The 55,976-nt window shown below is 64.3% G+C and carries 50 protein-coding genes (1 of these 50 running past the window's edge); 19 read left to right on the forward strand and 31 right to left on the reverse strand.

Annotated elements, in window-relative coordinates:
• Nucleotides 1–354 precede the first annotated feature (354 nt).
• The 5 genes from JOD78_RS25560 to JOD78_RS25580 form a co-directional block, all read right to left on the reverse strand.
• Nucleotides 355–699 carry a BON domain-containing protein gene (locus JOD78_RS25560; RefSeq protein WP_209570020.1) on the reverse strand — a complete coding sequence of 115 codons (345 nt, stop codon included), beginning with the start codon at nucleotides 697–699 and terminating at the stop codon, nucleotides 355–357.
• Between the two features lie 232 nt (nucleotides 700–931).
• Nucleotides 932–2,314, reverse strand: coding sequence for a sigma 54-interacting transcriptional regulator (locus JOD78_RS25565; protein WP_039790255.1), 1,383 nt, complete (start codon nucleotides 2,312–2,314; stop codon nucleotides 932–934).
• A 72-nt stretch (nucleotides 2,315–2,386) separates the two neighbouring features.
• Entirely contained in the window at nucleotides 2,387–2,890 is a 504-nt protein-coding gene (locus JOD78_RS25570; RefSeq protein ID WP_034339018.1) for a hypothetical protein, read from the reverse strand.
• Entirely contained in the window at nucleotides 2,880–4,358 is a 1,479-nt protein-coding gene (locus JOD78_RS25575) for a HAMP domain-containing sensor histidine kinase (RefSeq protein ID WP_134137708.1), read from the reverse strand. The genes JOD78_RS25570 and JOD78_RS25575 overlap by 11 nt, the downstream gene beginning before the upstream one ends.
• A gap of 218 nt (nucleotides 4,359–4,576) precedes the next feature.
• Complete coding sequence (locus JOD78_RS25580; RefSeq protein WP_039790261.1) at nucleotides 4,577–5,821, reverse strand: M20/M25/M40 family metallo-hydrolase; 1,245 nt, start codon at nucleotides 5,819–5,821, stop codon at nucleotides 4,577–4,579.
• 219 nt (nucleotides 5,822–6,040) lie between these two features.
• Here JOD78_RS25580 and JOD78_RS25585 point away from each other — a divergent pair, with 219 nt between their 5' ends.
• Both JOD78_RS25585 and JOD78_RS25590 read left to right on the forward strand, forming a co-directional pair.
• Nucleotides 6,041–7,468 (forward strand): MFS transporter, encoded by a 1,428-nt coding sequence (locus JOD78_RS25585; RefSeq protein WP_209570018.1) that lies wholly within the window; start codon nucleotides 6,041–6,043, stop codon nucleotides 7,466–7,468.
• A 327-nt stretch (nucleotides 7,469–7,795) separates the two neighbouring features.
• Nucleotides 7,796–9,040, forward strand: coding sequence for an HD-GYP domain-containing protein (locus JOD78_RS25590; protein WP_034339001.1), 1,245 nt, complete (start codon nucleotides 7,796–7,798; stop codon nucleotides 9,038–9,040).
• Nucleotides 9,041–9,119: 79 nt separating this feature from the next.
• Here JOD78_RS25590 and JOD78_RS25595 read toward each other — a convergent pair whose 3' ends face one another.
• Both JOD78_RS25595 and folE read right to left on the reverse strand, forming a co-directional pair.
• Nucleotides 9,120–9,545: a BLUF domain-containing protein gene (locus tag JOD78_RS25595; protein WP_034338998.1), complete on the reverse strand. Its 426-nt coding sequence runs from the start codon at nucleotides 9,543–9,545 to the stop codon at nucleotides 9,120–9,122.
• Between the two features lie 2 nt (nucleotides 9,546–9,547).
• The gene (gene folE / locus JOD78_RS25600) at nucleotides 9,548–10,291 is read right to left on the reverse strand and encodes a GTP cyclohydrolase I (protein ID WP_039790264.1); all 744 of its coding nucleotides are present in this window, start codon (nucleotides 10,289–10,291) and stop codon (nucleotides 9,548–9,550) included.
• Between the two features lie 473 nt (nucleotides 10,292–10,764).
• Between folE and JOD78_RS25605 the strand changes: the two genes are divergently transcribed.
• Nucleotides 10,765–11,442 carry a flagellar basal body L-ring protein FlgH gene (locus JOD78_RS25605; RefSeq protein ID WP_209570016.1) on the forward strand — a complete coding sequence of 226 codons (678 nt, stop codon included), beginning with the start codon at nucleotides 10,765–10,767 and terminating at the stop codon, nucleotides 11,440–11,442.
• Between the two features lie 158 nt (nucleotides 11,443–11,600).
• On the opposite strand, the gene JOD78_RS25610 is transcribed toward JOD78_RS25605, so the two are convergent.
• Nucleotides 11,601–12,176 (reverse strand): hypothetical protein, encoded by a 576-nt coding sequence (locus JOD78_RS25610; RefSeq protein ID WP_034338990.1) that lies wholly within the window; start codon nucleotides 12,174–12,176, stop codon nucleotides 11,601–11,603.
• Nucleotides 12,177–12,426: 250 nt separating this feature from the next.
• Between JOD78_RS25610 and JOD78_RS25615 the strand changes: the two genes are divergently transcribed.
• A complete protein-coding gene (locus JOD78_RS25615; RefSeq protein WP_209570014.1) occupies nucleotides 12,427–12,870 on the forward strand; it encodes a hypothetical protein in 444 nt (147 codons plus the stop codon).
• Between the two features lie 29 nt (nucleotides 12,871–12,899).
• Here the strand turns inward: JOD78_RS25615 and JOD78_RS25620 are convergent, their stop codons facing one another.
• Nucleotides 12,900–14,165 carry a D-amino acid dehydrogenase gene (locus tag JOD78_RS25620; RefSeq protein ID WP_209570012.1) on the reverse strand — a complete coding sequence of 422 codons (1,266 nt, stop codon included), beginning with the start codon at nucleotides 14,163–14,165 and terminating at the stop codon, nucleotides 12,900–12,902.
• Nucleotides 14,166–14,251: 86 nt separating this feature from the next.
• Nucleotides 14,252–15,049 (reverse strand): SDR family NAD(P)-dependent oxidoreductase, encoded by a 798-nt coding sequence (locus JOD78_RS25625; RefSeq protein ID WP_121037504.1) that lies wholly within the window; start codon nucleotides 15,047–15,049, stop codon nucleotides 14,252–14,254.
• 355 nt (nucleotides 15,050–15,404) lie between these two features.
• Here JOD78_RS25625 and JOD78_RS25630 point away from each other — a divergent pair, with 355 nt between their 5' ends.
• Both JOD78_RS25630 and JOD78_RS25635 read left to right on the forward strand, forming a co-directional pair.
• Nucleotides 15,405–16,070, forward strand: coding sequence for an amino acid ABC transporter permease (locus tag JOD78_RS25630; protein WP_008333808.1), 666 nt, complete (start codon nucleotides 15,405–15,407; stop codon nucleotides 16,068–16,070).
• A gap of 10 nt (nucleotides 16,071–16,080) precedes the next feature.
• Complete coding sequence (locus tag JOD78_RS25635; protein WP_134223948.1) at nucleotides 16,081–16,854, forward strand: amino acid ABC transporter ATP-binding protein; 774 nt, start codon at nucleotides 16,081–16,083, stop codon at nucleotides 16,852–16,854.
• 127 nt (nucleotides 16,855–16,981) lie between these two features.
• Here the strand turns inward: JOD78_RS25635 and JOD78_RS25640 are convergent, their stop codons facing one another.
• Both JOD78_RS25640 and JOD78_RS25645 read right to left on the reverse strand, forming a co-directional pair.
• The gene (locus JOD78_RS25640; RefSeq protein WP_209570010.1) at nucleotides 16,982–18,784 is read right to left on the reverse strand and encodes an NAD(P)/FAD-dependent oxidoreductase; all 1,803 of its coding nucleotides are present in this window, start codon (nucleotides 18,782–18,784) and stop codon (nucleotides 16,982–16,984) included.
• A gap of 85 nt (nucleotides 18,785–18,869) precedes the next feature.
• Nucleotides 18,870–20,021 carry a helix-turn-helix domain-containing protein gene (locus tag JOD78_RS25645; RefSeq protein WP_134137699.1) on the reverse strand — a complete coding sequence of 384 codons (1,152 nt, stop codon included), beginning with the start codon at nucleotides 20,019–20,021 and terminating at the stop codon, nucleotides 18,870–18,872.
• 440 nt (nucleotides 20,022–20,461) lie between these two features.
• Between JOD78_RS25645 and JOD78_RS25650 the strand changes: the two genes are divergently transcribed.
• Both JOD78_RS25650 and JOD78_RS25655 read left to right on the forward strand, forming a co-directional pair.
• Nucleotides 20,462–20,752, forward strand: coding sequence for a hypothetical protein (locus JOD78_RS25650; protein ID WP_121037493.1), 291 nt, complete (start codon nucleotides 20,462–20,464; stop codon nucleotides 20,750–20,752).
• Entirely contained in the window at nucleotides 20,752–20,943 is a 192-nt protein-coding gene (locus tag JOD78_RS25655) for a hypothetical protein (protein ID WP_134137698.1), read from the forward strand. Before JOD78_RS25650 ends, JOD78_RS25655 begins: the two co-directional genes overlap by 1 nt.
• Nucleotides 20,944–21,046: 103 nt before the next feature.
• Here JOD78_RS25655 and JOD78_RS25660 read toward each other — a convergent pair whose 3' ends face one another.
• Entirely contained in the window at nucleotides 21,047–21,892 is an 846-nt protein-coding gene (locus tag JOD78_RS25660) for a transporter substrate-binding domain-containing protein (RefSeq protein ID WP_039790280.1), read from the reverse strand.
• A gap of 414 nt (nucleotides 21,893–22,306) precedes the next feature.
• On the opposite strand from JOD78_RS25660, the gene JOD78_RS25665 reads away from it, so the two are divergent.
• Entirely contained in the window at nucleotides 22,307–22,633 is a 327-nt protein-coding gene (locus JOD78_RS25665; RefSeq protein WP_034338950.1) for a hypothetical protein, read from the forward strand.
• Nucleotides 22,634–22,642: 9 nt separating this feature from the next.
• Here the strand turns inward: JOD78_RS25665 and JOD78_RS25670 are convergent, their stop codons facing one another.
• The 6 genes from JOD78_RS25670 to JOD78_RS25695 all read right to left on the reverse strand — a co-directional run bounded on the left by JOD78_RS25670 (nucleotide 22,643) and on the right by JOD78_RS25695 (nucleotide 29,951).
• The gene (locus tag JOD78_RS25670; protein WP_209570008.1) at nucleotides 22,643–23,989 is read right to left on the reverse strand and encodes a DUF2863 family protein; all 1,347 of its coding nucleotides are present in this window, start codon (nucleotides 23,987–23,989) and stop codon (nucleotides 22,643–22,645) included.
• Between the two features lie 12 nt (nucleotides 23,990–24,001).
• On the reverse strand, nucleotides 24,002–24,934 hold the full coding sequence (locus JOD78_RS25675) for a DMT family transporter (RefSeq protein WP_121037538.1): 933 nt from the start codon (nucleotides 24,932–24,934) through the stop codon (nucleotides 24,002–24,004).
• 146 nt (nucleotides 24,935–25,080) lie between these two features.
• Entirely contained in the window at nucleotides 25,081–25,902 is an 822-nt protein-coding gene (locus JOD78_RS25680) for a MetQ/NlpA family ABC transporter substrate-binding protein (RefSeq protein ID WP_209570006.1), read from the reverse strand.
• 121 nt (nucleotides 25,903–26,023) lie between these two features.
• Nucleotides 26,024–27,403 carry an LLM class flavin-dependent oxidoreductase gene (locus JOD78_RS25685; RefSeq protein WP_134137695.1) on the reverse strand — a complete coding sequence of 460 codons (1,380 nt, stop codon included), beginning with the start codon at nucleotides 27,401–27,403 and terminating at the stop codon, nucleotides 26,024–26,026.
• Between the two features lie 9 nt (nucleotides 27,404–27,412).
• Nucleotides 27,413–28,675, reverse strand: a complete 1,263-nt coding sequence (locus tag JOD78_RS25690; RefSeq protein WP_209570004.1) for an SfnB family sulfur acquisition oxidoreductase — start codon at nucleotides 28,673–28,675, stop codon at nucleotides 27,413–27,415.
• 40 nt (nucleotides 28,676–28,715) lie between these two features.
• Entirely contained in the window at nucleotides 28,716–29,951 is a 1,236-nt protein-coding gene (locus JOD78_RS25695; RefSeq protein WP_209570002.1) for an SfnB family sulfur acquisition oxidoreductase, read from the reverse strand.
• A gap of 266 nt (nucleotides 29,952–30,217) precedes the next feature.
• On the opposite strand from JOD78_RS25695, the gene JOD78_RS25700 reads away from it, so the two are divergent.
• From JOD78_RS25700 to phaP, 3 genes are all read left to right on the forward strand, one after another.
• Nucleotides 30,218–30,424 carry a DUF3717 domain-containing protein gene (locus JOD78_RS25700; protein WP_034331418.1) on the forward strand — a complete coding sequence of 69 codons (207 nt, stop codon included), beginning with the start codon at nucleotides 30,218–30,220 and terminating at the stop codon, nucleotides 30,422–30,424.
• A 134-nt stretch (nucleotides 30,425–30,558) separates the two neighbouring features.
• Nucleotides 30,559–31,767: a patatin-like phospholipase family protein gene (locus JOD78_RS25705; protein WP_121037469.1), complete on the forward strand. Its 1,209-nt coding sequence runs from the start codon at nucleotides 30,559–30,561 to the stop codon at nucleotides 31,765–31,767.
• Nucleotides 31,768–32,005: 238 nt separating this feature from the next.
• The gene (gene phaP, locus JOD78_RS25710) at nucleotides 32,006–32,575 is read left to right on the forward strand and encodes a TIGR01841 family phasin (protein ID WP_006463404.1); all 570 of its coding nucleotides are present in this window, start codon (nucleotides 32,006–32,008) and stop codon (nucleotides 32,573–32,575) included.
• Between the two features lie 76 nt (nucleotides 32,576–32,651).
• Here phaP and JOD78_RS25715 read toward each other — a convergent pair whose 3' ends face one another.
• Nucleotides 32,652–34,259, reverse strand: coding sequence for an NAD(P)/FAD-dependent oxidoreductase (locus tag JOD78_RS25715; RefSeq protein WP_121037466.1), 1,608 nt, complete (start codon nucleotides 34,257–34,259; stop codon nucleotides 32,652–32,654).
• Between the two features lie 244 nt (nucleotides 34,260–34,503).
• Between JOD78_RS25715 and JOD78_RS25720 the strand changes: the two genes are divergently transcribed.
• Nucleotides 34,504–35,481, forward strand: a complete 978-nt coding sequence (locus JOD78_RS25720; protein WP_209570000.1) for a helix-turn-helix domain-containing GNAT family N-acetyltransferase — start codon at nucleotides 34,504–34,506, stop codon at nucleotides 35,479–35,481.
• 220 nt (nucleotides 35,482–35,701) lie between these two features.
• The gene (locus JOD78_RS25725; protein ID WP_121037460.1) at nucleotides 35,702–36,037 is read left to right on the forward strand and encodes a YXWGXW repeat-containing protein; all 336 of its coding nucleotides are present in this window, start codon (nucleotides 35,702–35,704) and stop codon (nucleotides 36,035–36,037) included.
• On the opposite strand, the gene mnmC is transcribed toward JOD78_RS25725, so the two are convergent.
• Nucleotides 36,012–37,889 (reverse strand): FAD-dependent 5-carboxymethylaminomethyl-2-thiouridine(34) oxidoreductase MnmC, encoded by a 1,878-nt coding sequence (gene mnmC / locus JOD78_RS25730; RefSeq protein ID WP_209569998.1) that lies wholly within the window; start codon nucleotides 37,887–37,889, stop codon nucleotides 36,012–36,014. The genes JOD78_RS25725 and mnmC overlap by 26 nt on opposite strands.
• A gap of 137 nt (nucleotides 37,890–38,026) precedes the next feature.
• On the opposite strand from mnmC, the gene JOD78_RS25735 reads away from it, so the two are divergent.
• Nucleotides 38,027–38,962, forward strand: a complete 936-nt coding sequence (locus JOD78_RS25735; RefSeq protein ID WP_121037454.1) for an AEC family transporter — start codon at nucleotides 38,027–38,029, stop codon at nucleotides 38,960–38,962.
• 69 nt (nucleotides 38,963–39,031) lie between these two features.
• On the opposite strand, the gene JOD78_RS25740 is transcribed toward JOD78_RS25735, so the two are convergent.
• The 3 genes from JOD78_RS25740 to ribA form a co-directional block, all read right to left on the reverse strand.
• Nucleotides 39,032–41,872 carry an EAL domain-containing protein gene (locus tag JOD78_RS25740; RefSeq protein WP_121037451.1) on the reverse strand — a complete coding sequence of 947 codons (2,841 nt, stop codon included), beginning with the start codon at nucleotides 41,870–41,872 and terminating at the stop codon, nucleotides 39,032–39,034.
• Nucleotides 41,873–42,018: 146 nt separating this feature from the next.
• Nucleotides 42,019–43,185, reverse strand: a complete 1,167-nt coding sequence (locus JOD78_RS25745) for a GTP-binding protein (protein ID WP_039790314.1) — start codon at nucleotides 43,183–43,185, stop codon at nucleotides 42,019–42,021.
• Between the two features lie 221 nt (nucleotides 43,186–43,406).
• Nucleotides 43,407–44,093: a GTP cyclohydrolase II gene (gene ribA / locus JOD78_RS25750; RefSeq protein ID WP_121037448.1), complete on the reverse strand. Its 687-nt coding sequence runs from the start codon at nucleotides 44,091–44,093 to the stop codon at nucleotides 43,407–43,409.
• 235 nt (nucleotides 44,094–44,328) lie between these two features.
• Here ribA and JOD78_RS25755 point away from each other — a divergent pair, with 235 nt between their 5' ends.
• A complete protein-coding gene (locus tag JOD78_RS25755) occupies nucleotides 44,329–45,960 on the forward strand; it encodes a GMC family oxidoreductase N-terminal domain-containing protein (RefSeq protein WP_209569996.1) in 1,632 nt (543 codons plus the stop codon).
• 33 nt (nucleotides 45,961–45,993) lie between these two features.
• Nucleotides 45,994–47,412 (forward strand): coniferyl aldehyde dehydrogenase, encoded by a 1,419-nt coding sequence (locus JOD78_RS25760; protein WP_209569994.1) that lies wholly within the window; start codon nucleotides 45,994–45,996, stop codon nucleotides 47,410–47,412.
• Between the two features lie 6 nt (nucleotides 47,413–47,418).
• Here the strand turns inward: JOD78_RS25760 and JOD78_RS25765 are convergent, their stop codons facing one another.
• Genes JOD78_RS25765 through JOD78_RS25780 form a run of 4 tightly spaced genes read right to left on the reverse strand, consistent with a single transcriptional unit; the run spans nucleotide 47,419 to nucleotide 50,262 of the window.
• Entirely contained in the window at nucleotides 47,419–48,168 is a 750-nt protein-coding gene (locus JOD78_RS25765) for a Fic family protein (RefSeq protein WP_209569992.1), read from the reverse strand.
• A gap of 18 nt (nucleotides 48,169–48,186) precedes the next feature.
• The gene (gene lipA, locus JOD78_RS25770; protein WP_008333855.1) at nucleotides 48,187–49,179 is read right to left on the reverse strand and encodes a lipoyl synthase; all 993 of its coding nucleotides are present in this window, start codon (nucleotides 49,177–49,179) and stop codon (nucleotides 48,187–48,189) included.
• A gap of 40 nt (nucleotides 49,180–49,219) precedes the next feature.
• On the reverse strand, nucleotides 49,220–49,912 hold the full coding sequence (gene lipB / locus JOD78_RS25775; protein ID WP_134137683.1) for a lipoyl(octanoyl) transferase LipB: 693 nt from the start codon (nucleotides 49,910–49,912) through the stop codon (nucleotides 49,220–49,222).
• 35 nt (nucleotides 49,913–49,947) lie between these two features.
• The gene (locus tag JOD78_RS25780; protein ID WP_051057580.1) at nucleotides 49,948–50,262 is read right to left on the reverse strand and encodes a DUF2917 domain-containing protein; all 315 of its coding nucleotides are present in this window, start codon (nucleotides 50,260–50,262) and stop codon (nucleotides 49,948–49,950) included.
• 196 nt (nucleotides 50,263–50,458) lie between these two features.
• Between JOD78_RS25780 and gcvA the strand changes: the two genes are divergently transcribed.
• Nucleotides 50,459–51,409 (forward strand): transcriptional regulator GcvA, encoded by a 951-nt coding sequence (gene gcvA / locus JOD78_RS25785; RefSeq protein WP_209569990.1) that lies wholly within the window; start codon nucleotides 50,459–50,461, stop codon nucleotides 51,407–51,409.
• A 66-nt stretch (nucleotides 51,410–51,475) separates the two neighbouring features.
• On the opposite strand, the gene JOD78_RS25790 is transcribed toward gcvA, so the two are convergent.
• The 3 genes from JOD78_RS25790 to JOD78_RS25800 form a co-directional block, all read right to left on the reverse strand.
• Nucleotides 51,476–51,757: a DUF493 family protein gene (locus tag JOD78_RS25790; RefSeq protein ID WP_034335218.1), complete on the reverse strand. Its 282-nt coding sequence runs from the start codon at nucleotides 51,755–51,757 to the stop codon at nucleotides 51,476–51,478.
• Between the two features lie 181 nt (nucleotides 51,758–51,938).
• Nucleotides 51,939–52,787: a D-amino acid aminotransferase gene (locus JOD78_RS25795; RefSeq protein ID WP_134137680.1), complete on the reverse strand. Its 849-nt coding sequence runs from the start codon at nucleotides 52,785–52,787 to the stop codon at nucleotides 51,939–51,941.
• A 120-nt stretch (nucleotides 52,788–52,907) separates the two neighbouring features.
• Complete coding sequence (locus JOD78_RS25800) at nucleotides 52,908–54,683, reverse strand: ABC transporter ATP-binding protein/permease (protein ID WP_204726325.1); 1,776 nt, start codon at nucleotides 54,681–54,683, stop codon at nucleotides 52,908–52,910.
• A 273-nt stretch (nucleotides 54,684–54,956) separates the two neighbouring features.
• On the opposite strand from JOD78_RS25800, the gene JOD78_RS25805 reads away from it, so the two are divergent.
• Nucleotides 54,957–55,976, forward strand: the 5' portion of a protein-coding gene (locus JOD78_RS25805) for a methyl-accepting chemotaxis protein (protein WP_121037427.1). It continues 678 nt past the right edge of the window; only the first 1,020 of its 1,698 coding nucleotides appear in the window; its start codon is at nucleotides 54,957–54,959; its stop codon lies beyond the right edge, outside the window.

Consider the following 55,976-nt stretch of genomic DNA (forward strand, 5'->3'; position numbering starts at 1 on the left):
CCCACGCTTATCGGCTGTTAATTTTTAAAGATCTGTCTGTCGCAAACGCGCTTGGCGCTGTTTGCATCGCTGCGAATCGTTTTGTTCGTCAGCAGGGGGCGAACTATAGCAACGCATCCGGCAGCGCGCAAGTACTTTTTGAAAAATAGTTCAAAATAATTTAGAAGGATATGGGCCAGGCTCCGTCTGGTACGCCGAAAAGCCTTACCCAGCTTGGGCCTCAGAGATTCTGGCCAGCACCGAAAAAAACCAAAAGAATCCGGGCCATCCCTGGCGGGACGGCCCGGATTCTTTTTTACTGGTCTAAATAATTCAAATAATTACCGGATTTTCTGCAAACCCAAGCGGCTCTGCTTAACCCGCCTTCACGGTCAGGTCGCTCTTCACATCGCGCACTCCCTCGACCCCGGCGACCAATTGCAAGGCATGCTGGCCCAGCTCGGCGCTGGGGACGGAACCCTTCAGAGTGACCACGCCATCCTTGGTGCTGACCTTGATCTTCATGGAAGAGATCTGCTTGTCTTCCACCAGCGCCGCCTTCACCTTGGCGGTGATCACGGAATCGTCAATATAGGCGCCGGCCTTCTGCGCAGAGGGCGCATTGGTGCTGGCGGAATCCGCCGCGCGGACTGCCGGCGCGGCAGCGGCCATCACCATGGCGGCGGCCAGCAGTCGTGCTGCAAGTGAAGATGTCTTCATGGAGTTCTCCTTGTTCAATGAGGTGGACCTGGCATTGCCCTTCCCTTCACCAAGGCGGGCAACTCTGGTCTATACGTTCGCAAATGCCATGCCACCCCAAGCTATCCTCAATGAAATCAGTGACTTATCGCGCGAACTCAGCAGTCCGGCAGCAAAGATGAGCCGGCAAACCCACCATTTCCGTCGGCCGGACCCGACATCATGTCCTAGCGACAAGCGCAACTCCTTGATTTCAAACGACTCCGTCCTGTCGCTCCATCACGACGGCCTCCTCGCCACCCCGGAATCGCCTTGGATCCAGTCCATTCTTCTGCAGCAGCCGGTAAAACTCGGTTCGATTGCGATCAGCCAGCCGGGCCGCGTCGGAGACATTGCCATCCGTCAGCTTCAGCAGCCGCACCAGGTAATCCCGCTCGAATTTCTGCTTGGCCTCTGCATAACGCAGCAGATCCAGCGTCGGCACCCGTAAAGCGCGCTGGACCAGCGACGCCGGGATCAGCGGCGCGGTCGACAACGCGCACACCTGCTCCACGACGTTATAGAGCTGGCGCACATTGCCCGGCCAGTGGGCCAGGCTGAGCACTTCCAGCGCATCCGGGGCAAATCCCGTCAGGCGCTTGGGATAGCGCGCGGCGATGGTCTTGAGGAAATGATTGGCCAGCAGCGCGATATCCTCACGCCGCTCTTCCAGCGGCGGCAGGCTGAGCGTGACCACATTGAGCCGGTAATACAGATCGGCCCGGAAGTGCCCCTCATTCATGGCCGCCTCCAGGTCGCGGTGGGTGGCCGAGATCACCCGTACGTCGACCTCGGCAGCCTGGTTGGCCCCCACCTGCCGCACGGTCTTTTCCTGCAGTACGCGCAACAGCTTGACCTGCAAGGCCAGCGGCATATCCCCGATTTCATCGAGAAACAGGGTACCGCCTTCCGCCGCCTGGAATAAACCTTCACGATGCTCTACAGCGCCGGTAAATGCGCCTTTCACATGGCCGAACAGTTCGGACTCCAGCAATTGCTCAGGAATGGCACCGCAATTGACGGCAATGAAGGGCTTCCCGGCACGCGGACTGGCGCGGTGAATGGCGCGGGCCAGCACTTCCTTGCCGGTACCGCTGTCGCCACGGATGAGGATGCTGGCGTCGGAGGCCGCCACCAGCCGGGCCTCGGCCAACAGTTCATCGACCCGCTGGCTGCGGCTGATGATGTCGGCGCGCCAGGCTTCATCCGGCGTCTCCTGGGCTGGCGCGGACAGGCTCAGGGCCTGCGCCACCTTGTCCAGCAGGACATGGCCATCAAACGGCTTGGTGAGATAGGCGAAGGCCCCCTGCGTGGTGGCCTCGACGGCATCGGGAATGGTGCCATGGGCGGTGAGCAGGATCACCGGCAAGGCCGGATAGCGGCTGCGGATCTCGGCAAACAGCGCCAGCCCATCCATGCCGGGCAGACGCACATCGGTGATCACCAGCGCCGGCAGCGCAATGGCCAGCTGGGCCAGGGCGGCCTCGGCGCTTTCCACGGCCAGGATGCGGTAGCCGCTGGCGTTCAGGCGCAGCGTCAGCAATCGCAGCAGGTCGGGATCATCGTCGACCAGCATCAGGGGGGCAGTCTTTCCCATCGGGACTCCAGTTCCAGTAAAGGGAACGGCCCCGGCGGGATGGCGGCATCCCCGGGTCTTCGGGGATGCAGATTACTTGCCGCCAGCCGGCAGGGTCCGTTCGATGTTCTTGAGCGCTTCCAGCTTGTCGTTGAGCTGATCGACCTTGCGCTGCGCTTCCTTCAGTTGCACCGAGGACTTCTCGGCACCGTCGGCCACGCGGCGCAGGTCGGAATAATGTCCAACCAGCAACTGCACCAGAGGCTTGAGCTTCTCCGCTTCGACGCTGCGATCGGCCATGACGTTCCATAGCTGGGCTTCGGCCTTGGCCAGGTCGATGGCGTCGCGCGTCAAAGACAGGGCCATGGCGCGGCGCACATTGGTCGCCGGACCGGCCGGATAGGTATTGACACGCTGCAACTCGCGGCCCAGTTCGGCCGGCGTCATCTTGCGCAGCTGGGCGTTGTAGGCCAGCAGTTCGTCGATGTTGCTGGAGGATTGGATGAGCTGGACGGTCGACGTCGGTGCGGACGGCTGCGGCCCCACACACGCGGCCAGCACGACGGAACAAGCCAGGATCAGGATCTTATTTTTCATCAGGCAACTCGATTCGGAAATGCGCCCCGCCCTCACGCGGGACCAGATAGACCTTGCCGCTATGCGCCTGTACGTACTCGCGCACCACGGACAGCCCGATGCCATTGCCACGGCGGGCACCGGTGGGCTGATGCAAGCCCTGGTAGAAGGGTTCAAAGATGCGGGCGGTATCGGTCGGTGCCACGCCCGGCCCCTGGTCCAGACATTCCACCCGCACCATGCCCGGAGCCTCGCTCAGCAGGAAGCGGATGAAGCCGCCCTGCGGGCTGAAGCGCACGGCATTGGAGAGCAGGTTGGCCAGCACGATGGCCATCTTCTCGGGATCGACCACCACGGTACGGGCCGCACCCTCGATTTCCACCTTCAGTTCGCGCGCCAGCCATTGCAGGCGCTGGTCGTCGATCACCTTGTGCAGCAGCGCGCGCAGGTCCACCGGCACCGGATGGATACGCTGGGCATCGAAGGAGACTTCGTTATAACGCAGCAGATCCTCGATCTGGGTCTGCAGCGACTGGGTATTCTGGCGCAGGATACGGGCAATCTCGCGCTGGTTCTCGGTCAGTTGCCCGGCCACGCCGTCATCCAGCAGGGCCGCGCCTTCGCACAGCGCCGCCAGCGGGGTCTTCAATTCATGGGAGACATGGCGCAGGAAGCGCGACTTCTCCGCCTCCAGATCCGCCAGCCGTTGGCGCAGCCAGTCCAGCTGCTGGCCCAGGCGGCGGATGTCGGCCGGGCCGCGCACGTCGATGGGCTGGTCGAAGCGATTGTCACCCAGCCGGCCAATGGCCTGCTCCAGCCGTGCCATCGGACGCGACAGCCAGAGTCCGAAGCAGAACGCCAGCAAGACCGCCAGCACGATGGCCCCCACCACCTGTGCGGTGAGCAGCTGGCGCTGCTGCTCCAGCGCCGCCGATAACGCATTGTTGCGGCGATCCACCTCGCGCCGGCTCTCCAGCGCGATGCGTTCATTGAGCGCGGGCAGGCGCGCAAAATCCTGGAACAGCTTGGCCTGCTCGCCCTTGTCCTTGCGCGACTCCGCCTCCAGCACGCCGGCGGCTTCATCCACATACACGCCCCACTGGCTGAACAGGTCGCGCGGGGCCATCGGCAGCGAATCCGACAATTCACCCAAAGCCTGGCGCGCCTGCTCGCGCGCCTCGTTGAAACGATCATGGAAAGCGCGGTCATCCAGCACCAGGTACTGGCGCGCACTGCGCTCCATGGCCACGGTGCGCTCGGCCAGCCGCTGGGCGGATTCGGTCAGCTGCACCGCCTGGCGCGCCGTCTCGCGGCTGTTGGCCGACATGCGGTCCAGTGTGAAGAGGGCGTGGATGGACGTACCGCTCAGGAGCGCGGCGATCAGCAGGAAAGCCGCCAGCAGCAACTGCCGGAACGACAATCCAAGATAGCCGGGCTTGCGGCCGGCGGGCGACTGGGGCGGATGAGTGTGCTCGATGGCGTTGAACATGCGATTGATCTCGGTCCCACAAGACTTGCCTGGTTATCCGGCTGGCGCACTGCCCTCCGGCCCGAAACATGCCGACAGGAAACGCCGGCCACGCTGTTGCGGGCACACATTGTAATCATTTGTCGGGCGGCCTGCGATGCGGCGACGTTTCCCCACGGCAATTCCGCGAGCGCGACCTGCCACGGAGGACCGCGGGCGCGCCCGGAACGGCGTCGGCCTCAGTCTTGCGGACCGAGGAAATCCAGCAGCATCAGGGCGACCACCTTGGTGGCCTTCTTCAGGTCATCCAGCGCCAGGTTCTCATCGGCCTGCTTGGCATTGGATTCCATGAGCGTGCGCGGACCGGCCCCGAACAGCACCACCGGAATGCCTGCTTCACCATACAGGCGGGCATCGGTATAGAGCGCCGAACCATTGGTGGTCAGGGTCTCGCCCATGACCTGTTCGGCATTGCGCAGCAGGCTGTCCACCAGCTTCTCGTGACCCGGCAGCGGGCGCAGCGCACGCGCCAGCAGCAGGCGGCGGATTTCCACACGGATGCCCGGCAGGCCGGCCACTGCGTCTTCGATCAGCTTGCGCACGCCAGCTTCGACCTGCGCCGGATCTTCCTCGGGAATCATGCGGCGGTCCATCTTCAGCACCACCTTGCCCGGCACCACATTGGTATTGGTACCGCCGTCGATGCGGCCGACGATCATGGTCGGATGGCTGATGCCCGGGATGGAGGAGCGGATGTCCTTCAATCCCGGCAGCGCGCCATAGATCGCATTGAGAATGGCATTGGCCGCCTGCAGGGCATCATGGCCGGTCTCGGGCATGGAGCCGTGCGTGGCGCGGCCATGCACGGTCACCTCGAACTGCAGGCAGGCATTGTGGGCGGTCACCACGTTGTAGCTGAAGCCGGCCGCCAGCACATAATCCGGACGGGTCAGCTTCTGTTCCAGCAGCCAGCCCGGGCCGAGCACGCCGCCGAATTCCTCGTCATACGTGAAGTGCAGTTCCACTGCGCCGCGCAGCGCTGCCCCCAAGGACTCCAGCGCGCGCGTGGCGAAGATATAACTGGCGAAGTCGCTCTTGGAAACCGCTGCCGCACGGCCATAGATGCGGCCATCCGCCACTTCGCCCCCATACGGGTCATGGGTCCAGCCTTCGCCCGGCGGCACCACGTCGCCGTGGGCGTTGAGCGCCAGGGTCGGTCCACCGTCGCCATAGGGACGGCGCACGATCAGGTTGGTGATGCTCTGCATGCCATAGTCGCGCACCTGGTCGGCCGGTACCGCGTGCTTCTCGGCCTGCCAGCCCCAGGACTGCACCAGCTCGGCCACCGCATCGGCGTGCGGGGCGTTGTTGCCGGGCGGGGTATCGGTGGGGATGCGGATCAACTGCTGCAGGACCCCGACCTCTTCCTCGAAATGCTGATCGATCCATGCGCACAGGCGCTCCGACAACTGCTGTTTGGACATGCTTGCCACTCCGTGATCAAAGGCACCAGCCGCGCTGGCGCAAACCGCCATCATAGCGCAGCCGCCCCGCGTGTGGCCGCCGCCTGCGCATCCGGGCGTTCCCCGCTATCATTGACCGGCGCTGCCTTGCGGGGTGGCGCGCATTCCAGGACCTCCAAGACAACCACGACAACAAGCGGCAGCACCAGCACGCTTGCACCGCCAACACCCAACCAAACCATGTCCTCGCAGCCTTCCACTTCCGGCACGTCCGATCCTGCCCGTCACATCGTCATCGCTGGCGAGGGCCTGCCGCCCGAGCAGCGCGGGCGCGCCATCCTGGCGCTGGGCATCGCGGTCGGCCTGGCCACGCTCGACACCGCCATCGCCAACACGGCCCTGCCCGCCATGGCATTGGACCTCAACACCACACCGGCAGCCTCGGTCTGGATCGTCACCGCCTATCAGCTGGCGATGATGGTGGCGCTGCTGCCGCTGGCGGCGCTGGGGGAAATCGTCGGTTACCGCCGCATCTATATCTGGGGACTGGTGCTCTTTACCGCAGCCTCGCTGCTGTGCGCGGTGGCCTGGTCGCTGCCCACGCTGGTGATGGCGCGCTTCCTGCAGGGACTGGGCGGGGCCGGCATCATGAGCGTGAACACCGCGCTGATCCGATTCATCTATCCGACCCGCTCACTGGGCCGTGGCGTCGGGCTCAATACCCTGATCGTGGCCATCGCCTTCACGGTAGGACCATCGGTCGCCTCCGGCATCCTCGCCATCGCACCCTGGCCGTGGCTGTTTGCGGTCAACGTGCCGCTGGGCGTGGCGGCCGTCATCCTGGCCCTGCCCTCGCTGCCGCATACCGCGCTGTCGACACACGCCTTCGACCTGCGCAGCGCCGTGCTCAATGCGGCTGCCTTCGGTCTGCTGATCCTGGCCATCGGTGAAGGCGCGCACCAGGCAGAGGCCAGCGTGGTCGGACTGGAACTGGGCGCCGCCATCGTCTGCGGCCTGTTCCTGCTCAAGCGCGAACTGTCGCATCCGGCACCGATGCTGCCGGTGGACCTGTTCCGCCATCCCATGTTCACGCTCTCGGCGATCACCGCCGTGTGTTCCTTCGCGGCGCAGGGCCTCGCCTTCGTCTCGCTGCCCTTCTTCTTCCACCATGACCTGGGCCGCAGCCAGGTCGAGATCGGTCTCCTGATGACACCCTGGCCGGTGGCCGTGGCGATCATGGCACCGATCGCCGGACGGCTGTCGGATCGCTATCCGGTCGGCATCCTCGGCGGCGTCGGGCTGGCGCTCCTGTGTGCAGGGCTGCTATCGATGACCTTCATGCCGGCTGCGCCCACCGTATGGGAAATCAGCTGGCGCATGCTGCTCTGTGGCATGGGCTTCGGCTTCTTCCAGTCGCCCAATCTCAAGGCACTGATGACCAGCGCCCCGCCGCATCGCAGCGGTGGTGCCTCCGGCATCGTGGCGACGGCACGGCTGCTCGGCCAGAGTGTCGGGGCCGCGCTGGTGGCGCTGTGCTTCAACCTGTCGGAGACCCAGGGCTCGCGCTTTGCCCTCGGCTTCGGCGCCGCCTTTGCGGGGGTGGCCTGCATTGCCAGCTTCCTGCGTTTGCTCACCAGCAACCCTTATGCGCCGCCACTGAAAAAATAAGTTTTTCTCACCATTCCTCACAGCCACCGTCGGCCGGATTCTCAGGCGGTGGCTGCCTGTCTCGGTATTACATCAATTTTTCAACGATCTTCAGATCAAACATTTTCCGCACATAAACTTCCGTGCGGACGCAGGTAAAATTCGTCGGCAAGATGACGACAAGCCGCGTAAAACTGATGCCATTCTGTTACGATAGCTCGTCAGTGGAATGATGTTCACAGAACATCGCCGAGCTTCATTCCTTCAGACAACAGGCGTCCATTTCATCAGGGAAATCGAACCGCTTTCAGTACGGGAACCAGCGACAGGCACAGACCTGAATTCGATATGTTGAAATCCATCGCCTTGGCTCAATTACGGTTGGGCATGTACGTTCATTCCATCCCCGGCGGATGGATCAATCATCCTTTCTGGCGCAAATCCTTCAAGATCGAAACGCTGGAAGACCTGCAAACCCTGCGCGAGTGCCCGGTCGACGAAGTGACCATCGACACGGCCAAGGGCCGCGACATCGCCCCCGAACACGATATCGACGACGAGACCGGCGAGGCGGAGCAGGATGACGCCGCGCCCCCCGCCGAGATCGCCATCGCCCACCAGGGTGCCAGCGCCACGGTGGCCGTGCGCAAGCCGGCCACCCGCACCGAGACGGCGGTAGAACGTGAACGCGCGGCGCGCATCATCTCCTCCTCCAAGTCCACCGTGCTCAACATGTTTTCCGAAGCGCGCATGGGCAAGACGGTCGACGTCAAGGATGCCGCCGAACTGGTGACCGAGATCACCTCCTCGGTCTCGCGCAATGCCGATGCGCTGATCAGCCTGGCGCGGCTGAAGACCACCGATGATTACACCTACATGCATTCGGTGGCGGTCTGCGCGATGATGATCTCGCTGGCCAACCAGCTCGGCATGACGCAGGAACAGATCAAGCAAGCCGGCATGGCCGGCTTGCTGCACGATGTGGGCAAGATGGCCGTGCCGCTGGATATCCTCAACAAACCCGCCAAGCTGACCGAAGAAGAATTCGCCTCGGTGCGCTCGCACACCGTACAGGGCCACAGCATCCTCAAACAGATCGAAGGAATTGGCGAAGCCGCACTGGATGTCTCGCTGCACCATCACGAGAAGATCGACGGCAGCGGCTATCCGTTCAATCTCAAGGCCGACAGCATTTCCATCATGGCCAAGATGGGCGCGGTGTGCGACGTCTACGATGCCATCACCTCCAACCGTCCCTACAAGGCCGGCTGGGATCCGGCCCGCTCGATCCGCCACATGGCCGCCAGCGCCGGGCATTTCGATCCGATCACGATGGAAGCCTTCGTCAAGGCCATCGGCATCTACCCGACCGGCTCCTGCGTGATCCTGCAATCGGGCCGGCTGGGGATCGTGGTGGACCAGCGGCCGGAGCACCTGCTCACCCCGCGCATCAAACTGTTCTACTCGACCACCAGCCGCATGCCGCTCAAGCCGGAAATCATCGACCTGGCCCGTGGGGGCGACAAGATCGTGGCCTACGCCGATCCGGCCAAGTGGGGCATCCGCAGCCTGCCCAGCATCGACCTGGATTAAGCCCGCGAAAATCACGCAGCCCCCCCAAAAAAAACGGCACCGCAAGGTGCCGTTCTCACATCCGCGCGAACCTGCGCCATCAATCGCGCTGGGCGAAGGCCGCCGTCGAGGCCAGCTCATTGAGCAGCGCCACGGTGGAACAGCTGGAAACATCGTAGGGATTGAGTTCGCCCGTGACCGAATACTTCAGCAACAGCGAGCGGTTGATCTTGTCCAGGCGGATCTTGCCCATGGTCCAGGAGGAATACTGGCGCTCGTCGATCGATTCATAAGCCAGCAGGATCACGTCCTGATGACGGTCATCACGCAGCAGTCGGCCATACAGGCGATTGACCTGATCGCGCCCGCCTTCGAGCACCTGCACGAAGGTCGTGTCGCTGTAGCACAGCACGCCGGTGATGCCCTGCTGCGGATTGCGCTGGCGCGAGGCAGCCAGGATGCCCTCGATGGTCTCGTGGGTGATGGTCTCGCGCGAGCGGCTTGCGTAGATCAGACGAACCAGCATGATTAACCTCGTTGACGTTGGGAAATCAGCGCCAGGAATTCACGGCGCAGGTTGGCATCACGCAGGAAGGAGCCGCGCATGACGCTGTTGATCATCTTCGACTCCACATCCTTGACGCCGCGCCAGTGCATGCAGAAGTGATCGGCTTCCATGACGATGGCCAGGCCATCGGGCTGCAGCTTCTGCATCAGCAGGTCGGCGGCTTGGGAGACCGCTTCTTCCTGGATCTGCGGGCGGCTCATGATCCATTCCAGCAGGCGTGCGTACTTGGACAGGCCGATCAGGTTGGAATGTTCATTGGGCATCACGCCCACCCACACCTTGCCCATGATCGGGCACAGGTGGTGCGAGCAGGCACTGCGCACCGTGATCGGGCCGACGATCATCAGCTCATTCAGGCGCTCGATGTTGGGGAACTCGGTCACCGGAGGCGCCGCCTGGTAGCGGCCCTTGAAAACTTCGTTCAGGTACATCTTGGCCACGCGCTTGGCGGTGTCCTGGGTGTTGTGGTCGCTCTCGACATCGATCACCAGGCTCTCCAGCACCGCGGCCAGCTTGGACTGTACCTCGGCCTGCAATTGCTCCAGTTCGCCTTCCCGGATGAAGGCGGCGATATTGTCGTTGGCGTGGAAACGCACGCCGGCCGCCTTGATGCGCTGGCGGATGCGGGCCGATACCAGCTGCTCGTGCACGCTGGGCGCTGCAATCTCGGCGCTGGTGGCGGCCTGGTTCTTGTCTGTTGCCATGATGGAGTGCGATCACGCCAGGCGGGACCGCTGAGTTGGGGGTGGCGTCATTATGCACGGAAAAACGCAGACGCATTGAGGGCAAACCAGAGTCAAGCCCGAGTCAAAGCGATCACAACAGCGCGGCTGTGGCGTGCCGTCCACGGCAGCGCCTGCGGCGAAAAAGGGGGCCGCCGGATTCATCCGTATGACCTCCGTGCCCCGTGTTTAATGCTCGTTCGCAGGAGCATTCATCTGCGCTTAATGCTGTCCAGCGTACGACTTAACCGCCATTGATGATTGTTTGCCGCACTTTACACGGGCCTAACCGCTGCTTACGCCTGCAGCCACCATCATCCCTGCACGCGCCGCCCGCGCGTTCATGCTTCCTGCGAGGTGGCTGCCCGCCTCAGGCAAGCAGCAGCTCAGAAGCAGGCAACAGCGGGCGGTGGCTCGTGCCGGGCATCCAGCCTGGCCGCCATCGGGGGAGTACCATGACATTCCAGTATCGCCTTGCCGGTGCCAGCGCACTGGCCGTTTCGCTATCGGTCTCGCTGTCGGCCTGCAACAGCCCGGCGCCCATGGTGACCGGGCCCACCAGCGTGCGGCCGGCCTATCAGGTGGCCAACGTGGAAAACAATGGTGCCATCTTCCGCGTCTCCAGCGCGCAGCTGTTCGAAGAGCCGACCACCTACAACGTGGGCGACATCATCAAGATCGACATCTCGGAATCCATCAGCAGCAGCAACAAGGCGGCCACCACCAACAGCCGCGACACCACGCTCACGCAAAAGGGCCCGGGCTCGGGCGCGCCGCTGGGCGGACTGTTCACGCAACTGTACGACGCCAATTATTCGGCCAACGGCAGCAATACCTTCAAGGGCTCCGGCGACAGCAGCAATACCAACACCATGACCGGCACGCTGATGGTCTCCATCGTCGAAGTGCTGCCCAACCGCAACCTGGTGGTGGCCGGTGAAAAGCGCATCGGCGTCAACGGCAACACCAACACCCTGCGCTTCTCGGGTGTGGTGCGCACCCGTGACATCCGCGGCGGCATCGTGGCCTCCTCCAACGTGGCCGATGCGCGGCTGGAACAGGTCGGCGGCGGCTCCATTGCGGATGCCAGCACCGATGGCAACTTCTTCCGCCGCCTGCTGACCATCTGGTGATCGGATGATGATGTGATCGGGTACGCGCTGCAGGCGCGAGATCACCCGGTCTGCAAACGACAACGGCAAGCGCGCAGCTTGCCGTTTTTCATTGGAGGCGCAACAGCGTGATCGCCGAGTGCGCCGTGTGCGCCGTATCTGGTCTTCCGAATCCGGCTTCAGAATCCGTTGGCCGCGCTGCGCATGTTGTCCGGCGAATTGTCCGCCACCTGCGGATTGCCCGGGAACAGCGCATCGATCAGCGGTGCCAGCTTGTCACCCGCGCTGGCCCACTTGTCCTGGCCGAAGGAACCGAGCCGGTACTGCGCCGTGCCCAGCACGCGGCCTTCGCGGCGCAGGGTCAGTGCGGCATAGGTGAGATAGGGGGTATAGGCATCGGTGAAGACCTTGGTGTCCCATTTGACGTAGCCCACATAGCTCAGCGTCACGGGGCAGGCCAGCGACTGGGTACCGGCATCGTAGACGCGGCTCTGCACGCCGTGTTTCTGCAGCTCGCCCTGCAGGCCGGGCACGAAGTCGCTCAGCGCCACCGAGCCATTCCACTCGATGCAGACTTCGTGGATCGGATCCTTGCTGTAGACGATGGGATTCTGTACCGAGTTGGGCGTCATCGCGCGCACGCTGGAGGCGGTGGATCCGACCAGTCCCACGGCGTCGACCAGGGCATTGCCGGACGTGACGATGCAGCCCGACAGCGATGAAGCCAGCAAGGTGGCAATGATGATGGTGCGCATGATGCTCTCCCCGAGCGCAATCCCTTGGCTTTCACGATCCCTGCATGGCGCAGGTGGCCGGGATTACAGGCTGCCCATCATAGCGGCGCATATTGCAGCCTCAGGACCGTTTTACCTTGATTTACGCTGACCCTGTGCAGGCTTAACAGCCACGTACGTCACGCAAATACAAGGCTTGGCGGGGACCTGCACAGTACTGGCACAATAGCCGCCTGTGCCGTTTCATGTGCTGCCTTACAAGGAGACTTCCATGCCCTCGCTCATCATTCGTTCCCTGCTGGCCTCCCTCGCCTTCACCGGCCTGCTGCAGGCCGCCCAGGCCGATACCCTCAAATCCGACGCCGAAGTGCGCGCCCTGGCCGACAAGGTCATGGCCCAGGCCGGTGCCGGCCGCACCGATGATGCCTATGGCCTGCTTTCGCCCTATGCGCTGGTGGACATCCGCGCCTTCGAGGGCGCACGCACCAGTGCACGCAGCGCGCGCACGGCCATCGAAGCGCTGGTCGGCAATTCGGTCGGCTACGAATTCATCCGTTCCGAGAAGGTGGGCGAATCGCTGATCAAGCTCACCTACATCGAAAAAACCGAACGCCAGGCCATCCCGTGGATGTTCATCTTCTACAAGACGCCTGGCGGCTGGGCCGTGAGCAGCTTCAGCAATGGCGACAATGTGGATGCGCTGTTTGATCGCTGATCATTGATCATTGATCGGCAGCGCTCCGCTCAGAACGTGCGCTGCGGCTCCAGGTCGGCGCTCTCGATGGCGCTGGCCACGCCCGAGATCTTGTCGGCGATGATGGCCGAGGACCCGCAGGCCGTGGTCCAGCCATTGGAGCCATGGCCGGCGTTGAGCCACAGGTTGGCATAGCGGGTGGCACCGATGAGCGGTGCGCCGTCCGGTGTCATGGGTCGCAGTCCGGCCCAGTATTCGACCTTGGCCAGATCGGCGCCCTGTGGATAAAGATTCTTCAGCGACTTCAGCGCGGTGGCGCAATCGCGCGGGGTCACCCGCGTATCCCAGCTGCCGATCTCGGCCGTGCCTGCCGCGCGGATGTGATTGCCCATGCGGGTGATGGCGACCTTGTAGTACTCGTCCATGACACCGCTGCGCGGCGCGCTCTTGGGATCGGCCACCGGCACCGTGATGGCATAGCCCTTGACCGGATAGATCGGCAGATCCAGCCCCAGGGGTTTCAGCATCGGTACTGACGCACTGGCGCAGGCGACCACGTAGGCATCGGCGCGCAAGGTACCGGTGGGTGTGCGCAGGCCGCTGACCTGGCCACCGGCCACCTCGATGGCCTGCACCTCTGTGGACAAGTGAAACTCCACCCCATGCGCCTGCAGCCAGCCGGCCAGCGCGCGCGCAAACAGCGGGCAATTGCCGGTTTCATCCATCGGCAACAGCAAACCGCCCTTCAATTCATGACGGGCCGCATGCAAGCCCGGATCGAAGGCCACGCAGCCATCGGCATCCAGCAGCTCGAAAGGCACGCCGGCTTCCGCCAATACCTTGGTCGACAGCCCGGCATTGTCCAGCCCTTCCTGGGTGCGGAACAATTGCAGGTTGCCGCCGGTGGTCTGTTCGTAGCGGATATCGAGACGCTCGCGGATCTGCTTCAACTGGCCGTGGCTGTAGCGTGCCAGGCGCCCCATGCGGGCCTTGTTGACGGCATAGCGCTCGGGCGTGCATTGCGCCAGGAAGGTCTTGAGCCACTTCCACTGATGCGCATCCAGGCGCGGCGTGAAACGCAAGGCCGCCTCGATCCCCAGCCAGCTCTGCACCGACCACTTCAGCGACTTGGCCGGCATGCCGGGAGCCGCCCACGGCGTGGCATACGAGGGGCAGACATGGCCGGCATTGCCGACGCTGGTCTCGGCCGCCACCTCGGCGCGGCGTTCCACCACGACCACTTCATGGCCGCGCTCGCGGAGGAAATAAGCAGTGGTGACGCCGACGATGCCGGCGCCCAGCACGATGATGCGCATGGTCTCAGTTCAACTTCCGAAAAAAGTAAATGATGCAAATGATGTGAATGATATAAATGATTTAAACGATTTAAATCGTTTTCACATTACAGGGTGAGTCCGCCATCCACATGCCATACCTGTCCGGTGACGTAGGAAGCCGCCGGACTGAGGAGGAAAGCGATCACATTGGCGATCTCCTGCGGCTGTCCCAGGCGCTGCAGCGGGATGCGCGCCAGCGCCGCCTGCCAGGCGGCCGGGTCGATGGCCGACTTGGCCGGATCGCTTTTCTGAACGTAGCCGGGCGCCACCGCGTTGACCGTCACCCCGGCCGCGGCCACCTGCACCGCCAGCGATTTCACCAGGGCCTCGATGCCCGCCTTGGCCGCCGCCGATGCGGGAAAGCCCGATTCCCCCAGGCGGAACACGTGGGCCACGAAGGAGCTGACGGCCACCACACGGCCCTGACCGCTGGCCTGCAGCGGCTCGCGGCAAGCCGTGATCAAGCGGAAAAAGCCGCCCAGGAGCGCATCGAGCGAACGCGACCAGTCCGCCTCATCGAGTTCGCCAATGCGCTTGCGATCGGCAAAGCCGGCATTGGCCACCAGTGCATCGAGCCTTCCGTAGTGCGTCAGCGCAGCGTCACGCAACTGCGCTGCGGTGTGCGCATCAGCCAGGTCGCCCAGCGCCAGCGTGCACTGCGCGCCCTGCGCGCGGCATTGCTGCGCCACCGCCTGCAACTCCGGCGATTCGCTGCGGGCATGCAGGACCAGGGCGACATCGGGTGCCGCCACGGTGGTGGCCACCGCCGCACCGATGCCGCGCGCGGCACCGGTGATGAGGATGACACGCACAGAAAGGGGAGAACTGGCAGCAGGAATGGAAGAAAAAGGGGACGGGTTCATGATCCAAAAGGTGAAACAGCACGTTCCCGCTGACCGGGAATTTGGCATAACACTTCACTTGCGCAATCCCGTCATTTTAGCCAAAGCCCGCATCTACGGGGGTTCCCGGCGCATGATGAGACGTTTTGTTCAGTTCGTGCTCCAGGCGTTCTCCTTTACAATGGCCGGGTTCGCGGCACGCCGCAGCGTCGGTTGCGGTCGCCTGCAATCCATGCGCGGGCAGTTCTTCCCACGTCCTCCCTCCTCCCGGTACCCGGCGCACAACTGCCCCGGAGGGATAGGGCATGGTTCGTGCATGCGCTGCACACCCTGCCCTCCCCGGGCTCATGCAATTGGCAACCAAGGAAAATCGCAGATGTATCAATGGGACTTCGGCTCGCTCTGGCAATTCAGGAGCATCATCGGAATCGGCTTCGTCTATACCCTCTCCTACACCGTAGCCTGTATCGCGCTCGGCCTGCTGGTCGGTCTGGTGGTGGGCCTCGGCCGGCTGTCGTCGAACCCCTTCATTTCCGGCCCGCTGCGCGCCTTCGTCGAAGTGTTCCGCTGCACGCCGGTGCTGGTGCAGCTGGTGTGGTTCTACTATGCGCTGCCGGTGCTGCTGGGCATCGAGATGTCGGCGGGCACGGCGGCCATGCTGTCGCTGGCGCTGTATGGCGGTGCGTTCTATTCCGAGATCATTCGCGGCGGCATCGTCTCCATCGATGTCGGCCAGTCCGAAGCGGGCTGGGCACTGGGCATGACGCGTTTCCAGCTGATGAAGCGCGTGATCCTGCCGCAGGCCTTCAAACGCATGACGCCGCCGCTGGTGAACCAGTCCATCATGCAGCTCAAGAACACCTCGCTGCTGTCGGTACTGGCCGTGCCCGACCTGCTGTACCAGGGCCAGATCATCGCCCACGAAACCTATCGTCCGCTGGAAATCTACACCCTGGTGGCGATCATCTACTTCGTGATCCTGCTGCCGGCCACCATCTGGGCCAAGCGCCTGGAAAACCGCCTGTCGGTCCAGCATGGTTGAGGAGAAGACGATGAACAATCAACATGCGGACGCGATGATCCAGATCAGCAATCTCAAGAAGGCCTTTGGCGAGCACGTGGTGCTCAAGGACATTTCCATCGCCGTGCCCAAAGGCAGCGTGGTGGCCATGATCGGCCCCTCGGGCTCGGGCAAGTCGACGCTGCTGCGTTGCCTGAACCTGCTGACCGTGCCGGACCTGGGCACGGTACGCATCGGCGAGCGCCACTTCGAATTCAACGGCCGCAAGTCGCGCCTGCCCAAGGACCGCGAGCTGGCCGCCTTCCGGGCGCGCACCGGCATGGTGTTCCAGCACTTCAACCTGTTCCCGCACATGACGGCGGTGGAAAACGTGATGGAAGGCATGGTCACCGTGCTGCGCACGCCCAAGGCCGAAGCGCGCGCCAAGGCCATGGCGCTGTTGCAGAAGGTGGGCCTGTCGGACCGTGCCGACATGTATCCGCAAAAGCTCTCCGGTGGCCAGAAGCAGCGCATCGCCATCGCCCGCGCGCTGGCCATGCAGCCGGACGTGATGCTGTTCGATGAAGCGACCTCGGCGCTGGACCCGGAGCTGGTCGGTGAAGTGCTCAACGTGATTCGTGGCCTGGCCGCCGATGGCATGACCATGATCCTGGTCACGCACGAGATCGCCTTCGCCCGTGAAGTGGCGGACCAGGTGGTGTTCATGCGCGATGGCGTGGTGGTGGAAGCCGGACCGCCGTCGCAGGTGATCGACAATCCGCGCGAGGCGGCAACGCAGGCTTTCCTGGCCCGCTTCAATGCCTGACCGGGAGTGATGGAGATGGCATCGAAACCGCGCTGACAGCAGCTTTTCAGCCCGACGAAAAAATGGCGCGCAGATTTCTCTGTGCGCCATTTTTTTCATCTGCCCTTGCCGGTCTCAGGCGCGGGCCTTATCGGAGATGATGCACCTCCTGCAAGCCATACACCGGTGTCGGAATACCCTCCATGCGCGCCTTCAGCTGCAGCGCCAGATACAGCGAGTAATGGCGCGACTGGTGCAGGTTGCCGCCATGGAACCACAGGGCGGGCTGCTGCGTGGGCTTCCACATGTTGCGCTGTTCGCCTTCCCACGGTCCCGGATCCTTGGTGGTGGCCGATCCCAGGCCCCAGCACTTGCCGACCTTGTCGGCCACCTCGTGCGAGATCAGGTCGGCGGCCCAGCCATTCATGGAACCGTAACCGGTGGCATAGACGATCACGTCGGCCGGCAATTCGCTGCCATCGGAGAGCAGGATGGAGTGTGCGCGGATCTCCTTGACGTCGACGCCGCTCTTGAGACGGATCTTGCCGTCGGCGATCAGCTCGGAGGCACCCACGTCAATGTAGTAGCCGGAGCCGCGCCGCAGGTATTTCATGAACAGGCCGGAATCGTCATCGCCGAAATCGAGCAGGAAACCGGCCTCTTCGAGACGCCGATAGAAATCCGCATCGCGTTCGCGGATCTTGTCGAACACCTGCTTCTGCATCGACGGCAAGACCTTGTAGGGGATCGACGCAAACAGCAGGTCGGCCTTGCCTGTGGTGAGGCCGCTGGCCACTGCGCGCTCGGAATAGAGATCGCCGAGGGCCAGTTCCATCAGGGAATCGGACTTGACGATGTGGGTGGAGGACCGCTGCAGCATGGTCACGTCCACGCCGTTCTCCCAGAGCGCCGCGCAGATGTCGTGCGCCGAATTGTTGGAGCCGACCACCACCACCTTCTTGCCGCGATAAGGATCGGGGCCGGGATGGCGCGAGGAGTGATGCTGATCGCCGCGGAAGTTTTCCGCTCCGGGAAACTGCGGCACATTGGGCTTGCCCGACATGCCGGTGGCCAGCACCAGCTGGGTCGGCTGCAGCACGACTTCCTTGCCTTCACGCTCGACCACCACGGTCCACTTCTGCGTGGCTTCGTCGAAGCTGGCGGACTTGCAGACGGTGGAGCCCCAATAGTTCAGTTCCATTACCTTGGCATACATCTCCAGCCAGTCGCCGATCTTGTCCTTGGGCGCGAAGACCGGCCAGTTTTCGGGGAAGGGAATGTAGGGCAGATGGTCGTACCACACCGGATCATGCAGGCACAGCGACTTGTAGCGCTTGCGCCAGCTGTCGCCGGCGCGCTCGTTGCGTTCGATGATGATGGTCGGCACACCCAGCTGGCGCAGCCGCGCACCCAGCGCAATGCCCCCCTGCCCGCCGCCGATGATGAGGCAATACGGTTGCTGCTGGTAGCCCAGTTCACGCGCCTCCGCTTCGCGTTCTTCCTTCCAGGTACGGCGCTGCGTATGCACGCCATGCACCGCCCCGCGCGGGCGGTTCACGCCCTTGGGTTCTTCGTGGCCCTTCAGTTCGGCGGCGGTGGTCAGCAGGGTCCAGATCTTGCCGTCGCGCAGGCGCAGGTAGCCCTTGCCGCGGGCGACGGCGGTCTCCAGCAGGATCCAGCCCTGGGTTACGCCATCGGCTTGCGAGGGCGTCTCATCGGGATCGGGACGCAGCTGTATCGATCCCAGCTGCGGCAGCTGCGATTGCAGCATGGCGCAGATCTGGTCGCGGCCTTCCAGGGTCTTGATGTTCCAGGTGAAGGCAATCAGATCGCGCCAGTAGCCGTCCTCCCCGAACAGGGCGGCGGCCTTGGCGGCATTGCCTTCGCGCAGGGCGGCCTGCAGGGTTTCCAGCAGGTGCGCGATGGTCTGGCTGGGGGTTTCTTCGGGCATGACAAGTCTCCTCTATCTCGACAATAGATCTCGTGGTTGGATGGGGGGTGGCGGTTCTGTGACCGCCTCGGTGAAGCCTGCCGCGCTAACGTCGATGCGGCGGCAGGATGCGGTAGCGCGCCATGCGCCGGTACAGCGTGGCGCGTGACATGCCCAGCAATTGGGCGGCGTGCGGCGCACGCCATTTGCATTCGGTCAGGGCGGCGACGATCTGGTCGCGCTCCTGGCGTTCATTGGCTTCGATGACGGGGCTCTCGCTGCTTGTGGCCACCGGCGTCGCCGCCGCATGGGCACGGGCCGGACGCACCGCACGCGAGACGGGTGCGCGTACGCGGCCATAGAGCGTGCTGCCGCCATGCAGGCGCAGCAGGTGCAAGCCTTGCAGGGCGCGGCTGTCGAGCAGGCGTTCGAACTGCAGGTCGAAGATCTCGCCCATGGGGCGCGGCAATTGCTGCAATCCGGCGATGCATTCGCGCGCGCGGCGATTGGCCGCGATGATGTTGCCCAGGGCATCGAAGGCGATGAGGATTTCCGGTTGCGCTTCCACGTAATGGCGGCTGCGATGGACCAGCAGCACCCAGGCGCAGGCCATGGCATTGAGGAAATAGCCATCCTCGATCAGGGTAGCGCTTTGCTGGACGATGCGGTTGACCAGATTCTGGCTGTCGCGCGCATCGGGCGAGCGGATCGCCGAGGCATCGAGCACGCCGATCAGCTCACCCGACGGCGAGAAGATGGGGGCAGCGCTGCAGGTCAGCGTGGTGAAGGCGGCGCGGAAGTGATCGCTCTTGTGGACCGTGATCGGCAAGGCATCCTGCAGCACGGCGGCCACTCCGCAAGTCCCCTCTTCGCTCTCGGACCAGCAGGAACCGAGATAGAGACCGGCCCGCTTGAAATCATGCCGGCGCTCGCGGTCCACGCGATAGTCGATGGTGGTGCCGCCGGCATTGGTGAGCATCACGCAGTAATCGGCTTCGCGCACGGTCTGGTGCAGCACCGACAGGCACTGCCCTGATGCCCGCAGGAAATCTTCCTCGCCCTGCTGGACCTGGCGCAGCTCGCCGGAACTCAGCACGCGCGGACCGCGCATGTCGGCCGGGTCGAGATGGTGCTGGTCGAGCGAACGCAGGTAAGACGAGCTCAGCCGTTGCAGGTAGGGACTGGCGGCAGGATCGGGCTGGCCGTCGAGCAGGCGGCGCACGCGGTCGAGATGGCTGACTTTCGCAACGTAGGGCATGGGGGGCTCCTGGCTGGACGGCACTGCGCGGATCCATCGGCATCAATGCGGATCAGGGCGCAAACGACGGTGAAGCGATGGGTGATGTTGTAGCACAGCGTGCGCGGCGAGTTGTCCTGCGGCGCAGCATCGGGGGATGGTGAGACGCTTGTCTCAAGGCGCGAAGGGGGGCTCATGTCGACGCTGATCGGAGCATGAGGGGCGGTTCACAGGCCCCGGCCAACAAGACAAAAGCCCGGCAGCGGCGTTCTTGTGCTTGCAAATTGTCAGCGAATATTTTTCTGCTTCATGATGCCGGCTTGCAAAAAGACGCTACCAGCGTGCGAGAGATGCTCCGCAAAAAATCGAGACCCTCCTGCAAAAATCTGCAATGGCCTCGACTTCAGGCAGGGCATCAGGCAAGTTCGCGGTTCTCCCCTTTCCCTGTCAGGAGGTTCATCATGCGTACTGCTGCCGTCGCAACCATCGTGGTCGAAGCCACCGCGCAAGAAGAGAAAATCATCGCTGCCAAGGCCCGCAAACTGGGGCTGCAGATCTCGGAGCTGATGTGTCTCGGTGCCCTGGCGTATGAGGCTGCGCAATGGGAAGAGGAGCTGGACACACTGGCCATTCTGGCGCAGGAAGCCGCCGAACGGGCCGGAGCCAGCGCCGATGCGTCGCTGGCCTTCATCGAGGCCAGCAATGCACGGCTGGCTGCGCTGGACGCATCCGCCCGGTCCTGGAGCGCCTGATGTTCGGCATTACCGGCCGTATCTGGAGCGCCTTGGCGACCGTCATCAAGCTGGAGGACAAGGTGATCCGGCAAAGCGAAGCCCTGCGTCAGCAACAGATACGGATCGAAAACCTCACCGAGCGCATGATCAAGCTGGAAACCCTGCTGGAGGTGGTGCTCCAGGCCAGCGAGTTCAAGCGAATCAAATGATTCAATTGCATCAGAGGCGATCCGCCCTGCCATGAAAAAACCCGCACGGCATCACCGGTGCGGGTTTTTACCTTGTTCACTGCATGGCCTGGAGGCCCATGGATTACAGCGGAATCTGCGCCGGTACATCCTCCGGCTTCACCCCGGAGAGCTTCTGCAGATTGCCCAGCACGGTCGGCTTGATCTTGCCGGCGGCGCGCTCGGCGGCGATCCACTTGTTGATGGTCTCGACCCAGGCCTTGTCCTCTTCCTTGGGTACGCCGATGTTGGTGGAAGTCGCTTCCAGCGGCTGCGGCACATACATCTTGCCCAGCGCAGGATTCTTCTTGAGGATGTTCAGGGCCAGCAGCCACACCAGCACCTGCGCATCGACGCGGCCGGTCTGCAGCGCCAGGGTGGCGTCGTCCGCCTTTTCCAGGCGCACGATGGTGGCGTTGGGACAGACGCGGCTGATCATCTGGTCGTGCGAGGAACCGATGTCCACGGCGATTTTGACTTCCGGCTTGTTCAGGTCGGCCCAGGTCTTGAACTCCTTCTTGGAGACCACCGTGAAGGCGTTCAGGAACAGCGGTTCGGTAAAGCCGATCACTTCGCGGCGCGCCGGGGTCGGGTTCATGCCGAAGAACAGGTCGATCTTGTGCGTCTGCAGGTCCAGCACCGAATTGCCCCAGGTGGTTTCGGTGATGTCCAGCTTCACGTTCAGGCTGGCCGCCAGGCTCTTGGCGAAATCGATCATGAAACCGCCCCACTCGCCGCTGGCCAGGTCCTTGTTGTAGTACGGTGCGGCACCGCGCACGGCACCGATGCGCAGGGTCTTGGTCCGCTGCACGCGGGCCAGGGTCGGTTCCGTGGAGCCGGTCGCAGCGGCGGCCTGGGCGAAGACATTGGGGATGGCAGTGGCGGCGGCAAGGCCGGCCACGCCGGTGATGAAACTGCGACGGTTGGTCATTCTCGGTTCTCCCTGATTTGGCGGATGGTACCGCTGCGCTATGGTCGGCAGCATGGCACACGTGGTCTGCCGCCCGGCCCTGGCCGGACGGCGTCGATGATTTTAGCCCAGCCGCCAGCCGCTCGCGCAGGCAAATGCCATGCACGGGGAGCCACATGGCCCTGCCTCCCAGCAGGCAGGAAATTATTTACGTGCACGTGAAGTAGCCGCCGCCCTGACACGCCTGTACGAAAATTGACAGGTCACGCTATTTTTCGAACGCCATTGAAGATTTTTTTACAGCCACGCCATCCGGGTAAAACCGGGTAAGCCACCCCCAACGGCAGCCATGCCGCGCGTAGGCTTGCCCTGTCGTGTTGATGCCGCAGGGCAATTCTGCCGACGGCACGCGTCACGAGCACAACGGGGGATCTCATGCGCACTCAACGTCAACATCATCGCCGCCGCGCCAGCCTGGCCGCAGCCTGCCTCGGTGCTGCCGCCTTGGGCGGCTGCGCCAACTTCAGCGAAGTCAGCGCCGGGCGTGGCGATCTCTACACGGTCTCGGCCACGGGGGTGAGCTATACCATGTCGATTCCGGCCCTGACTTCGGCCGCGCGCGAGAAGGCGACCGCCTTCTGCGGCAAGCAGCAGATGCAGGCCGACCTGCGCCAGCTCATCCGTGGCTGGCGTCCGATGCAGGTAGAGCTGATTTTCCGCTGCCAGCCTGCAGGAACCAGCCTGCAGGCGCTGCTGGACTGAGCCCGCCGATCAGGCCGCCGGCAGATCGCGCGGACGCACCGGCTGTCCGTGCTCATCAAAGCCATCGGCCAGGCGCACAGCCGTCACGCCCAGCGAGGCCACCGCATCGGCGGCATCGAACAGCACCGCCTGCAGATCGCCCTCGACCAGATGTTCAGAGCGGGCCAACGTGGCTTGCGCATTGCGCAGTACGACCTGCAGGGTGGTCTCGTCGTCCTCGTCCACCAGCGCGATGTAGGCACTCGCCTCTGCCGCCTGTGCAGCGGATTGCGCCAGACCGGCTTCCAGTTCGGAGAGCATCTGCAGGGTGCGGTATTCGCCATTGCCGGTGTGCTTGGCGCCATGGAACAGATCCTGGTACAGGAAGTGCAACTGGCACTGCGCCGCCTCGCCGGTTTGCCCGGTCAGGCATTGCTGCATCAGCGGCGTGATCTCTTCGCTCCACTGGCGGAAGCGTTGCGCGCGCGATTCGAAGTAGGCATCGGCGGCCGCTTCTTCCTGTGGAATCGCATAGAAGGGATCAGTCACCTCCTTGAGCGAAAAGCCCAGCAGGAAGCGCAGTTCCAGCGCCTCATCGTCGGCCGCGAAATGGCTGGCCGGCCAGCCGCGCATGCTGCGCTCGATGGCCGGTACGCTCAGGATCTTCTTGTCGGTCAGCGAGGCAAAGGCATCGCGATTCATGGCTTCCACTTCACTGAAGCTCAGGGCGTTGATCTCTTCCGGATGATAGAGATGATGCACCAGCACCACGCGCGCCTTGGGACTTTCCAGTCCGGCTTTTTGGATGCTGTCGCGCAGGGTATCGAAAGCTTCGCCATCGGCCAATGCCTGCTCCTCGCGCAGGCCACCGCGCGTGCGCGCCAGCAGGGGGATCAGGAAGGCATTGATTTCCAGTTCCTTCTCGCCCCGGCGCAGCACGATGATGTCGGCGCCCTCTTCCACCACTTCACGCAGGAAAGCATGGCCACGCGGATCGTCGTATCGCAGCTGTTCCAGCGCTTCGTAGAGGGTGTCGTCATCGCGCTCGCGCAGGGTATTGCGCACCATGCGTTCCAGTTCATCCTGGCCGACGCGGCGGCCTGCGCGGTCCGGCGCATCGGCGGCCACCGCACTGGCCAGCGCCACCATCTGCTGCACGCGCAGTTCATCTTCATCCAGGCTCTGCGAAGCCGCATGCGCCTGGTGCTGGCGACGGCGGGCGGCTTCGGTGGAGACGTGGGTCTTGGGCTTGTCGCGTGCCGGGCCCGCGGTCGCGGGCTTGGGGCCCGCCTTCGCGGCTGGCTTGGCGTGGCCCGGGGGGGCTTTCTTGGGGCCGGGGGAATGTGGTTTGCCGGTGGGGCGTTTGGTTTGATTCATTTTTTTCCTCGCTCAGTTCAGCGGTAACTTGTCGGCAGTATTGCGGCCCGGCAGCGTGGCCAGGAACATCCCGGCCAGGGCCACGGCGAAGGCACCGGCCTGCAGGGCCGAGAGACTTTCACCCAGCGCCAGCACACCGACCACGGCGGCCGAGACCGGCAGCATCACGGTAAAGACGCCGGCACGCGCAGCCGGGACCACCTTCAATCCCGTCATCCACAGCCACACGGTCCAGACGCTGGCGGCCAGGGCATAGAACACCAGCAGCAGCCAGATGTTGGCCGGCACGGTGGAGAAATTGAACTGCAGCGCGGTGTAAAGGCCCATGGGAGTCATCAGCAACAGGCCCCACAGGTTGATGACGGCGCTGATGCGCTTGGGCGTGAGGACCGTGGTCAGCTTCTTGCCGATGACGGCATAGGCGGCCTCGCACAGCACCGCGCAGAACACCAGTACGTTGCCCAGCCAGGCGCTCTGCCCGCCGCTGGCAGCGGCCGCGCCATGGCTGTCCTTGGCCAGCGACAGCAAGCCGATGCCGATGGCCCCGCAGGCCACCGCGCCCCAGACGCGCAGGCTGATTTTTTCCTTGAGGAAGACCCAGCTCATCACCGCCACCACCGCCGGAATGGAGGACATGATCACGCCCGCCGAGACCGCATTGGTCATCGACACGCCGGTAATCATGCACAGCGTGAAGAGGAAATTGCCGAGGAAGGATTCGAGGAAGACCAGCCAGCGCGACTGCGTGGAGAGCGGTTTTTCATCGGCCGGTTTTTTCAGCCAGCGCAGCATGGCGACCGCGCCGATGGCGAAGCGCAGCCAGGCCAGCAGGAACACCGGCAGCAGCGCCGCCAGCGGCTTGGTCAGCGCGACGTAAGCGCCGACCAGGGACATGCTCAGGATCAGGCAGCCATAGCCCATGGGGCGGCTGGGGGTGTAGCTCATGTTCGGTTCGGATATCGTGTCGAGGCCGGCGGTATGGACGACGCTGGCTCCGGTGAATGGAGCCAGCATTTTACCTGCTCGAACGAGGGGAACCGGATGAGGGCGTGCAGCCCTGTGGAAAAGATGGATGCGGTCAATGAATCAAATCACCAAGCCGCCAAAATCCCTCCCTTGAACTCCGTCTCGATATACCGCTTCACTTCCGGCGACTGATACGCCTGCACCAGCTTGCCCAGCCAAGGCTGCGCACGGTCCTTGTCGCGCACGGCGATCAGGCAGGCATAGGGGCTGTCGCCGCTTTCCACGAGCAGGCTGTCGCGCGCCGGATTGAAGCCGGCCTTGGAGGCGTAGTCGGCATTGATGGCCGAGGCATCCAGGTCATCGAGCGTGCGCGGCAATTGCGCGGCGTCGATCTCGACGAACTTCCACTTCTTCGGATTCTCGGTAATGTCGATGGGCGTGGCATTGGTGCCGGTCAGCGGATCGATGCCCTCGCGCAGCTTGATGAGGCCATGCTTCTGCAACAGCAGCAGCACGCGGCTCTCGTTGGCCGGGTCATTGGGAATGCCGATCTTTGCCCCCACCGGCAGGTCCTCCAGCTTGCGATACTTGCGCGAATAGATCGCCATGGGCCCGATCATGGTCTTGCCCTCGGCATAGAGCTTGTAGCCGCGCGCCTTGATCTGCGCATTGAGGAAGGGACGATGCTGGTAGCTGTTGGCATCGAGCTCGCCAGCGTCCAGCGCCGCATTGGGCTGGATGTAGTCGTTGAACTCGATGATCTTGACCTTGTAGCCCGGATTGTCACGCTCGAAGACGCGGCGTGCCTGCTCGAAAATCTGCGCATGCGGACCACTGGTCACGCCCACGCGAATCACCTGGTCGGTGGCGGCCTGGGCCGTGATGCTGGCGCTGGCCAGCACGCCGATGGCAAGGTGCGAAAGCCAGTTGGTGACGATCGATTTCATTGTTTTCCCCGGTTGAAAAAAGGCCAATGTAGCGAGCCCTCAACCGGTGCGGAAGGAATCATTTCCGCTTTGCTTATGTGCTGCGCGCATGTGCCTGCGCGCAGCCACCAGGCGATTTTCTTCAGGCGTGCTCGACCGCCGCTCCCGCCCGGAAACCCGCACCCACGTGCTCTTGCGGCAAGGTGGCACCGCGCTGGAAAAGTTTTTCACGCAAAGTTCCCTGGGCGTATTCGCGCTTGTAGGAACCGCGTTCCTGCAGCACCGGAATGACCAGGTTCACGAAGTCTTCGAAACTCTCCGGCGCGACCGTACGGGTCAGGTTGTAGCCGTCGATGCCGGTGTCGGCGACCCAGCTTTCCAGTTCATCGGCGATGCGGTCGGGCGCGCCCACGATGCTGGCATAACGGCCACCCAGTTCGAGCTGTTGCAGCAGCTTGCGCTTGGTCCAGTTCAGCTCCGGTTGCGTGACCACCTTGGTCAGCGATTCGATGGCATTGGTCTTGGCCGCGCGGATCGGTTCATCCAGCTCATACTTAGAAAAATCGATGCCGGTGCCCGCCGAGAAATGCGCGAGCCCCGCTTCGGGACTGGCGTAGCTGGCGTATTCGCGGAAGCGCTCCTGGGCCTCCTCATCGGTGCGGCCGGTCACCACCGTCAGGCCCATGAAGATCTTGATGGCGTCCGGATCCCGTCCCTCGCGCACCGCTCCGTCACGAATGCTCTGCACCAGCTTGCGCGTGGCGTCCTTGCTCTGGCTGGAGATGAACACGCATTCCGCATGGCGCGCACCGAAGGCCTGCCCACGTCCGGACGAACCGGCCTGATACAGCACGGGCGTACGCTGGCGTGACGGTTCGCTCAGGTGGATGCCTTCGACGTGGTAGTAGTCGCCGTGATGCGCGATCTTGTGCACCTTGGCCGGGTCAGCATAGACGCGGCGCGCGCGGTCACGCACCACGGCACCGTCTTCCCAGCTGCCTTCCCAGAGCTTGTAGACCACTTCCATGAATTCATCGGCGCGGTCATAGCGCTGGTCGTGTTCCAGTTGTTCGTGCAGGCCCATGGCGCGCGCGGCGCTGTCGAGATAACCGGTGACGATGTTCCATCCCACGCGGCCACGGCTCAGATGATCCAATGTGGACATGCGGCGCGCAAACAGGAAGGGGGCCTCATAGGTCAGGTTGGCGGTCACGCCAAAGCCCAGGTGCTCGGTCACCGCCGCCATCGCCGAGACCAGCATCAGCGGATCGTTCACGGGCAGCTGGATGGTCTCGCGCAGGGTGAGATCGGTATTGCCCTGGTAGACATCATAGACGCCCACGATATCGGCCAGGAACAGGCCGTCGAACTTGCCGCGTTCCAGCAGGCGCGCCAGGTCGGTCCAGTAGGCGATGTCGGTGTAATCCTGCGAGCGGTCGCGCGGGTGCGTCCACAGGCCGTGGTTGATGTGGCTGACGCAATTCATGTTGAATGCGTTGAGACGGATTTCCTTCTTGGCCATGCGGGCTCCTCAGATCGCGCCGTGGCGCGGCGGCTTCTTGCCATTCAGGACGTAATTGCCGATGGCGTGATATTTCCAGCGCACCGGATCATGCAGCGTATGGGTGCGGGCATTGCGCCAGTGACGGTCGAGATTGTGTTCGGACAGGGTCGATTGCGAACCGGCAAGCTCAAACAGTTTGCTGCCGGCCGCCAGCGAGACTTCGGTGGTCAGCACGCGTGCCTCGGCCACCGCAATGGACGCCTCTGCGATGCTGTCTTCCGTGGGCGCGGCAGCGGCGGCATCGACCTTGCGGCCGGCGCGGCGCACCAGCGCTTCGGCGGCGTGCAGCTGAATGGTCAGGTCGCCCACTTCGCGAATGGTGAGCGGATCGTCGCCGGCGCGTTCCACACCGCTGTCAACCCAGGGCCGCGAGCGGGTGCGCACGAATTGCAGCAGGTCCGCATAAGCTGCGCGCGCAATGCCCAGATCGATGGCCGCGTGCTGGATCTGCGCCATCGGGCCGATCTGCGTGGGCCGCGAAAAGGCAGTGGCAAACCCGATCACGGCATCGGCCGGTACATGGACGTTCTCGAATACGGCACTGCCGCTGCCGGTGGTGCGCTGGCCGAAGCCGGACCAGTCATCGATGATGGTCAGGCCCGGTGCATGGCGCGGTACGATGGCCAGCTGCTGCACACCCTCTTCGTCGATCACCGAGGTCGGCACCCAGTCGGCATAGAGCGCGCCGGTGGCGTAGAACTTGCGGCCGTTGATGCGGTAGCCGGGGCCATGTTCGTTGCGACTCAGACGGGTCTTGCGGTCATGCGAAGTCTTGGTGCCGAGTTCGGCCAGGGCGTTGCCGAAGCGGTCGCCCTGCAGCACCCGGTCGAAGAAGAAACGCTTCTGCGATTCGCTGCCGTTGACGCGGATCAGTTCCACCGCATAGAAATGGTTTTGCGGAATCTGTCCGATCGAACCATCCGCCGCCGAGATGGTGGCGATGACTTCGGCCAGGGTCCCGTAGCTGACACCCGCACCGCCGTATTCCTTGGGCACGGTGATGCCCCACAAGCCCGAACGCACGTAGCGTTCCAGCTCGTCCCAGGGCAGCTTGCGCTCGCGGTCGCGCAGCGCGGCTTCGCGGCTGAAGTCCTCGGCCAGCTTGCGCGCGGCGGCGATGGCTTCGGCGTCGTCGCGGATGCGCGCCACCAGGCGCGGTGGCGTGCCCGACGGCGGCGGCAGGGAATCGAGCGTGGTGTGGGTGGCCTGGGCGGCAGCGGTCTGGGTCATGATGGTTCGCGTTCGAATGAGGGAAGGCAGGGTCCGGGCATCAGCTCCAGGAGTGGCGCGGCGGCGGCGTGCCGTTCAGGGCGTAATTGCCGACCGCAAAATATTTCCAGCGCACCGGATCATGCAGCGTGTGCACGCGCGCATTGCGCCAGTGGCGGTCGAGGTTGTGGCTCGCCAGGGTCGCAGCCGAGCCGGAGAGTTCGAACAGTTTTTCCGAGGCCAGCAGGGCCACTTCGGTGGACAGCACCTTGGCCTCGGCCACGGCGACCGAGGCTTGCGCCATCTGCTCGAAGCTGATCTTGGCGGGCAGGCTGTCGAGCACGGCGGCCGCCTCTTCCAGCAGCGCTTCGGCCGCATGCAGGCGCAGGCTCAGGTTGCCGATGTCGCGCAGGATGTAGGGGTCGTCGCTGGCACGCTCCAGGCCGCTGTCCACATAGGGACGCGAACGGGTGGTGACGAAGGCGATGGTGTCCTGCACGGCCGCATGGGCGATGCCAGCATCGATGGCGGCCTGGATCAGCTGCGAGACCGGGCCGATGTTGTTGGGCTGCTGCAGCGCGTCCTTCAGGGGCAGCACCTGCGACGCCGGCACGCGCACGTTGTCGAACACCACCGTACCGCTGGCCGTGGTGCGCTGGCCGAAGCTGGACCAGTCATCGATCACCCGCAGACCCGGCGCATCGTGGCGGCTGTAGACCACCAGCGGCTGGCCCTCATCATCGATGGCGCGGCTGGGAATCCAGTGCGCATAGAGCGCACCGGTGGAATAGAAACGCGTGCCATTGAGCAGGTAGCTACCATCCCCTGCTGCGGTGTCGAGGGTCGCGCGGGTACGCACGTCGAGCACGTTCTTGCCGTTGCGCTCGGGACCGGCATTGCCCAGTCGCGCGCCTTCGAGCACCTCGTTGAAGAAGAAGCGCTGTTGCTCTTCGCTGGCGAGCTTGGCGATCAGGTTGAGATTGCCGAAATGATTTTGCGGAATCTGGCCGATGGAAGGGTCGGCCGCAGAGATCAGCCGAAACACCTCGGCCACCGTCTGCCATGACGCGCCGATACCGCCATGGGAGCGCGGCACGGTGATGGCCCACAGGCCGCTGTGCGAAAAGCGTTCGATCTGGTCGAACGGCAGGATGCGCTCACGGTCGCGCTCGGCGGCGCTTTGCGCGAAATGGGCGGCCAGCTCGGCGGCAACCTGCAGCGCCTGCGCTTCACTGGTGATGCGCTGGGCCTGGCGCAGGCCGGGACGGCGGACGGTTTCTAGGATGTGCGCGGACATGAACCACTCCTGAGGGATAGTGCGGGCAGCGCCGAATGGCGCGCGCGAGGGGTCTCATTAGAGCAAAGCGAGGGGGGAATCCGAACGAAGCATTGCGCATGTGCTTGCTTGTTTTTCGCATGCTGCAGAGAACGCGGATGCTTATGCGGAAATTGCATGAAGGCCCGGCAAGCCCGGCCATACTGTGTTTTCAACCAGTACCGGCGGCTGAAATGGAGTAGAATGCGCCGACGTTTTACCTTACGTCTTTATCAAGAAATACCGCCATGCTCACCCTCACCGAACTCGAAGATGCAATCAACTACTGGCGCCACCAGCGCCCGGCCAGCGGAGAGGAGTGCGCACTGTCCCCGGAAGTCAATGCCCTGGCGGGCCTGTACGCGATGATGATTTTCCATCGCCGCCATGAAGTGGACCTGGAGCAGATCGATGCCCAGGCGCGCCAGCTGATCGAGGCCTGGCTGGCCAGCTGAACTCCAGGTTTTTAGTACGTCCGCGTACAGTGACGGTCACTTCCGTGTAAGCGCGTTATCCTAGACTCCTTCTGAACATTCAGAACGTTCACGTTGTTCCCGGATCAATCCGGTATCCCCAGAAAGGAAGAACGATGCGCAAGGATCAGGATCAGTCGCCGCCCTCCCCCCGCCGCAAATCCGCCCCCGCCGCCGTGGCTGCCAAGCCGCGCGTGGCGCTGGTGCTGCAGGGAGGCGGTGCGCTGGGCGCTTACCAGGCCGGGGTCTACCAGGCCCTGCACGAGAACGACCTGACCCCCGACTGGGTGGTCGGCACCTCCATCGGTGCCATCAACGCCGCCTTGATTGCCGGCAACCCGCGCGAGACCCGCATCGCCCGCCTGCGCGAATTCTGGGAGACGGTGGCGCATCCGGACGTGTTCGACCTGCGCCAGGTCCCGGACGCCTTGCGCCCCTGGGCCACCCGCCTGACCACGCTCGATACGTTTCTGCGCGGCACGGCCGGCTTCTTCCGGCCGCGTCCGCTGAACCCCTTTGCGCTGGGCCTGCCTGTGCCGCCCGACGAGGCCAGTTTCTACAGCACTGCCGAGCTGGGGGAGACGCTGTCGCGCCTGGTCGACTTCGATTACCTCAACGGTCCCTCCGGCATCCGCATGACGGTCGCGGCGGTCAAGGTCACCTGTGGCACCCTGGTCAATTTCGATTCGCGCCAGCGGCCGCTGGGACCGGAACATGTCATGGCCAGCGGCGCCCTCCCCCCGGGCTTTGCGCCGGTGCGCATCGACGGCGAACTGTATTGGGATGGCGGGCTGTATTCCAATACGCCGCTGGAAGCCGTGCTCAACGATGAGCCGCGTACCAACCTGCTCTGCATGATGGTCGACCTGTGGCATGCCGACGGACCGGAGCCGCGTACCCTGGAAGAGGTACAGACGCGCGAGAAGGATGTCACCTTCGCCTCCCGTTCCCAGCGCCACATCGATGCCTATCTGCAGCAATACAAGCTGCGCCGCGCGGCCCACGCGCTCTACAAGCGCCTGCCGCCCGACATGCTGACCCAGCAGGACCGCCAGATGATGGCCGAACTGGGTGCCGACAGCACCATCCACATCGTGCGGCTGGCCTATGCCGGGCGCGACTGGAACATGGCCTCCAAGGACGTCAACTTCGCCAAAGGCTCGGTGATGTGGCGTTGGGAGCAAGGGTATCAGGATGGCCTGCGTGCCATCGCGCTGGGCAAGGGCTGTCCGTTTTCCGAGAGCGATACCGGCATCGTGGTTCATGACCTCCCCAGCGGCGACACCCACGTCCGCCCGGAGAAAACGACCGAACGTTCGGCTTGATCGCCCGCAAAGCCGCTGCTGGTGCGGCGTAGCAAAATGTCCACGCGGCGGATTATTTTTTGTGCGCCGCACAAATAACACTTGATTTCACCAAAGAAGTGCATAAAATAAGAATTGTTGCGGCGCACAAATCATGATTGTTGATTGATTCTGGTCGAAAGCCGCGCTCGAACGCCGATTGTTTTGATCGTCACGCTCGTCGGCAAGCTCATTTGTTCATATCACCTAGGAGATGCACATGTTTTCGTACCAAGATCAGTTTTCCGCCGCCACCAAGGCCAACCTGCAAGCCCACCTGGACCTCATCAACAACCTGACCGCCAAGGCCTTCGAAGGCGTGGAAAAGATCGTTGAACTGAACCTGTCGGCCACCAAGGCCACCCTGGAAGAAGCCACCGCTGCCGCCAAGCAGCTGGCCGCCGCCAAGGACCCGCAGGAACTGCTGTCGCTGGCCGCCGCCCAAGCCCAGCCGGGCGCTGAAAAGGCCACCGCCTACAGCCGTCACCTGGCCGGTATCGTGTCCTCGACCCAGGCTGAATTCACCAAGGCTGCCGAAGCCCAGATCTCCGAAACCAGCCGCAAGCTGTCGGCTCTGATCGACGAGATCAGCAAGAACGCGCCCCCGGGTTCGGAGCAAGCCGTCTCCATCCTGAAGGCCACCCTCACCAACGCCAACGCTGCCTACGAGCAACTGTCCAAGAACTCCAAGCAAGCTGTGGAAACGCTGGAAGCCAACCTGGCCAACGCGACCAAACAGTTCACCGCTGCTGCTGAAAAGACCGTCGCTTCGGCCCGCGCCAAGAAGTAATCTTCACTTCAGGCCGTAAAAACAAAACGCCGCCCCGGGTCACCGGAGCGGCGTTTTGCTTTGGGCGGTCCTGGGATCAGCCCTGTCCCACCATGTCCAGCGCCAGCGCCTCGGCCACGCGGATGCCGTCGATGGCCGCCGACATGATCCCGCCCGCATAACCGGCGCCTTCACCGGCCGGGTACAGGCCCTTGGTGTTGAGGCTCTGCAGGGTGTGGTCGTCACGCTTGATGCGGATGGGCGAGGAGGTCCGCGTCTCGATGCCGGTCAGCACGGCATCATGCATGGAGTAGCCACGGATCTGCTTTTCGAAAGCCGGCAGCGCCTCGCGGATGGCATCGATGGCGTACTTGGGCAGCGACGGGTTGAGGTCGCCCAGGGTCACGCCCGGCTTGTACGATGGCTCCACGCTGCCCAGCTGGGTCGAGGGACGATTGGCGATGAAGTCGCCCACCAGTTGCCCCGGTGCATTGTAGTTGCCGCCGCCCAGTTCGTAAGCGCGGCTTTCCCACTCGCGCTGGAAGGCGATGCCGGCCAGCGGATGGCCCGGATAGTCGGCCGGCGAGATGCCCACCACGATGCCGCTGTTGGCATTGCGCTCGTTGCGCGAATACTGGCTCATGCCGTTGGTGACCACGCGGCCCGGCTCGGAGGTGGCCGCCACCACCGTGCCGCCCGGGCACATGCAGAAGCTGTAGACCGACCGGCCGTTGGAGGCGTGGTGCACCAGCTTGTAGTCGGCCGCGCCCAGGATGGGATGGCCGGCACCGGGACCGAAGCGGCACTTGTCGATCAGCGACTGCGGGTGCTCTGCGCGGAACCCGATGGAGAACGGCTTGGCCTCGATGTAGACACCGCGCTCGTAGAGCATCTCGAAGGTATCGCGGGCGCTGTGGCCGATGGCCAGCACCACATGGTCGGCTTCGATCTGTTCGCCGGTGTTCAACGTCAGGCCACGGATCTGGCCGTCTTCGATCAGCACATCCTCGACGCGCTGTTCGAAGCGGAATTCGCCGCCCAGCTTCTCGATCTTCTCGCGCATGAGCTGGATCATCTTGACCAGGCGGAAGGTGCCGATGTGGGGCTTGCTGACGTACATGATTTCGGGCGGCGCATCGGCGGCCACGAATTCAGCCAGCACCTTGCGGCCATAGTGCTTGGGATCCTTGACCTGGCTGTAGAGCTTGCCGTCGGAGAAGGTCCCGGCCCCACCCTCACCGAACTGCACGTTCGATTCCGGTTTCAGTTCGCGCTGGCGCCACAGGCCCCAGGTGTCCTTGGTGCGCTCGCGCACGGTCTTGCCGCGTTCCAGGATGATGGGATTGAAACCCATCTCGGCCAGGATCAGTGCCGCAAAGAGGCCGCAGGGACCGAAGCCGATCACCACCGGACGCTTCTTGATGCTCGCCGGGGCGCGCGTGACGTAGTGATAGGAGGTATCGGGCGTGGGGCCGACATTGGTGGTCTTCGCATGGCGTGCCAGGACCGCCGCCTCGTCCTTCACCTCGACGTCGATGGTGTAGTTCAGGGTGATGGCCGTCTTCTTGCGGGCATCGTAGCTGCGGCGAAACAGCGTGAAGGACAGCAGGTCGCCGGCCGGGATGCCCAGGCGGTCGAGGATGGCGGCGTTCAGTTCGTCTTCCGTATGGCTCAACGGAAGGGTCAGTTCAGAGATGCGCAACATGTGCGGGGACTTTCAACAAGACTGGGGATGCAGGAGGTGGCGCAGGCCACGATGGCCGGTGTGCTCACGGCGGAAGGCTGCGCGAAAGGCGACATTTTACTCCAGCCCGGCAGGCGCTCCCAGCCCGGCCCCGCCAGTTGCGCAGGTGCGACAGCCAACATGGCCCGGGCTGCCAAACAAGTTGCATAACGCAAGCATCTGGCGCAGCATTGATTGCACTTCGCAACCATTACCGGATCTTGCCATGGACTATGACGGCCTGCACTCTCCCCCGCGCGACCAGACCATCCGCCAGTTGCGCGAGCTGTCGCGCAAGTTGGTGCGGGAACTGGGCTTCATGCGCAGCACCCTGGCCGGCAGCGACCTGGCCCCCTCGGCGGTGCACGCGCTCATCGAGATCGGCCTCAAACCCGGCCTGCAGGCGCGCGAGCTGGGCGAGCTGCTGTACCTGGACAAATCCAACACCAGCCGCCAGCTGGCCAAGCTGGAGGCACTGGGGCTGGTACGGCGCAGTCCGGTGCCGGGCGACGGGCGGGCCTACAGTCTGGCGCTGACCGAAGAGGGGCAGGCGCTGCGCAAGAAGATCGACAAGTTCGCCACCGACCAGGTCTCCGGCGCCCTGCGGCGCATCCTGCCGGAAGACCAGCAGGGCCTAGTGCGGGCGCTGGCGCTGTATTCCGAGGCCCTGTCGCGCGACAACCCCAATGCGGCAGCGCGCCCGGCCAAAGGCGCGACATCGGAATTGAGCACCGGCTACCAGCCCGGCTGCATCGGCGATATCGCCAGCCTGCATGCGCGCTACTACGCCGCGGCGGCCGGCTTCGGGGTGTTCTTCGAACACAAGGTGGCCAGCGAACTGGGCAGCTTCGCGCAAACCCTGCCACAGGCCGGCAAGCAGCTCTGGACCCACGTCGAACACGGGCGCTGCCTGGCCTCCATCGTGATCGATGGCGATCTGCAGCATCGGCAAGCGCACCTGCGCTGGTTCATCGTCGACGACAGCCTGCGCGGCAGCGGCGTGGGACGGCGCTTGCTGGAACAGGCCATGGCCTTTGTCGATGCCCATCGCCTGGCCTGCTATTTGTGGACCTTCCAGGGACTGGATGCGGCACGCCACCTGTATCTGTCGGCCGGCTTCGAACTGGTGGAGGAATCGCCGGGTGAGCAATGGGGAAGCCGCGTGGTGGAGCAACGCTACGAGCGCCCGGCGCGCAGGAAATGAGCGGTGCAGGGTGCGCGGCATGTATCGATATGCCGCGATTTGTTACCGGATTCCCCCGCGCTGCGCTGCCTTCGGGCTGCAATACGGCAGCGCTGGCAGGCACGGACACAACTGGAAACACAACATTACAGTCTTAAAGAAGCCCGGCTCCTACAGTGGTTTTCACAGCGCGGCCCCGCTTGCGCTGCATCCACGCACCACCACCTTGCAGGAGTCCAACATGAAAACCAAGATCACTCGCCTCGCCTTCGTCCTTCTCACGACCCTGTCTGCGCTCGCTGCCACCGCAGCCCTGGCGCCTGCCGCGCAAGCGCAGGTAGTCGGCGTCGATGTGCGCATCGGCACGCCACCGCCCGCCCCGCGTTATGAAGTGGTACCCGCCCCGCGTCACGGCTATGCCTGGGCACCCGGCTACTGGGCCTGGAACGGCCATCGTCACATCTGGATCGGCGGCCACTGGGAACGCGTGCGCCGCGACTACGCCCGCTATGAGCCGGCGCACTGGCAACCGGGTCCGGGTGGCTGGGTGTTCATTCCGGGTCACTGGGTGCGTTGAGGCCGATCGCTGAATCCGCGCCGAAACGGGCCGGGTCCAGCGCCGCCACCAATTCGCGCGGCAGCGGCAAGGGCTCGCGCTCGATCATCGCGGCCAGCAACTCGGCCATCAGCGGTGCCCAGATCAGACCGCGCGAGGCATAGCCCAACAGGCCATAGATCCCCGCCTCACCCGGCAAGGCACCGACCAGCGGCAAGCGGTCCGGCGCAATGCAGCGCTGACCGACCCGCCCAGGAAGATCCGCATCCGCCAGCGGCAGCGACATGTGTGCCGCGATCTGCGGCAGCATGTGCTGCAGGCGGGCCAGGTTCTCGGCATGGCTGTCGGCACGCACGGCAGGATCGTCGAAGCGATCATAGCTGGCCCCCATGCACACCTGCCCGGCATAGGGGCGCGTGAGGTAACCGTCACCACACAGCGCATGCGGCAAATCGGGGAAGCCTGTTGCCGGCAGGTGCGTGACCTGGCCGCGTACTGCATTGAGCGGCAAACCCGCCGCCTGCTCCAGCACGCGCGCCTGCGCGCCCGCAGCGAGGATCACCACCGGCGCTTGCGCGATCAGCAGGCCAGCGGCATCGAGCGCCTGCCATTGACCGTCCACGCGTACCAGACGGGCGACGGCGCGATTGAAATGCGTGCGCACCTCGCCGTGCGCCTGCGCCACCGCCAGCATGCGGCGGCACACCGAGGGCGGATTGAGCCAGCCCGCTTCCGGGAAGAAATAGCCGCCACCCATGGTCGGCATGCCCAGTGCGCTTGCCGTCTCACCGGCGGACATCCAGCGCGCATAACGCGGCGGATACTGCCACTCCTGCGCGCCCTGCTCGAAGGAGATCGCCTGCTTGGCATCGCGGCCGAATTGCAGGATGCCGCAGCGCTCGCCACGAATGGCAGCGTGATCGTCCAGACCGACCCCGCCCAGATCATCGAGACGCTGCGAGGCAAACAGAAAAGCCGCACGCGTGAGCCGCGCCAGCGGGCTGTCATCGCGAGCCAGCGCGGGCATGAAGAGACCACCGTGATTGCCTGAAGCGCGGGTGGCCACCTCCGGGCCCGCATCGATGAGATCGACGCACCAGCCGCGTGCCGTGAGCCGCTCGGCCGCAGCGGTTCCGGCCAGCCCGGCGCCGATCACCAGCGCTTGCCGCGCATGCGGCAGATCGCGCCGCAAGGGCGTATCGGACGCCGCCACGTGCGTGGCCGGACGCGCCCAGGCCGGTGCATAACGCAAGGCCAGCGCGCCGTCACGCGCTTCTCCATGGAAACCGACCTGGCGCATCGCCGCCATCAGCGCCACATCGGCCGCCGCACCGAACACCAGCGCCCGCGCCCCGGTCCAGGCCAACCGCGCCAGGCGCTTGCAGGCATGCGCATGCCAGGATGGCGCGGCAGGATCGAAGCGGGTCGGGTCGGCATGCAGGTAGAACAGGTCTACCGGCGCTTCCAGCCGGGCCAGCTCTTCTTCCAATGCACCCCAGATCAGGGTCAGCGTGACGCGGCCTTCATCGAGCAAGAGCCGATGCGTCCCCGGCAAGGGCAGCGGCCATGCAGCGCGCAAGGCCTGTGCATAAGTCAAGTCTTCGGAGAGGACTTCCGCTGACGGCGGATGCGGCAGGATCGCAATGTAGTGCAGATGCACCGCACCCTCCCCTTGCGCGCGCTGGCGGGCGAAGGCATGCCAGGTGGCGAAGAAGGACTGACCCAGCCCGAAATGCAGGTCCAGCACGGTGGCGCTGCGCTGTTCGCGCAGGCAGTCCGGAACGCCCTGCAGTGCGGAGGAAATCGTGCCGGCCTCGGCACGCCAGGCGGCAAGCAATTCAGGGGAGGCAAGTTGAAGAGGACGCGCAGGCATCGTGAAAAGCCCTGTGGATAAATCAGACAAGGCCGCCATTCTACGCCGCCCACCCCGTGCGGCATTGCGCCTTGACAAAGCAGGAGCGGCTCCGTAGGGTCTGTTCCCACCTCCGACGCCGGTCAAGCCGCCACGCCATGCTCGCCATCTTCAACATCGTCTTCCCTATTTTTTCGTTGATCTTCCTGGGCTGGATGTGCCGCAAGCGCCGCATCCTCTCGGCGGGCGCGGCCAGCGAGCTGAACCGATTCGTGATCTGGCTGGCGCTGCCGGCGCTGCTGTTCGATTCCATGTCGCGCCTCAAACCCGCGGACTTCGCCAACCTGCGCTTCATCGCCGTCTTCGCCATCGGCGTGGCGGTGGTGTTCCTGATCACCGCCGCGCTGCGCCTGCGTCAGAAAGCGGCCGCACCCGACGTCATCATCGACAGTCTCGGCAGCTCCTATGCCAATACCGGCTTCATCGGCATTCCGCTGTGCTACCTGGCCTTCGGCAGCGACGGCCTGCCGCCCTCGGTGATCGCCATGGTGATGACGGCCTGCCTGCTCTTTGCGGTGGCCATCGTGCTGCTGGAAACCTGCCTGCATGCCCAGGCGGCCTTCGGCCAGACCGTCGCCAAGGTGGGCCGCTCGCTGCTGCGCAATCCCATCATGATCGCGCCGGTGGCCGGCATCATCGTGGCCTTGAGCGGCGTGGCCATTCCCACTGGCGTACAGCAGCTCTTCAAGATTCTGGGCGGTGCGGCCGGTCCTTGCGCGCTGGTGTCGCTGGGGCTGTTCCTGGCCCAGCCGGTGCGCACGGCCGGAGGCTCGCCGGTGTGGCTGCTGGTGGCCTTCAAACTGCTGCTGCAGCCGGCCGTGACCGCCGTGCTGGCCTACTGGATCCTGCCCATGCCGCGCCTGTGGGCCGACAGCGCGGTACTGCTGGCGGCGCTGCCCATCGGTACCGGCCCCTTCATGCTGGCCGAGCTGTATCAACGCGAAGTCACTGCCATGTCGCGCGCCATCCTGTACTCCACCACCCTCTCGCTGCCCACCATCGCGCTCATCCTGGCCTGGATTGCGCATCATTGAGTCCAATATGAAAAAGGCCGCAGCGGCATTGCCGTGCGGCCTGATTCCAGAACAGCGCGTGAAGAAAAATTACAAAATCACCCGCTCTTCGCGCAGGATCTGCTCGAACTTCTCGGCCGCCACCGGCGGGCTGAACAGGTAACCTTGGATCTCGTCGCAGCCATAGTGGCGCAGGTAGTCCAGCTGCTCATCGGTCTCCACGCCTTCCGCAATCACGCGCAGTTTCAAGTGGCGCGCCAGCGAGATGATGGAGGCGGTGATGGCCGCATCATCGGCATCGATGGTGATGTCGCGCACGAAGGAACGGTCGATCTTGAGCACGTCGATGGGGAAGCGCTTCAGGTAGGCCAGCGACGAATAACCGGTACCGAAGTCGTCGATGGAAAGACGGATGCCCAGTTTCTTCAAGCCCGCCAGGATGCCGATGGCATGCTCGACGTCGGTCATCATGAGGCTCTCGGTGAGTTCGATTTCCAGCGAGGCCGGCGGCAGGCCGGTGTCTTGCAGCACATCGGCAATCGAGGAGACCAGATCCTTCTGCAGGAACTGGCCCACCGAGAGGTTGACCGAGACGCTGATGTCTTCATGCCCGGCCAACTGCCACTGGCGGCACTGGGTGCAGGCGGTGCGCAGGACCCAGGCACCGATGGGCAGGATCAGGCCGGTCTCTTCGGCCAGGCCGATGAAGCGCGCCGGCGAGACCATGCCCAGCTGCGGATGCAGCCAGCGGATCAGCGCCTCGCTGCCCACCACGCGGCCCGAGGCCAGGTCCACCTTGGGCTGGTAGTGCAGCAGGAATTCGCCGTGATCCAGCGCATTGCGCAGGTCGCCTTCGATGCGCAGGCGTTCCAGCGCCTGCTCGTTCATGGCCGGGGTGTAGAACTGGAAATTGTTGCGGCCGGTCTGCTTGCCGCGATACATGGCGATGTCGGCATGCTTGATCAGCGTCTCGCCATCGGTACCATCGTTGGGGTAGCAGGCCACGCCGATGCTGCAGGTCATGAACAGCGTATGGCCGCCCAGCGTCACGGGGGCCGCCACCGCATCCATGATGCGTTGCAGGCTGCGGGTATCGAGCGAGAGTTCGTCCTGCTCCGGCAGGATCATGATGAATTCGTCGCCACCCAGCCGCGCCACGGTATCGGCTTCACGCACGGCCGCACGCAAGCGACCGGCCACCGTGCGCAGCAGGGTATCGCCGGCCTTGTGCCCGAGGGTGTCGTTGACGAACTTGAAGCGGTCCAGGTCTACGAACACCACCCACAAGGCCTGCTTCTGCCGCTCGGCCGTGCCGATGGCCTGCTCCAGATGATGGCGCAGCATGTGGCGGTTGATCAGGCCGGTGAGCGTGTCGCGGCTGGCCTGGAATTCCAGTTCGGCTTCATAGCGCTTCATCGAGGTGATGTCGTAGAGCGCCGCCACGAAATGCGTCACCACGCTACTCTCGTCGCGCACCGGGGCGATGTAGAAATCGTTCCACAGCTCCGAGCCATCCTTGTGATAGTTGCGCAGTACAACATTGTGTTCGCGCTGTTCGCGCATGGCGATCCACACAGTCTCGAAACCTTCAGGATCGCTGTCGCGGCCTTCCAGGAAACGAATGCTCTTGCCCACCGCTTCGCCGCTGCTGTAGCCGGTGATGCGGGCGAAGGCCGGATTGACGTATTCGATGGCGTAGTCCGGCTCCTGCGCCGAGAGGATCAGGATGGCATTGGCACTGGCCTCGATGGCCTGATGACGCAGGCGCAGCGCACGTTCGGCCAGGCGGCGCGCCTTGATGTCATCCGACAGCAGGGCATTGGTGGTGCGCAGCTCGGCGGTCTTGTCTTCCACCAGTTGCTGCACGCGGTGCGAACGCATCGACAGCGCCCGCATGTAGGCCGCGCCCAGCAACGAAGCGATCACGCCGACCAGGCCGATGAGCAGCGAACCGTAGTGGTCCGAGAAGACCGACCGTGGCGGGATGCTGATCTCCATGTGCCAGGTCTGGCCGGCGATGTCGAAGCTGGTGATGGTGGTGGAGGGATGGCGGAAGAAGCTGCCCGGCTTGATGACCTGGTCCATCCACTGCATGGCGCGGGGCTGGCTGTCGTGGCGGTAGACCAGGTTGGCCGGATTGGCCTGGGGTCCGACGTAGAGGCGCAGGCCGATCTCATGGTCGGACATCAGCCCGGCACCGTCGAGGATCTTCTGCACCAGGCCGTTGAGTTCCAGTACGGCGGTGGTATCGCCGACCAGCAGTGCGCGACGGGCCGCCGTATCGGTCGGCTGTACGCCACCGCGATAGACCGGCTGGATCACCAGCAGGCCGCGCTCATCCGGGCCGGTCTGGGCCAGCCGGATCGGCGGCGTTGAAGAAGGATTCCCGCTGACCACGGCGGCGTCGAGCGCGCCCATGATGGCGGGATTGCGTGAGACATCCAGCCCGAGCGCCGCTTCATTGCCGGCCACCGGTTCCACGTAATCGACCACCAGATAGGTCGGCTGCTGCGAGGCGCGCACGGTGCGGTCACCATCGAGCGCAGTGATTTCAAAGCCCGGCTTGGCCCCCTGGCGCAGAGCTTCGAAGACCAGGCGGTCTTCGTCGGCCACGAAGCGCTGCACGCTGAAGGCGCGCACATAGGGATAGCGTTCCAGCAGCGGCCGCGTGAAGCTCTCGAACTGTTCGCGCGTGGGATCGCCCACGGTGGCATAGAAATGGTTCACCACCGACTGTACCTGCACCGCCTCTTCCAGACCGCGCTGTATGGTGAAGGCGCGCAGGCCCGCCCGACGCTCGAAGTCGAGCTGGACGGCATCCTCTTCCAGATGGCTGGTCGCGACGAACACCGTCGCAGTGGCACACAAACCCAGCATCAGCGTGAGCGATGCCGACAACGTTGCCCCCAGCTTGTTGATCACACGCTGCATAAACGAATCGTTATATCCCTTAGGAGAGCCCGATCATAATCCGGGACACCCCTTGTTATCGGTCAAAGCGCATTTATTTTTAACCGGACCAGCCTGCTCGCATGTTTCCACATGGGAACAAACGCATTTGTTCAGCGTGACCGGGCTCAATAAACCGATGGCGACTGGCGCTGCTCGCGTGCTTCGCGCTCAATCGCCTGGGCCTGCATGAAGGCATCGAAGGAACGCTCGATGGTCGCGCGCTCGACATCGCGGGTGATGAAGACGATGCGGCTGCGGCGGTCTTCCGAGGGCCACTCCGGCAGCGTGGCCGTAGGGTGGAAGATGTGCTGCACGCCGTGGATGACGGTCGGCTTGTCCTCGCCCTTGAGATTGAGGATGCCCTTGATGCGCAGGATGTTGGGGCCCTTGAAGCCGACCAGCAAGCTCAGCCACTCATCGAAGAGCACCGGATCGATGGGTTCGTCAAAGGTAAAGCAGAAGGCGCGGATGTGGTCATCGTGACGATTGACGTCATGGGCGTGATCGTCATGGTGGTGGCCATGATGATCGTGGTGTCCGTGCTCGTGGCCATGGCCGTGGTGATGGTGCGCATGATGGGCGTGCGCCTCTTTCTCGGCGAAGGCTTCCTCGTTGAGCCAGCGCGCGACGTCAGGCATCTTCTCGCCGGGCTTGAAGAGGCCCGCGTCGAGCAGCTCGGCAGCAGCGATCTGCCCGACCTGCGGCTGCAGCTGGCGCGCGCCGGGATTGAGCGTGCGCAGGCGCGCCTGCAGGGCCGACAGCGTATCGGCGTCCACCAGGTCGGTCTTGGTCAGCAGCAGGCGGTCGGCGACGGCGGCCTGCTGGATCGCTTCCGGATGATGGTCCAGGGTCGACATGCCGTTGACGGCATCCACCGTGACGATCACGCCATCGAGGCGATAGCGCTCCGAGATGAAGGCATCGGTCATCAGCGTATGCAGGATGGGCGTGGGCGAGGCCAGGCCGGTGGTCTCGATGACCACACGGTCGAACTTGCGCTGGCCGCCTTCGGCGAAGCGCCAGGTGATGTCCTTCAAGGTCTTCTTGAGGTCGCCACGGATGGTGCAGCACAGGCAGCCGCTGCTCATCTCGACGATGGTCTCTTCCTGGCTGTGGGCCACCAGCAGGTGATCCAGGCCGATCTCGCCGAACTCGTTGATGATGACCAGGGTGTTCTTCATCTCCGGCTGGGTGATGAGATGGTTCAGCAGCGTGGTCTTGCCGCTGCCCAGGAAACCGGTCAGCAGGGAAACGGGTATCGGCGCGCTGCCGGCAGGGACGGATGGATTCATGGTGTAAGGACGGGGAGTAAGGACGATGCAGCCGTCATGCTACCTGATGCGTCAAGCGGACTGCCTCCGCGAGACAAAAAAAAGACGGACCGCATGGGGTCCGTCCTGGCGGCAAGCCGCGCCCGGCGGGGGCCGGTGTCTTTACCTGGTTTTACCGCAGGGCAGGAATTCACGCTCTGAATGGCTGCCCGCGCTGCATTCACCCGCGTGATGGATGCGCATCACTCGTTGTCGTGCGCATCCAGCGGCACTTTTTCCGTCTTCTCTTCGGCCTTGGCCAGTCCCGGCAGCAGGTGGCCCAGCTTGCGCGCCTTGGTGCCCAGGTAGCCGATGTTGAAAGGATTGTGGTTGGCGATCAGGGCGATGCGCTCGGCCACCGTGATGCCGCTGTCCTCCAGCGCCTTGACCTTGCGCGGGTTGTTGGTCATCAGGCGCAGGCTGGTGATCTTCAGGTGCGCCAGCATGGGCAGCACGATGGTGTAGCGGCGCATGTCGGCGGGGAAGCCCAGGCGCTCGTTGGCTTCGACCGTATCGGCGCCCTGGTCCTGCAGGTGATAGGCGCGGATCTTGTTCAACAGGCCGATACCGCGGCCTTCCTGGCGCAGGTAGAACAGCACGCCACGGCCTTCCTTGGCGATTTTCTTCAGGGCCGCTTCCAGCTGGGCACCGCAGTCGCAGCGCTGGGAGAACAACGCGTCGCCGGTCAGGCACTCGGAGTGCACGCGGCCCAGCACCGGCTCGCCGTTGCCGACATCGCCCAGGGTCAGGGCCAGGTGTTCCTTGCCGGAAACTTCATCGTAGAAGGCGTGCAGTTCGAAGGTCGCCCAGGGCATGGGCAACTTGCACGAACTGACGAAAACCAGTTTTTCTTCCGGCGCGGCAGCGGCCGGTGCGATCGGTGAGGACATGACAACCTGCTTTCGAATCGAATGCTCAGAACCGCGTATCTTACCTTGCGCCCGGGTTTATTTCAGCGCGCGGGCCGCTCCGGTGAAGGCAATTGTCCAATTCGTGCAGGGAATTTGAACAGGCCGGGCCGGCCGCGTCATAATGCCAGCCAGTCCGGGACACACCGGACACGGTGCCAGCCCCAAGGGCGGCATCCCCTTGAAAGCCGGTCAACGATAACAAAGGGAGACAACCGTGCTGTTCGATTACGTCATCGCCGGTGGCGGCTCGGCGGGTGCCACGCTGGCCGCCCGCCTGTCGGAAGATCCACGCGTCACGGTCTGCCTGCTGGAAGCCGGCGGCCAGGGCGACAGCCTTCTGGTGCGCACCCCGGCCGCCGTGGTGGCCATGCTGCCCGGCTACGGCAAGCTCAACAACTGGGCGCTGCAGACCACTCCCCAGGCGGGCCTGAATGGCCGCCGTGGCTACCAGCCGCGCGGCCGCGCCCTGGGCGGCTCTTCGGCCATCAACGCCATGCTCTACATCCGTGGCCAGCGCCAGGACTACGATGGCTGGGCCCAGGCTGGCTGCCCCGGCTGGGACTGGGAGTCGGTGCTGCCCTACTTCAAGCGCTCCGAGAACAACGTGCGCGGGGCCGATGCCTGGCACGGGGCCAGCGGCCCGCTGCAGGTCTCGGAACAGAATCGCCCGCGCCCGATCACGCGTGCCTTCATCGAGGCGGCGCAAGCACGCGGCTATCCGCTGTGCCAGGACTTCAATACCGGCGACAACGAAGGCGTGGGTCTGTACCAGGTCACGCAATTCCACACGTCCGATCATCGCGGCGAGCGCTGCTCGGCGGCGGCGGCCTACCTGCATCCTGTGATGGGGCAGCGGCCCAACCTGACCGTGCTGCGCCAGGTGCGCGTACAACGTGTCTTGTTCGAGGGCAAGCGTGCCGTGGGCGTGGCCTATCGCCAGCAGCAGCAAGAAGCGCAGGTACGCGCCACGCGTGAAGTCATCCTCGCCGCCGGGGCCTTTGGCTCGCCGCAATTGCTGCAACTGTCGGGGGTGGGCCGGCCCGAGGACATCCTCCCGCACGGCATCGCCCTGCATCACGCCCTGCCCGGCGTGGGCCAGAACCTGCAGGATCACCTCGATTTCACGCAAGGATGGACCACCCGCGACACCGACAACTTTGGCCTCGGCGTGGTCGGCGGCCTGCGCCTGCTGGGCCAGCTGCTGCCCTGGAAGCGGCATGGGGAGGGCCTCATCGCCACGCCCTTTGCCGAAGGCGCGGCCTTCCTCAAGACCCGGCCGGAACTGGAGCGGCCGGACATCCAGCTGCATTTTTGCATCGCCATCGTGGATGACCATGCAAGAAAGCTGCATGCCGGTTATGGCTTCTCCCTGCACACGTGCATGCTGCGCCCGCATTCGCGCGGCCGCGTGGGGCTGCAATCGGCCGATCCCATGGCCGATCCGCTGATCGATGCGGGCTATCTCTCCGACCCGCGCGACCTGGCCACCATGATCGCGGGGGCCCGCATCGCGCGCCAGATCGTCATGACCGAACCGCTGCGCCGCTATTGCCGGCGCGAACTGTTCGGTGGCCGCGAGGGCATGGATGACGCAGCGTGGGAAGCCATGATCCGCCAGCGTGCCGACACCATCTACCATCCGGTGGGTACTTGCCGCATGGGCGAGGATCAGATGGCGGTGGTCGATGCGCAATTGCGCGTGCATGGACTGCAGGGCCTGCGCGTGGTGGATGCGTCGGTCATGCCCACGCTGGTCAGCGGCAACACCAATGCACCCACCATCATGATTGCCGAGAAGGCAGCTGACATGATCCGCGCCAGCCAGGCGCATGCCGAGGCAGCCTGACACTGTTCGATGACACCATGCAAGGATGCATCAATGACTGATACCACCGCTGCAGAATTGCAGCAGCTCTTCATCGCGCAACAGCAGGCGTTTGCTGCCGACAGTGATCCCTCGCATGCAGTGCGCATGGACCGGCTGGCGCGCCTGCAGACCCTCATGGGCGAGCACGAAGCAGCCCTCATCGCCGCCATCGACGCCGACTTCGGGGGCCGCTCGCACCATGAGACACGGATGGCCGAACTGTTCGTTCTGCGCGCCGGAATCCGCCATGCGCAGTCGCACCTGAAACGCTGGATGCGTCCGCAACGCGTGGCCACCGCCCTGCACTTCCTGCCCGGCAGCAATCGCCTGCTGGCGCAGCCGCTGGGCGTGGTGGGCATCATCTCGCCATGGAATTACCCGCTGCAACTGGCGCTGGGCCCGGCGCTGGCGGCCCTGGCGGCGGGCAACCGCGTGCTGCTCAAACCCTCCGAACTCACGCCCCGGCTCTCGGCCCTGCTGGCCGAGCTGGTCGCGCGTTACTACGCCCCGGAGGAAATGGCCGTGGTCACCGGGGACGCCAGCATCGGACAGGCGTTTGCATCGCTGCCGTTCGATCACCTGTTCTTTACCGGATCGACCCAGGTCGGGCGCCAGATCGCGCAACTGGCGGCGGCCAACCTGACTCCGGTGACGCTGGAACTGGGCGGCAAATCGCCTGCCATTCTCGATGCCTCGTGCCGCATGACGAGCAGCCTGCAACGCATCGCCTTCGGCAAGTTGCTCAATGCCGGGCAGACCTGCGTGGCACCGGACTATCTGCTGGTACCGCGCGGACAAGCGGCCGGGGTGGCGCAACAACTGACCGAAGCGATGGGCCGTCTGTATCCGCGCCTGCATGACAACCCCGACTACACCGCCATCATCAGCCCGCGCCATCGGGCGCGATTGCAGGCGATGGTGGAAGAAGCGCGTGCGGCGGGTGCGCAGGTGATCGAGGTGAACCCGGCGGGAGAACAGCTGGGCCAGAGCCGCAAGCTCGCGCCCACGCTGATTCTGGGCGCGACTGCGTCGATGCGGGTGCTGCAGGAAGAGATCTTCGGGCCGGTGCTGCCCATCCTCGAATACGAAACACCCGAGCAAGCCATCGCCCATGTGCGGCAAGGTCCGCGCCCGCTGGCGCTGTACTGGTTCGGCGAGGATGCGGCACGGCGCGAACAGGTGCTGCGGCAGACCCATGCGGGCGGCGTGACCATCAATGATTGCCTGTGGCACCTGGTGCAGGAGGAACAGCCCTTTGGCGGCGTCGGCGAAAGCGGCATGGGCGCGTATCACGGGCGCTGGGGTTTCGATACCTTCAGCAAGCGCAAGCCGGTGTTCCGGCAGGCGCGTTGGAACGGCGGGTCGCTCTTGCATCCGCCTTATGGAAACAAATTTGAATGGGTGATGGAGCTGATCAGGCGATTGAGCTGACGCGGCTCATCCGGGAGCAGGCAGCAGATCCAGATACAAGCGCAGCGAACGCTGCACGCTCTCGGCCACGAGGGTGGTGATGGCCGCATGGTCGCCGCTGACGCAGGCCTCATCAAGGGCGTCGTAATACGCCAGCCGGTCTTCCTTGCGGATGACCGCCGGGGGATAGCCGGATTTCATCAGTTCCAGGTTCAACAGCAGGCGGCCGCTGCGGCCATTGCCATCGATGAAGGGATGGATCTTCACGAAGCGCGTATGCAATTGCGCCGCACGTTCGACCGCATGCAGGCTGCCGGCCTGTTGATACCACGCCAGCAAGGCGCGCATTTCATCGTTGAGATGCAGGAAATCCGGCGGAGTGGTGCTGGCACCGCCGATCACCACGTTCTCGCGGCGATAGCGGCCCGCCTCATCGGCATCGATCCCCTTGAGCACCAGACTGTGGATGTCCTTGATGTGTGCTTCGCTCAGGGGCTCGTGGCCGGCCACGACCTGCTCGACGAAGAGGATGGCATCACGGTGATTGATGGCCTCGAAGTGCTCGCGCAGCGACTTGCCGCCGACGGTGATGCCTTCCAGTACTACCTTGGTTTCGCGCAGGGTCAGCGTGTTGCCTGCGAGGGCATTGGAATGGAAGGTCCAATCCAGTACCAACTTCTCGCGCAGCGATGCTTGCGTATAAGGAGGTAGAGGGCGCGCCGCATCAAGCGCTGACTTTGCAGCATCGACCGCGACGTGCCGGGCGGCCGGTGACACGGCCCTCTATGAAGATGGTCAGACCAACCCGTGCGCCTGCTGATCCGCATGGTAGCTCGAGCGCACCATCGCGCCCACGGCGGCATGCACGAAGCCCATCTTGTAGGCCTCTTCCTCGTACATCTTGAAGGTGTCGGGGTGCACGTAGCGGCGCACCGGCAAGTGGTCGCCGCTGGGCATCAGGTACTGGCCGATGGTGAGCATGTCGACGTTGTGCGCGCGCATGTCGCGCATGACCTGCAGCACTTCCTCGTCGGTTTCGCCCAGGCCCACCATGATGCCGGACTTGGTCGGCACTTCCGGATGCAGGTCCTTGAAGCGCTTCAACAGGCTCAGCGAATATTCGTAATCCGAACCCGGACGCGCTTCCTTGTAGAGGCGCGGGGCGGTTTCGAGGTTGTGGTTCATCACGTCCGGCGGAGCCATCTTGAGGATTTCCAGCGCACGGTCCATGCGGCCACGGAAGTCCGGGGTCAGGATTTCGATGCGGGTCTCGGGCGACAATTCACGTACGCGCTGGATGCAGGCTGCGAAGTGCGCTGCGCCGCCATCGCGCAGGTCGTCGCGATCCACGCTGGTGATGACCACGTAGGACAGGCGCAGTTGGGCGATGGTCTTGGCCAGGTTTTCCGGCTCGTTGGGGTCCAGCGGATCGGGGCGGCCGTGGCCGACGTCGCAGAAGGGGCAGCGGCGGGTGCACTTGTCGCCCATGATCATGAAGGTCGCGGTGCCCTTGCCGAAGCACTCGCCGATGTTGGGGCAGGAGGCTTCCTCACAGACCGTCACCAGGTTGTTGGCGCGCAGGATGTCCTTGATCTCGTAGAAGCGGGTGGTGGGCGAGCCGGCCTTGACGCGAATCCAGTCCGGCTTCTTCAGCTTTTCGGCGGCCACCACCTTGATCGGGATCCAGGCGGTCTTGCCGGCGCCCTTCTGCTTGTCCAGCGGATTGGCGCGCGCCGAGCCGGTGGCATTGGAGGAAGAATCTGCTGCGGGAGTGAGTTCGGTAGTCATGTCGGTCGTTCCGGCCCCGGGCGCACGCGGCGCGTGGGGCTCAAGCCATGCCCGCGAAGCGGGCGATCAGTTGGTCGGCAAGCAAGTCCTGGACAGCGTCCAGCCGGGCATCGGCAGCCCCGAGGGTCTGCATGTCCACGGTGGCCAGGCCTTCATAGCCGCAGGGGTTGATCCAGGAAAACGGTGCCAGGTCCATCGCCACATTGAGCGAAACACCATGGTAAGTGCAGCCGTTGCCCCGTATCTTCAAGCCCAGCGCGGCCACCTTGGCGCCCTGCCAGGGGCCGTCGGCGGCGTAGATGCCGGGCGCCCCCTCCTTGCGTACACCGGCCAGATTATACGCCGCCAGCGTGGCGATCACCGCCTCTTCGATGTTGTGCACGAATTCGCGGGCGAACAGGCGCGCCCCGCTGCGGTTGCGGCGCAGGTCCATCAGCAGGTAGATCACCACCTGGCCAGGGCCGTGGTAAGTGACCTCGCCGCCACGGTCGGTCTGGACAATCGGGATGTCGTGCGGATTCAACACATGGGCGCGGTCGGCACCCAAGCCCAGCGTATAGACAGGGGGATGCTCGACGATCCAGAGCTGGTCGGGGGTATCGGCGGTGCGCGCATCGGTATAGGCGCGCATGGCGGCGAAGCTGGCCTCGTAGGGCTCGACGCCGCGCCGGACGATCTCGGGCCGGCGGGCGCCAGCCATGGGCGTGCTGGCGGTGGGCAGTGCGGTTTGCATGCCCGCCAGTGTAGCGAAATTCGTCTTTGCCCGTATCAGAACCAGCGGATCAGGCCGTGCGGCAAGAGCTTGGCAATACGGATCGGATCGTCACCGCACCCCTTGGGAGGCAAGGGCGTGACCGTGAACTCGGCCGCGCCGTTGACCGCTTCGAAGATGGCGTCGCCGCGCCCGTGATAGTCGAAGCAGCGGCCGGGCTGGAGCCAGATGTCGTCGCGGCAGCCGGCAATGGTCAGCCACACCAGTCCGGAGGTCACGCGGATGCGCACGCCGCCCTGCAGGCGGCGGGTCTGTACCTGGCCTTGCTGCAACTGGCCGGGAAGGCTGGGATCTGTGAATGAAATTGTCATGGCGCTGGCTCCTGTGCTCGACGGTCTGATTCGCCAGGCAAGCCGCGTCCCTGCCGCGATGCCCGGGAGGGTGCGGCTGCAAGGGGGAAGATGCCTGGAGTGATGCGTGATGAGTCATCATTGTAGGAAAGCCCGCAAGCGCAGCAAAACGATATATATTGCTCGTCCTTGCTAATTTAATTCACAAGGAGCCGTCATGGCCGATTTGCGCAAGCTCCCCAACCTGGCCGCCCTGCGCGCCTTTGATGCGGCCGCCCGCCATGGCTGCTTCTCGCGTGCGGCTGAAGAAGTGCACGTCACGCCGGGGGCGATCAGCCACCAGGTGCGCGCATTGGAGGAAGACCTGGGCCTGCAGCTGTTCCATCGCCATGGCAAGCGCATTTCCATCACCGAGACCGGCGAACGCTTCGCCGCCACCATCCGCAAGGCCCTGGGCGAGATCGCGCAAGCGGCCGACCACCTGCGCAGCCTGACGCGCCAGCAGCGGCTGGTGATCTCGGCCACGCCCTCCTTCGCTTCACGCTGGCTGGCGCCGCGCCTGTGGAAGTTCATCGATGTCCATCCGGAAATCGAGGTGGTGCTGCAATCGGGCAGCCATCTGGTCGACCTGCGGCTGGACGGGGTGGACATCGGCATCCGCTTTGGCCGGGGCCAGTACGCGGGCGTGGTCACCGAGAAACTGAGCGAGGACTACTACTACCCGGTGGCCGCGCCCGGCTATCGCGGCAAGCAGAACAAGAAGCTGGTGCGTCCCGCCGACCTGGTGCACTGCACCCTGCTGCGCATGGACACGCGCGAATCCTGGCAACCGTGGCTGACCCTGGCCGGGCTGGACCTGCCCGAGCCGCGCGGCACGCTGGTGGTGGAGGATTCTTCGCTGACGCTGCGCCACGCGGTGGAGGGCAAGGGGGTGGCGCTGTCACGCCATACGATTGCCTGGCAGGAGATCGCCAGCGGCACGCTGGTGCGGTTGTTCGACGTCGCGCAGCTGTGCGAGGAGGCGCACTACCTGGTGCACCTGCCGGAAGGGCTGGAGAAGCCGGGCGTGGCGGCCTTCAGGAAATGGATCGTGGAAGAGATGCGGCAATTCCAGGCGCAGTCGGAATGGCCGGGCAAGGTGCAGAAAACGTCAACCCGCAAGAAGTGATGTGCGCATGAAAAAACCGGCGCGCCTTGCGGGCTGCGCCGGTTTTCGCCAGGGGGATGGCGGACCTCAGAGCACGAACTTGACCATCTCGTGCGTGGAGAGCGCGCGATAGATGTTGTCGAGCTGGGTGCGGCTGGTGGCGCGCACGGTCAGGGTCAGCGACAGGTACTTGCCCTGAGTGGAGGGACGCATCTCGACCTTGCCCGCGTGAAACTCGGGGTCATGCTCGGTGACCATGGCGACGATGGTCTCGGCGAAGGCGTCATGGGTGATCCCGACCACCTTGATGGGGAAGTCGCTGGGATACTCGATCAGGGATTCTTCAGGGGAAATAGTGGGCATAGTCATGGCAAACCGCCTTGGCGTTGTCCGCCTGGCGCTCCGGTTTCAATGCTCCCAGATGGGGATGAACAAGCCGGGTTCAAGCGGAGGTGTTGGGTGGGGAATGCCTGCATTCTACGCCATGCGGGCGGGGCGGCGTGCAGAAAACCGCAGCGCCACCCGCTGGTCATGACAAGCTGCAAATGTCTTACAGGCGCGCCTTGGCCGCCTGATACGCCGCATACACCTTGGCAAACACCGGCCCCGGCTGGCCGCTGCCGACCGGCTGGCCATCGAGCGTGACCACCGGCAGCACTTCCTTGCTGGCCGAGGAAATCATGAGTTCATCAGCCGCCAGCACTTCCTCACGCGTGATGCGGCGCGACTCCAGCACGATGCCCTGCTCGGCGCACAGCTCTTCCATCAGGCCATAGCGGATGCCTTCCAGGATCAGGTTGTCCTTGGGCGGCGCGGAAATCTTGCCATCCTTGACCACCCACACGTTGGAGGACGACGCCTCCGACAGATAGCCATCGCGGAACTGGATCGCTTCGGTCACCTGGTGCTCGGCCGCAAATTGCGCCGCCAGCACATTGCCCAGCAGCGACGTCGACTTGATCTGGCAGTTCAGCCAGCGGCGGTCTTCCATGCTCACGCAGGCCACGCCCTTCTCGATGGACGCAGCCGGCGGCAGGGCCATCGGATTGGTCATGATCAGCACCGTCGGCACCACCTCCTTGGGGAAGGCATGCACCCGCTTGGCCACGCCACGGGTGACCTGCAGGTAGATCATCTGGTCGTCCAAACCGTTGGCCTCGACCACCTGGTCGATGAGGGCATTCCAGCCGGCTTCGTCATGCGGATTCGGAATACCGATGCTGTCGAGGCTGCGGAACAGCCGCGCCAGGTGTTGCTGGCCACGGAACGCCTTGCGGCGATACATGGGGATCACCTCATAGATGCCATCGCCAAAGATGAAGCCGCGGTCCAGCACCGGCACGCGGGCTTCAGAGAGGGGCGTGAGTTCGCCGTTGAGGTAGACGATGGGATCGTTCATGATGGGCTTTCCGGTAATCGAGAGTGATCGGGTGAAGGCGGCAACCGTGCCGCGATGAATCCATTCTGTCACGCGGCTTCCGGCGTCCCCATGCAAAAACGGTATAACGTCCCCCTGCCCTCACGCCGCAATCGGCAGCGCCTCCACACGATGTCCGGCATCCTCGCCGGCGGCGGGCGGCACGAATTTCCAGCGCACGTCATGGAAGCGCGCCAGCGTCTCGCGGTGGGCGATGCTGATCACGGTCACGCCCGGCAGCTCGCGCGGCAAGGCGGCATAGAGTGCTTCCTCGGTCTCGCCATCCATGGCGCTGCTGGCCTCGTCCAGGAACACCAGGCGCGGACGGTTCAGGAACACCCGCACGAAGGCCAGCCGCTGCTGCTCGCCCGGTGACAGCGCCTGGCTCCAGTTGGCTGCCACGTCCAGCCGCGATGCAAGATGCGCAAGACGGCACAAACCCAGGTAACGCGTAATGAGCGCATCCTCGAAACTGCCCTCGGCAGCCGGATAGGAGAGCGCTGCACGCAGCGTGCCGATGGGCAGGTAGCTGCGCTGGGGCAGGAACATCGCGGGCGCATCCTGCGGCAGCGCGATGCGGCCCTCGCCGTAAGGCCAGATGTCGGCCATGGCGCGGATCAGGGTCGACTTGCCGCAACCGGAAGGACCGCTGATGAGCACGTGCTCGCCCGACTCCACGCGTGCATCCAGGCGGCGCAGCATGAGGCTGCCATCGGGGAAGGACAGCTGCACGCCCTCCAGCGTCACCGCACTGCCGCCATGCTGCGTGACGGCCAGCGTGCGCGGCATGCCGGCAGCGCGTTCGACATCCGCGTGGAAGCCCGCCAGCCGGTTGATGGAAGCCTTCCAGCTGGCCAGCGTGGTGAAGGCATTGATGAACCACGACAGCGCATCCTGCACCTGTCCGAAGGCATCGCTGATCTGCATCAGCACCCCCAGCGAAATGGCCCCGGAAAAATAGCGCGGTGCCGACACCAGCATGGGGAAGATCACCGCGAACTGCCCGTAGAAATTGACGGCCACGTTGAGCTTCTTGGTCAGCCGCATGATGTTCCACCAGTTCTCGCGGATGTCATCCAGCCGGGCAGTCAGCTGCGCGCGCTCCTGCGGCTCGCCGCGATACAGGGCCACGGCCTCGGCATGCTCGCGCACGCGGATCAGCCCGAAACGGAAATTGGCCTCGAAGCGTTCCTGGTTGAAGCTCAAACCCACCAGCGGACGGCCGATCCACCACACCACACCGGAGCCGATGGCGGCATAGGCGATCACGAACCAGACCATGTAGCCGGGAATGACCCACGATTGCCCCAGCGCCGTGAAGGACAGCGGTCCGCTCACCGACCACAGGATGTGGATGAAGGAGAACAGCGTCACGCTGCTGGAAATGAAACCCAGCACCAGCGACAGCGTATCGCTGGTCAGCGCATGCAGGTCCTCGGCAATGCGCTGGTCTGGGTTGTCGGAGAGGCGGCCCTCCTGTCCCTGCTCGATGCGGTAGTAGGCGCGATGCGCCAGCCAGCGGTCAAGGTAGCGCGTGCTCATCCAGTAGCGCCAGCGGATCTGCAGCGCCTGCTTCAGGTAGACGCTGTAGATGGCGATGGCCACGAAGACGAAGGCCAGCCCCGTGAACTGCCACAGCAGCGATTTGAACTGCGGATAGTCGCGTGACTGCAGCACGTTGTACATGTCGCGGTTCCAGGAATTGAGCCGCACGTTGATGTAGACCATGCCCAGGTTCAAGGCCAGGATGGCCAGCAGCAGGGCCCAGGCCTTCCACTTTTCTTCGGAAACCCAGAAGGGCTTGATGAGGCGCCATATCTCCGCGCGGGTGGCGCGATTGGCGTGGCTGGCCTGGCGAGCCGGTGTTTGTTCGGTCATGGCGAATCCTGTGGATGTTGTCCTCTTTGCTGCCCAGCTTGCCGCAAAAGACTTAACTCAGGCTTAAACCTGCGTCAGGAAGGCCCTGGAAAGCATTAAGGAGCGCTTAATGCTTTTGCAATTGAGCATTAACGGCTATGGAATGCATCGAAACAATCAATCCCGCGCGCCCGTGAACAAGGCTAGACTGCGGTCTTCGCCAATATTGCCTTGTGTCAATGCTGCTCTTGGCAGCAGCGTGCATGGCCATCGGCCCCTCTTTCGGAGAATTCCATGCAGACCCTTCCCCCCAAGCGCCGCTCGCTCAGCGTGGCGGCCCAACTGGCACTGAGCTTTGCGCTGGTGCTGGCGATGATGCTGGTGCTGACGGTGGCCAGCATTTCCAAGGTCAATGCCATCGAAGGCAGCCTGGCCACCGTGAGCGAGGACAACAGCGTCAAGCAGCGCTATGCCATCAATTTCCGTGGCAGCGTGCACGACCGCGCCATTGCCCTGCGTGACCTGACGCTGGTGGGCGACGCCGAGGTCAAGGACGTGATTGCCCTGATCAACAAGCTCGATGCCGACTACCAGCAATCGGCCCGGCCGCTCGATACGGTCTTCTCCACCATGAAGGTCAATGCGGATGAACGTGCCAGCCTGGAACGCATCAAGGCGGTCGAAGCCCGCACCATGCCGCTGGCCGCCAAGGCCATCGCCCTGCGCACTGCCGGCGATGTCGACGGCGCGCGCCAGCTGCTGCTGACCCAGGTAAAACCGGCCTTCGTCGAATGGCTGGCCACCATCAATCACTTCATCGACCTGGAAGAACGCATGAGCCAGATCGAATCCGCCAAGGCCCGCAGCACCGCCCACGGCTTCCAGGCCTTCATCCTGGTGCTGCTGGGAGCCGCGCTGGTGGCCGGTGCCGTGCTGGCCACGCTGATCACCCGCAGCATCCGGGGTGCGCTGGGTGCGGAACCCGATGAGGTCAAGCAGCTGGCACTGGCGGTGGATCGCGGCGAGCTGTATCACGCCGCTGCCGCAACCCGTGGCGACGGCGGCAAGCGCCAGAGCATCATGGCGGCGCTCTCCGAGATGAGCGGCAACCTGCGCAATACCGTGACCCATGTGCGCGATGCCGCCACCGGCGTGGCCACCATCAGCGCCCAGATCGCCGCCGGCAACAGCGACCTCTCGGCGCGCACCGAAGACCAGGCCGCCTCGCTGGAAGAAACCGCCTCGGCCATGGAGCAGCTCACCGCCACCGTGAAGCAGAATGACGGCCACGCCCGCGAAGCCAATCAACTGGCC

Source organism: Herbaspirillum sp. 1130 (genome assembly GCF_017833835.1).
Taxonomy (GTDB): Bacteria; Pseudomonadota; Gammaproteobacteria; order Burkholderiales; family Burkholderiaceae_D; genus Herbaspirillum; species Herbaspirillum huttiense.

What these genes read in the sequence shown, in the direction of transcription:
- JOD78_RS25580 (WP_039790261.1), bottom strand. Translation starts at nt 5,821, where the DNA reads ATGTCCAAACAGCAGTTGTCGGAGCGCCTGTGCGCATGGATCGATCAG.
- JOD78_RS25690 (WP_209570004.1), bottom strand. Translation starts at nt 28,675, where the DNA reads ATGACCCAGACCGCTGCCGCCCAGGCCACCCACACCACGCTCGATTCC.
- phaP (WP_006463404.1), top strand. Translation starts at nt 32,006, where the DNA reads ATGTTTTCGTACCAAGATCAGTTTTCCGCCGCCACCAAGGCCAACCTG.
- JOD78_RS25780 (WP_051057580.1), bottom strand. Translation starts at nt 50,262, where the DNA reads ATGACAATTTCATTCACAGATCCCAGCCTTCCCGGCCAGTTGCAGCAA.
- JOD78_RS25660 (WP_039790280.1), bottom strand. Translation starts at nt 21,892, where the DNA reads ATGACCAACCGTCGCAGTTTCATCACCGGCGTGGCCGGCCTTGCCGCC.
- JOD78_RS25705 (WP_121037469.1), top strand. Translation starts at nt 30,559, where the DNA reads ATGCGCAAGGATCAGGATCAGTCGCCGCCCTCCCCCCGCCGCAAATCC.
- JOD78_RS25650 (WP_121037493.1), top strand. Translation starts at nt 20,462, where the DNA reads ATGCGTACTGCTGCCGTCGCAACCATCGTGGTCGAAGCCACCGCGCAA.
- lipA (WP_008333855.1), bottom strand. Translation starts at nt 49,179, where the DNA reads ATGACTACCGAACTCACTCCCGCAGCAGATTCTTCCTCCAATGCCACC.
- JOD78_RS25615 (WP_209570014.1), top strand. Translation starts at nt 12,427, where the DNA reads ATGCCCTCGCTCATCATTCGTTCCCTGCTGGCCTCCCTCGCCTTCACC.
- mnmC (WP_209569998.1), bottom strand. Translation starts at nt 37,889, where the DNA reads ATGCCTGCGCGTCCTCTTCAACTTGCCTCCCCTGAATTGCTTGCCGCC.
- JOD78_RS25620 (WP_209570012.1), bottom strand. Translation starts at nt 14,165, where the DNA reads ATGCGCATCATCGTGCTGGGCGCCGGCATCGTCGGCGTCACCACTGCT.
- JOD78_RS25575 (WP_134137708.1), bottom strand. Translation starts at nt 4,358, where the DNA reads ATGTTCAACGCCATCGAGCACACTCATCCGCCCCAGTCGCCCGCCGGC.
- JOD78_RS25655 (WP_134137698.1), top strand. Translation starts at nt 20,752, where the DNA reads ATGTTCGGCATTACCGGCCGTATCTGGAGCGCCTTGGCGACCGTCATC.
- JOD78_RS25725 (WP_121037460.1), top strand. Translation starts at nt 35,702, where the DNA reads ATGAAAACCAAGATCACTCGCCTCGCCTTCGTCCTTCTCACGACCCTG.
- JOD78_RS25740 (WP_121037451.1), bottom strand. Translation starts at nt 41,872, where the DNA reads ATGCAGCGTGTGATCAACAAGCTGGGGGCAACGTTGTCGGCATCGCTC.
- ribA (WP_121037448.1), bottom strand. Translation starts at nt 44,093, where the DNA reads ATGTCCTCACCGATCGCACCGGCCGCTGCCGCGCCGGAAGAAAAACTG.
- JOD78_RS25795 (WP_134137680.1), bottom strand. Translation starts at nt 52,787, where the DNA reads ATGAACGATCCCATCGTCTACCTCAACGGCGAACTCACGCCCCTCTCT.
- JOD78_RS25625 (WP_121037504.1), bottom strand. Translation starts at nt 15,049, where the DNA reads ATGAACCCGTCCCCTTTTTCTTCCATTCCTGCTGCCAGTTCTCCCCTT.
- JOD78_RS25565 (WP_039790255.1), bottom strand. Translation starts at nt 2,314, where the DNA reads ATGGGAAAGACTGCCCCCCTGATGCTGGTCGACGATGATCCCGACCTG.
- JOD78_RS25560 (WP_209570020.1), bottom strand. Translation starts at nt 699, where the DNA reads ATGAAGACATCTTCACTTGCAGCACGACTGCTGGCCGCCGCCATGGTG.
- JOD78_RS25680 (WP_209570006.1), bottom strand. Translation starts at nt 25,902, where the DNA reads ATGAAATCGATCGTCACCAACTGGCTTTCGCACCTTGCCATCGGCGTG.
- JOD78_RS25720 (WP_209570000.1), top strand. Translation starts at nt 34,504, where the DNA reads ATGGACTATGACGGCCTGCACTCTCCCCCGCGCGACCAGACCATCCGC.
- JOD78_RS25640 (WP_209570010.1), bottom strand. Translation starts at nt 18,784, where the DNA reads ATGCCCGAAGAAACCCCCAGCCAGACCATCGCGCACCTGCTGGAAACC.
- JOD78_RS25595 (WP_034338998.1), bottom strand. Translation starts at nt 9,545, where the DNA reads ATGCTGGTTCGTCTGATCTACGCAAGCCGCTCGCGCGAGACCATCACC.
- folE (WP_039790264.1), bottom strand. Translation starts at nt 10,291, where the DNA reads ATGGCAACAGACAAGAACCAGGCCGCCACCAGCGCCGAGATTGCAGCG.
- lipB (WP_134137683.1), bottom strand. Translation starts at nt 49,912, where the DNA reads ATGCAAACCGCACTGCCCACCGCCAGCACGCCCATGGCTGGCGCCCGC.
- JOD78_RS25645 (WP_134137699.1), bottom strand. Translation starts at nt 20,021, where the DNA reads ATGCCCTACGTTGCGAAAGTCAGCCATCTCGACCGCGTGCGCCGCCTG.
- JOD78_RS25735 (WP_121037454.1), top strand. Translation starts at nt 38,027, where the DNA reads ATGCTCGCCATCTTCAACATCGTCTTCCCTATTTTTTCGTTGATCTTC.
- JOD78_RS25745 (WP_039790314.1), bottom strand. Translation starts at nt 43,185, where the DNA reads ATGAATCCATCCGTCCCTGCCGGCAGCGCGCCGATACCCGTTTCCCTG.
- JOD78_RS25670 (WP_209570008.1), bottom strand. Translation starts at nt 23,989, where the DNA reads ATGAATCAAACCAAACGCCCCACCGGCAAACCACATTCCCCCGGCCCC.
- JOD78_RS25635 (WP_134223948.1), top strand. Translation starts at nt 16,081, where the DNA reads ATGAACAATCAACATGCGGACGCGATGATCCAGATCAGCAATCTCAAG.
- JOD78_RS25700 (WP_034331418.1), top strand. Translation starts at nt 30,218, where the DNA reads ATGCTCACCCTCACCGAACTCGAAGATGCAATCAACTACTGGCGCCAC.
- JOD78_RS25605 (WP_209570016.1), top strand. Translation starts at nt 10,765, where the DNA reads ATGACATTCCAGTATCGCCTTGCCGGTGCCAGCGCACTGGCCGTTTCG.
- JOD78_RS25760 (WP_209569994.1), top strand. Translation starts at nt 45,994, where the DNA reads ATGACTGATACCACCGCTGCAGAATTGCAGCAGCTCTTCATCGCGCAA.
- JOD78_RS25590 (WP_034339001.1), top strand. Translation starts at nt 7,796, where the DNA reads ATGTTGAAATCCATCGCCTTGGCTCAATTACGGTTGGGCATGTACGTT.
- JOD78_RS25715 (WP_121037466.1), bottom strand. Translation starts at nt 34,259, where the DNA reads ATGTTGCGCATCTCTGAACTGACCCTTCCGTTGAGCCATACGGAAGAC.
- JOD78_RS25790 (WP_034335218.1), bottom strand. Translation starts at nt 51,757, where the DNA reads ATGACTATGCCCACTATTTCCCCTGAAGAATCCCTGATCGAGTATCCC.
- JOD78_RS25570 (WP_034339018.1), bottom strand. Translation starts at nt 2,890, where the DNA reads ATGAAAAATAAGATCCTGATCCTGGCTTGTTCCGTCGTGCTGGCCGCG.
- JOD78_RS25665 (WP_034338950.1), top strand. Translation starts at nt 22,307, where the DNA reads ATGCGCACTCAACGTCAACATCATCGCCGCCGCGCCAGCCTGGCCGCA.
- JOD78_RS25585 (WP_209570018.1), top strand. Translation starts at nt 6,041, where the DNA reads ATGTCCTCGCAGCCTTCCACTTCCGGCACGTCCGATCCTGCCCGTCAC.
- JOD78_RS25695 (WP_209570002.1), bottom strand. Translation starts at nt 29,951, where the DNA reads ATGTCCGCGCACATCCTAGAAACCGTCCGCCGTCCCGGCCTGCGCCAG.
- gcvA (WP_209569990.1), top strand. Translation starts at nt 50,459, where the DNA reads ATGGCCGATTTGCGCAAGCTCCCCAACCTGGCCGCCCTGCGCGCCTTT.
- JOD78_RS25685 (WP_134137695.1), bottom strand. Translation starts at nt 27,403, where the DNA reads ATGGCCAAGAAGGAAATCCGTCTCAACGCATTCAACATGAATTGCGTC.
- JOD78_RS25610 (WP_034338990.1), bottom strand. Translation starts at nt 12,176, where the DNA reads ATGCGCACCATCATCATTGCCACCTTGCTGGCTTCATCGCTGTCGGGC.
- JOD78_RS25675 (WP_121037538.1), bottom strand. Translation starts at nt 24,934, where the DNA reads ATGAGCTACACCCCCAGCCGCCCCATGGGCTATGGCTGCCTGATCCTG.
- JOD78_RS25630 (WP_008333808.1), top strand. Translation starts at nt 15,405, where the DNA reads ATGTATCAATGGGACTTCGGCTCGCTCTGGCAATTCAGGAGCATCATC.
- JOD78_RS25800 (WP_204726325.1), bottom strand. Translation starts at nt 54,683, where the DNA reads ATGACCGAACAAACACCGGCTCGCCAGGCCAGCCACGCCAATCGCGCC.